The organism is Streptococcus sp. HMSC067A03, from assembly GCF_001814295.1.
Classification (GTDB): domain Bacteria; phylum Bacillota; class Bacilli; order Lactobacillales; family Streptococcaceae; genus Streptococcus; species Streptococcus constellatus.
Map to the genome: position 1 here is coordinate 46864 of NZ_KV815682.1, position 57671 is coordinate 104534.

Below are 57671 nucleotides of genomic sequence, written 5' to 3' on the forward strand. Positions count from 1 at the left end.
TTAGAGCTGTGCTGTTTCGAATGGTTCCAAAACGTGGCGGAAGCATTGGAAGTTTAGCTACAAGTTTTAGAGCTGTGCTGTTTCGAATGGTTCCAAAACTGACCTATTCTTTTCTTCCAAATTCCCAAAAATTCAGACACAAACCATCTGATTGTAAAGCTTGCAAATTTTTTTAATCGTGCTATAATATTTCTTAGAGACATACCGCTGGTTGGAATTTTTTAGAGAACGCGTGGGGCTGGAAAACGTGTAGAGGAAGGCAGTTGGGACTACTCTAAAGTAACTTTTATGCAAACATAAAACGGTGGCTACGTTAAAGCCAGTCTGAGGTGTAGGTCTTTTTGATATGCACGAATGAAGGTGGAACCACGTTGCGACGTCCTTTTATGGATGCCGCTTTTTATTTTGTCAGAAGGAGGAAGAATTATGCTTTATATGATTGGCGGATCGCCTTGCAGCGGGAAGTCAACAATTGCTTCACTTCTTGCTAGACAGTATCAGCTGCTTCATATCAAGCTGGATGATTTGGTAGACGAGATGATGAGTCAAGCAAGTGTAGACTCACGGCCGATTTGCCTTCTTAGACAGGACAGAAATCCGGAACAAATCTGGATGAGAAATCCAGAAGAGATGGCAGATGAAGAATGGCGCTTTTATGAAGAGATTTTTCCTTATGTAAAATCTTACTTGATAAAAAATCAAGATAGACCACTCTTGTTGGAGGGGGCAGGACTTTTGCCTCACTTGGTAAAGGAGCTTGAATGGCCAGCGTCTTCCTATCTATGCTTGACTCCGACAGCTGATTTTCAGAAAAAGCATTATAAACAGAGAGAATGGGTTCCTTATGTCTTAGAGGGAACAACCAATCCTGAGCAAGCTTTTGAAAACTGGATGCAGCGAGACATTCTTTTTGCCCAAATGGTTCGGAAGGAAGCGATGAAATTAGGCTATCCTAGCCTCATAGCAGATGGTAGTCAATCAGAAAAGCAGACTGTGGAAGAGGTTGCTCGGCTCTTAAAATTGTCCAATATAAACAGAATAGATACTAAAGGAGAAAATTATGATTAAGATTACTTTCCCAGATGGCGCTGTGCGTGAATTCGAATCTGGCGTAACAACTTTTGAAATTGCTCAATCTATTAGCAATTCTCTTGCTAAGAAAGCCTTGGCTGGTAAATTCAACGGCAAACTCATCGATACCACTCGTGCCATTACAGAAGATGGATCAATCGAGATTGTGACACCTGACCACGAAGACGCTTTGGATATCTTGCGTCACTCTGCCGCTCACTTGTTTGCGCAAGCTACTCGTCGTCTCTTCCCAGAGATTCACTTAGGGGTTGGTCCTGCTATTCAGGACGGTTTCTACTACGATACGGACAATACAGCTGGTCAAATCTCTAACGAAGATCTGCCTCGTATCGAAGAAGAAATGAAGAAGATTGTCAAGGAAAATTTCCCGTCAATCCGCGAAGAAGTGACAAAGGATGAAGCACGAGAAATTTTCAAAAACGATCCTTACAAGTTAGAATTGATTGAGGAGCATTCAGAAGACGAAGGAGGTCTTACAATTTACCGTCAAGGTGAATATGTGGATCTCTGCCGTGGACCTCATGTACCGTCAACTGGGCGTATTCAAATTTTCCATTTGCTCAATGTAGCAGGTGCTTACTGGCGTGGGAACAGTGACAATGCTATGATGCAACGGATTTATGGAACAGCTTGGTTTGATAAGAAAGACCTAAAAAACTATCTTCAAATGCGTGAAGAAGCCAAGGAACGTGATCACCGTAAGCTCGGTAAAGAGCTTGATCTTTTCATGATTTCTCCTGAGGTTGGGCAAGGTCTTCCATTTTGGCTTCCAGATGGTGCGACTATTCGTCGTATCGTAGAACGCTATATTACAGACCGTGAAGTCAATGATGGTTACCAACATGTATATACACCACCACTTGCAAGTGTAGAATTATATAAAACTTCTGGTCACTGGGAACATTACCAAGAAGATATGTTTCCACCGATGGATATGGGAGATGGTGAACAATTTGTTCTTCGTCCGATGAATTGCCCACACCATATTGAGGTTTATAAAAACCATGTTCATTCTTATCGTGAGTTACCTATTCGTATTGCGGAACTTGGTATGATGCATCGCTTTGAAAAATCAGGTGCACTTTCAGGACTCCAACGTGTTCGTGAAATGACCCTAAACGATTCTCACTTATTTGTCATGCCAGAGCAAATTCAAGAAGAATTTAAACATGTGCTGGATTTGATGATTGACGTTTACAAAGACTTCAATATTACAGACTATCGTTTCCGTCTGTCTTATCGTGATCCGAATGACAAACATAAATATTTTGATAATGATGAAATGTGGGAAAATGCTCAACGCATGCTAAAAGGAGCAATGGATGATTTAGGTTTGGACTATTTTGAGGCAGAAGGCGAAGCTGCTTTCTACGGTCCTAAGTTGGATGTTCAAGTAAAAACAGCTCTTGGAAATGAAGAAACTCTTTCCACTATTCAATTGGACTTCTTGCTACCAGAACGTTTTGATCTTCATTATATCGGAGCAGACGGTGAAGAGCATCGTCCAGTCATGATTCACCGTGGTATTGTGTCTACGATGGAACGCTTTATTGCTTACTTGATTGAAACTTACAAAGGTGCGTTCCCAACTTGGCTGGCACCTCATCAAGTGACGGTCATTCCAATTTCTAATGAAGCGCATGCTGATTACGCTTGGAAAGTAGCGAAAGAACTGCGCAATCGTGGTGTCCGTGTGGATGTCGATGAACGCAATGAAAAAATGCAATACAAGATTCGTCAAAGTCAAACTCATAAAGTTCCTTATCAATTGATTGTAGGGGACAAGGAACAAGCAGATGGTACGGTGAATGTCCGTCGTTATGGCAGCAAACAAACGCATACAGAAACACTTGCAGAATTTGTAGACCATATTTTGGCTGATATTGCTAGAAAATCACGCATAGATGATAAGGATAACTAAGCTAAAAAGTAGATGATAGGTTGCAATGATGACACGACTGGTTATAAAGATATGCAATAGAACATCATAGCCTGTATGCTGTCGTCTCATTTTACAACCTTTCAATTTCTGAGCTTTAGAAAAAATGTATATCAAAAACTCTATTTCTAATTGAGGAAATCCCTTTTATAGAAATAGAGTTTTTTAGTTTACAATCGCCAAGCATCGTAATCAAAGGTTTGTAAAATCATATTCGTCATTTCTTCAGGCGTTTCTTTAGTGCCGCTTGAAATCCAGAGTGAGATAATGCCCTCTATGCTAGATAGAAAAACTTCAAGTGCATATTTTTCAGAAATGGGGAAATTTTCTTTTAAAAAGTGTTCGGTTTGAACTTTGTGCTGATCGTTCGTTAAAATACTAAGCATAAATTCACGGATTGTTTCACGGAAATTGAGGTAATGACTTTGAGAAACAGCATAAATTAGGTCATGGTTTTGTTGGAGATAGCTTAGATTGGTAATGATTAGGTCATGTGTGTTTGTAGTTTCTTCAAAATTTTTACGTAATTGGGAAATAATTTCTTCTTTTAGTGTTTCAATTAGGTCGAATTTATCAAGATAATGAAGGTAGAAAGTTCCACGGTTGATACCTGCTCGTTGACAGAGTTTACTAACGGAAATTGTTTCAAATTTTTCTTCTAACAAGAGCTGAATGAGGGCTTCTCTGATATGCTGCTTGGTTGCTGTTTGTCGATTTTGTACCATAATACTCCTTAAATGAACACTCTGTTGATAATTGATGATTGCCTTTATGTTAAGTCTATTTTATAATAAAGATAGGATTCAATCAACAGCTTGTTTATTTAATTGGACATGGAAACTGAAAGAGGAAAAGGCGATGGCTTATATTGAAATGAAGCATAGTTACAAACGATATCAAATGGGAGACACAGAAATCATTGCTAACAATGACATCTCTTTTGAGATTGAAAAAGGTGAGCTAGTCATCATTCTTGGAGCTTCAGGCGCTGGAAAATCAACGATTTTGAATATTCTTGGTGGAATGGATAGCAATGACGAGGGAGATGTCCTGATTGATGGGCAAAATATAGCACATTACAACGCTCACCAGTTGACGGACTATCGGAGAAATGATGTTGGTTTTGTATTTCAATTTTATAATTTAGTTCCTAATCTGACGGCGCTAGAGAATGTTGAGCTGGCTTCAGAAATTGTTCAAGATGCACAGGATGCAGCAGAAGCGCTAGCAGCAGTTGGCTTGGAAAATCGTCTCAATAATTTTCCTACTCAATTATCTGGTGGCGAGCAGCAACGTGTTTCCATTGCGCGTGCCGTGGCAAAAAATCCTAAAATTTTGCTTTGTGATGAACCAACAGGCGCGCTGGATTATAAAACAGGTAAGCATGTGTTGCAAATCCTTCAAGATATGTCACGTAAACAAGGTGCGACAGTGATTATTGTGACCCACAATAGTGCCTTAGCTCCGATTGCAGACCGTGTGATTCATATGCATGACGCACGGATACAATCCGTCACTTTGAATGAACATCCTCAAGATATTGCAAGTCTAGAGTATTAGTGAGGAGTGGTGATATGAAAAAATCCATTCTAAATAAGGACATCAGGCTCTCTTTTCGTCAGTCCAAAGGACGCTTTCTGTCTATTATGTTTTTAATGATGTTAGGTTCTTTTGCGTTAGTAGGACTGAAAGCAGCCAGTCCAGACATTGAAAATTCAGCCAATCGTTATCTTTCGCAGATGAAAATGATGGATGTGGCAGTGATGTCAGACTATGGTATCAGCAAAGCTGATCAAAAAGAACTGAATGCAATTCCAAATACATATGTGGAATATGGCTATTTTACGGATACGGTGATTGGGGACAGCTCTGCGTCTGTCCGCGTTTTCTCCAAAACAGATAAAATATCCCAATTTAAACTGGTTTCAGGTTATTTTCCAACCAAGGAAGACCAAGTTGCTCTGGCTAGTTTTTGTCAAAGGAAATATAAGATTGGTGATAGCATTACTTTAAACGAGGAAGGGACCAATGAGTATGCTTTGAAACGACATACCTTTACAGTGACAGGATTTGTCAATTCAAGTGAATTGGCTTCAACTATTTCTCTTGGCAGTTCTAACTCAGGGAGTGGTACCTTGTCTGCTTATGCAGTTGTGACGCCCAAAACGTTTCAAAGTTCAGTCTATACGGTCGCTCGTTTGAGATATAACAATTTAAAAACACTCAACTCCTTTGGGGATTCCTATCGAAAAAAGGTAAAACAGCATGAAGATGAGTTAGAAAAGCTACTAGCTGATAATGGAAAAAAACGTTTATCAGAGATAAAAGCCCAAGCACAGACAAAAATTGCGGACGGAGAAGCAAAAATTCAAACTTCTCAACAAGCATTGGCAGATGCCCAGCAGCAACTAAGGAATGCGCAGGATCAAATTGATCAAAAAAGAGCAGATTTAGAGGTTGCTCAAGGTCAACTAACTGAAAAAGAAAGCTTGCTTGCACAGGGCGCAGCTCAAATTGCACAGGCTGAACAAATTTTAGCAAGCTCGAAAGCAAAATTGGATACAGCCGCTGCTCAACTTTCTTCAGGTTGGGCACAATTGAACCAAATGAAAGCCCAATTAGATCAGGCAGCTAGTCAGTTGTCTGCTGCAAAAGAAAATGGAACAAATACTCAAGCTACATTAGCCATAGCGCAGGCGGAATTGGAAAAAGGTCAAGTTCAATTAGCAGCAGCTAAAGCGAATTTGCAGAAAAAAATGACCGCGCTTCAAGCACAAGGAATTGATCCAGCAACAGTGCCTGAAATTGTGGCAGCACAAACTCAACTAGCACAAGAAGAAGCGAAATTAAATCTTGCTCGTGCAGAATTAGAGAAAAAGCAGGCTGAATTTCAAGCTGGATTGTCACAGTACCAAAGCCAAGAAACGGTTTATCAAACGGGACTTGCCCAATACCAATCTGTTGTCGTGACATTGCGTGCGAAACAAGCTGAATATGACGCAGGCTTGGCTCAATATCAAAGTGGTCAGGCAACCTTAAGAGATAAGCAAGCCAAGTACCAAGCAGGCCAGGCCCAATTGGCGCAGGCAAAACAACAAATTGCAGATGGTCAGACGCAATTAAACCAAGCTCAGGCAACATTGAACGATAAAAAAACTGAATATGCGAAGCAAAAGAAAGATGCTGGAACAAAAATAAAAAATGGTCAAGCGGACATTCAAAAGGCAAAAGATGAAGTAGCGGGTTTGTCTGTGCCAACCTACCGTGTGTATACACGCCGTACATTTCCGGGAGCGGACGAGTACACAACAACTGGCAATCGTGCTTATGGCATCTCAGCCGTAGGGAATGCTTTTCCGATTGTACTGTATCTGGTAGCGGCCCTTGTAACAGTCACAACGATGACACGTTTTGTCAGCGAAGAACGCACAAATGCTGGCGTTTTAAAAGCCTTAGGTTATCGGAACCAAGATGTCGTTAAAAAATTTGCCGTCTATGGCTTGGTTTCAAGTTTAATCGGTTCAGTAATTGGAATTTTAGCGGGGACTTATTTCTTACCTTATATTTTAGGGAAAACTATTTTTAAGACATCAACTTATCCAGCTTTGCGATTAGACTTTTATTGGGAAATTAGTCTCATTGCTCTTTTATGCTCGGTCTTGTGTGGCGTCGCACCAGCCCTCTATATTGCACATAAAGAATTGAAAGAAAAGCCGTCTCAATTATTGTTACCTAAGGCACCTAATAAAGGCTCTAAGATCTTGCTAGAGCGGATTGGTTTTATTTGGCATCGCCTTAGTTTTGCGCAAAAAGTAACAGCTCGAAATATCTTTCGCTACAAGCAAAGAATGCTGATGACTATTTTTGGTGTGGCAGGCTCCGTCGCCCTTTTATTTGCTGGTCTCGGTTTGTCATCTTCTATGGCAGGTATAGGAAATCGTCAGTATGGAGAAATTATCAAATATGATGCTGTCATTTCGCAAAAACATTATCTCAAATCTGATGAGCAAGCAGCAATCAGTCAGTTATTGGCAGATAAAAAAATAGCCAAGAAACACGGTATCTATCAGGAAGGATTTACCAAAAAAATTCAAGGAGCAAAAGATGAACAATCTCTCGCGTTATTTGTAACAACAGGCAAGAATTTTCATCATTTCATGGAGCTTAATGAGAGTCGAAGCAAATCGAAATTGATGTTGTCTTCGCATGGAGCGGTCATTTCTCAGAAATTAGCAACCATTATGCATGTTTCTGTTGGGGATACTTTTGAGGTGACTTCTGATGAGGGGAGACGCTATAAAATCAAAGTTTCTGCTATCGCTGAAATGTATGCAGGGCATTTTATCTTTATGAATCAGGACTATTATCAAACAGTATTTGATCGCAAGTTCCAAGAAAATGCTTATCTGATAAAATTGAAAGATTCCTCTAGTAAAAATATACAAGATACTGCAGCAGCATTCATGAAATTAACAGGTGTACGAGCAGTTGTACAAAATACGGGGATTTTGGAACAAATTGATGTTATTGTCAAGTCTCTTGGCTTTGTGATGCAGATTTTAACTGTTGCCTCTATTTTACTAGCCATTGTAATTCTTTATAACTTGATGAACATCAATGTTGCGGAGCGGATTCGAGAATTATCAACGATTAAAGTATTGGGGTTCCATAATAAGGAAGTCACACTTTATATTTATCGAGAGACCATTCTTTTGTCTATTATTGGCATTATTGTAGGCTTGTTTTTAGGAGATATTTTACATCGTTCTCTTTTAGAGACAATTGCTCCGGATGCCTTTCTGCTCAACCCGACAGTATCGGTGTTTGTCTATCTTGTACCAGTCTTTTCTATCATCATGATTTTGATTGTCTTAGGATTTATGGTCAATGCAATATTGAGACGTATTGATATGTTGGAAGCGTTGAAGTCAGTAGATTGATGAGTCAGTAAAACTTTCACTCAAACTTGGGAGTGGAAGTTTTTTCTTGGTTTGTTATAATATTTCTATAAAGGACACGTAAAATGAGACGATGAAACGAAAAATTGCTTTATTATCAGATATTCATGGAAATGTAACGGCATTAGAAGCTGTTTTAGCGGACGCCAAAAAGGAACAGGTGACCGATTACTGGTTTTTGGGAGATTTATTGGCACCCGGAACGGGGCGAAAGAAAATTCTTGACTTAATGGCTACTTTACCGATTAGTCTTCAAGTGCGGGGAAATTGGGAAGATAGCATTTGGAATGCTCTTCATAGGAAATTAAATATCAGTCGCCCTAGTCATTTATATATGGTTTGTTTATGCCAGTATCTTTTGGAAGAAGTCACACCTGAAGAACTAGACCGATTGCATGAGTTGCCTTTGCAGCTTTTGACAAAAGTTGGCGATTTAGAAATTGCTGTGACTCATCATTTGCCAGATAAAAATTGGGGACGAGAGCTAATTCATATTGGTCAACAAGAGAATTTTGATAGCCTGTTTGAAGGTAACAATTGTGCCATTGCCATTTATGGTCATATTCATCAGCAATTTCTTCGTTATGCGACGGGGGGACAGATGATTATCAATCCGGGATCTATCGGTCAGCCGTTTTTTCTAGATGCTTGTTTGCGAAAGGATCTGCGAGCTCAGTATGCTATTTTAAAAATTGATGAACAGGGATTAGCAGATGTCGATTTTCGACGAGTGGCTTATGATGTAAATAAAGAATTGGAAATGGCTAGAACATTGAAGTTGCCTTATTATGAAGTATATTACGAAAGCCTTGTCAATGGGATTCATCACACCCATAACCATGATTTACTTCGAGCAATTAGTGAGCGAGAAGACTATGTTGCGCAGCTTAAGGAGTTTTTTAGACGTAATATATGAAGTCACAACGTAAATAAAGTATATGAGTAATAGAATCAGCAAATGAAAGGAGTTTAACATGCAAATTTCGAGTCGTTTTACCATTGCTACGCACATGTTGACTGTTATAGCACTAGAATGTCAAGAGCACAAAGTAACGAGTGATGTTCTAGCAGCTAGCGTTGGAGTAAACCCTGTTATTATTCGCAAAATCTTATCGCAATTGAAAAGTGCGGATTTGATTTCTGTAGCGCGTGGGAGGGGAGGAGCTATCATTAGGAAAGATTTAAAGGATATTACCCTTTTGGATGTCTATCAAGCAGTAGAAAGTCTGGGAAAATCGGGACAACTCTTTAGCTTTCATGAGCATCCCAATCCGTCTTGTCCCATTGGCAGAAATATTCATTTCGTTTTAGATGATAAATTATCAGAAATTCAAGTAGCAATGGAAAAAGAACTGAGTAAAACCAGCCTTGCAGATGTCGTTGCATCTGCCCAAGAAAAGATAAAAAAATAATCCATTTCGTAAGAAATGGATTGTTTTTTGGAGAAAAAGAGGAGCTAAAAATAACAGTTGATTTCATAATCAAGAAAAACTTGCTGATAATCATAGAGGTCTTCCGGATGTAGAGCTTGCACATTTTCCATTTCATAAGGGCGTTTTAGTAATTTATATTTATTTTCACCGAATTGATGAAAAGGTAAGAGTTGTACTTGGTCAATAGATAATTTTTTAAATAAAATAGCAAATTGTTCGGCATCTTCTAGAGAGTCATTAAAGCTAGGGATAACAGGAATACGCAGGACAATGGTTTTTTGTTGCGAAAAAGCATAATGAATATTTTTGATAATTAGTTCATTTTTGACCCCTGTGACTTTGCGGTGATTGATGGTGTTGTAATGTTTTAAGTCAGTATAGATAAAATCTACATACTGGAGCAAATCAACGAATTTGTTATGATCTACAAAGGCTGTCGTTTCAATCGCTGTATGGATACCTTTTTCTTTGGCAGCTTTAAGGATTGCTTTGGCAAATTCAAATTGGGCAAAGATTTCTCCACCAGACAAGGTCAGGCCTCCACCTGATTCTTCATAAAATTCTCTATCTTTGAGAACTTCTTTGATAATCTCTTCAACGCTTTTTTCCTCTCCCATGGTGATAGTCTTTTTGCTAGAAGCGTCTAACATGGGCTCAGGTTTAAATTTCTGAGATTCTGGATTGGCACACCAAGGACAGCGTAAGGGACAGCCTTTTAGAAAAACAGTTGTCCGAATTCCTGGTCCGTCGTGAATACTAAAATGTTGAATATTAAAAATGATTCCTTTTTCTGCACTCATGATGTACACTCTTTTCTTGCTTATTTTCTTTTATTATATCAAACAAACGAAAGAAAAACAATTACGAATGAAACTATTTTTTATTTTATTTATTCCTTAAATTCTGTTAAAATAAAGAATGAGGTGAATAAAATGGAACGTTTAGATGAAATCGTTAAGCTCGTTTCAGAGTTTGAAAAAATTGATGTTAATACTTTATCTGATAAATTAAAAGTCTCTAAAGTTACGATTCGGAAAGACTTGGATAAGCTGGAAATGAAAGGCTTACTTCATCGGGAGCACGGTTATGCGGTCTTAAATAGTGGTGATGACCTGAATGTCCGGCTTTCTTTTCATTATGATACCAAGCGAAAGATAGCACAAGAAGCGGCAAAAATTGTTGCAGACAATGAAACGATTATCATTGAATCTGGTTCAACTTGTGCTCTGTTAGCTGAAGAAATCTGTCGTACTAAGAAGAATGTGAAAATTATTACAAATTCTTATTTTATCGCAGACTATGTGAGAAAAGTAGATTCTTGCAAGATTATCTTGCTAGGCGGTGAATTTCAGAACGATTCGCAAGTTACGGTCGGTCCTTTGCTTAAGGAAATGATTCAATTTTTCCATGTAGAACATGCTTTTGTAGGGACTGATGGCTATGATGAAGAGCTTGGTTTTACAGGTAAGGATTTAATGCGTAGCGAAGTGGTGCAATATATGTCGGAAGCATCTGATAAAATGATTGTGTTAACAGATTCGAGTAAATTTGATAAAAGAGGGACTGTCAAGCGCTTTGGTTTGAAACAGGTTTCGCAGGTGGTAACCGATCAAGCTATTCCGACAGCCGCGGTTCAACGCCTAAAAGCAGCCAATATCAAATTGACTCTAGTCTGATAAGTAGAGGGAGATAAGATGAAAAGTGAAAGAAAAAGGCTATTAGCTAAGATTGCTTATCTTTATTATGTAGAGGAGAAAAGTCAGGCAGAAATTGCAGCAGAGACAGGGATTTATCGGACAACTGTGAGTCGTATGCTGGCTGAAGCTAAAAAGGAAGGCATTGTCAAAATCGAGATTGAAGCCTTTGATACGCGTTTGTTTCATTTAGAAAATGTAGTGAAAGAGAAGTATGGGTTAAAAGGACTTGAAATCGTAGCAAATCAAGTGGATGATTCACCTTCTGATTTGGAGCAGCGGTTAGCTCAATCAGCGGCAGGAATGCTTCGGGGGATGATTGATGACAATGCTAAAGTTGGATTTTCATGGGGAAAGAGTCTTAGTCTCTTGGTAGAACACTCGGGCAGTCGGCACTTGAATAATGTGCATTTTTTTCCATTGGCTGGCGGACCTAGCCATATTCATGCTCGTTATCATGTTAATACCCTCATTTACAGTATGGCTAATAAATACCATGGGGATTGTCGCTTTATGAATGCGACGATTATACAGGAAGACGAGATCTTAGCAAAAGGAATTTTATCTTCTAAATATTTTGAGGACTTAAAAAGAAGTTGGCAAGAACTAGATGTGGTTGTTGTTGGTATTGGCGGACAAGTGGATGAAAAGAATCGGCAGTGGTTGGATATGCTGACGGCTGAAGATTTTCGTACAGTGGAAAATGAAGGAGCTGTCGGAGAAATTTGTTGCCGCTTTTTTGATGAAAATGGTGAGTTGGTTGATGAACAGTTGCAAAATCGAACAGTTGCTATTTCTTTAGATTATTTAAAAACAGTTCCTTACAGTCTGGCTTTCGCCTATGGTCGTCAAAAAGCTGCCGCTATTTTGGCGGTTTTACGTGCTGGGTATGTCAACCATTTAGTTACAGATGAAGCAACTATTTTAAAAGTGTTGGAATTGGATAATAGTGCAGTTAATTAGTAGTTTATAAAAGTTCTCCTTTTCCTCATTATTTCATTTTCAAAAGGTCAAGAATAATGATTCTGACCCTTTTTATTTTATTCTATAAGCACAAATGTGCGATAAATATAAAAAAAGAGAATTTGTTCAGTGATATATTGACGGAATAAGAGAAAGATGATAAATTTGAGTTACAAACAAAAATAAAACGCTTTCAAATAAAAGAAAGATATATTTTGTAAATAAAAATAGGAGTAACGTTAAATATGGAAGTGATTGTAGCTGATCAAATCATTATGGGGTTAATCTTGCATGCTGGGGATGCCAAACAGCATATTTACCAAGCTTTGTCATTAGCAAAAAATGGTGAGTTTGAAAAGTGTAATGAGTATCTAGAATTGGCAGATCAGGCATTATTAGAAGCTCATAATCTTCAAACGGAGTTTTTGGCACAGGAAGCGGGGGGAACAAAGACAGAAATTACAGCTTTGTTTGTCCACTCTCAGGATCATTTGATGACCAGTATTACAGAAATTAATCTTATCAAGGAAATCATTGACTTGAGAAAAGAATTACAAGTGAAAAAATAAATCATCAGGAGGATGAAGATATGATTAAAATTGGGTTGTTTTGTGCAGCAGGTTTTTCAACAGGAATGTTGGTCAATAATATGAAAATAGCTGCGAAAGAAGCTGGTTTAGAGGTTGAGATTGATGCTTATTCTCAGGCCAAGTTAGCAGATTATGCACCAAACTTGGATGTTGCTTTGTTAGGACCACAAGTAGCTTATACTTTGGATAAGTCAGCTGCCATTTGCGAAGAGAACCATATTCCAATTGCGGTCATTCCAATGGCGGATTATGGCATGCTAGATGGTAAAAAAGTATTGAATCTCGCTTTGGGGCTTTTGGAACAAAAACAAGGAGCTTAGTTATGGCTAAAATAGATACTCAAAAAATTATTGCGCCGATTATGAAATTTGTCAATATGCGCGGTATTATTGCCTTAAAGGATGGTATGTTGGCAATTCTGCCCTTGACAGTTGTTGGAAGTATCTTTCTGATCGTAGGACAGTTACCATTTGAAGGCCTCAATCAGGCGATTGCAGGCATTTTTGGGAAAAATTGGACCGAGCCATTTATGCAGGTTTACTCAGGAACTTTTGCGATTATGGGTTTGATTTCCTGTTTCTCCATAGGATATTCTTATGCTAAAAATAGTGGTGTAGAGCCGTTGCCGGCAGGTGTGTTATCTGTGTCTTCTTTCTTCATTCTTTTAAAATCTTCTTATATTCCAGAAAAAGGTGAAGAAATTACAGACGCGATTGCCAAGATTTGGTTTGGCGGTCAGGGGATTATTGGAGCCATTATTATTGGTTTGGTTGTCGGTAGTATCTATACCATGTTTATTCAAAAACATATTGTTATTAAGATGCCAGAGCAAGTTCCTCAAGCGATCGCCAAGCAATTTGAGGCTATGATTCCAGCTTTTGTGATATTCTTCCTTTCCATGGTAGTCTATATTCTTGCTAAAATGCTGACAAAGGGTGGTACTTTTATCGAAATGATTTACGGTGTGATTCAAGTACCGCTGCAAGGATTGACTGGTTCCCTTTACGGTGCAATCGGTATTGCCTTTTTCATCTCTTTCCTATGGTGGTTTGGTGTACACGGACAATCTGTTGTCAATGGTGTAGTGACCGCTCTCTTACTTTCAAATCTGGATGCTAATAAAGCCTTGCTTGCTGCTGGAAAGTTATCTGTTGGAAAAGGTGCTCACATTGTCACTCAGCAATTCTTGGATAGTTTCCTTATTTTGTCTGGTTCTGGTATTACTTTTGGTTTGGTGGTAGCCATGCTCTTTGCAGCTAAGTCTAAGCAATATAAAGCACTAGGAAAGGTTGCTGCTTTTCCAGCAATCTTTAATGTCAATGAACCGATTGTCTTTGGATTCCCAATTGTTATGAATCCCGTCATGTTCTTGCCTTTTATTCTTGTACCTGTTTTAGCGGCTGTAATTGTTTATGGCTCTATAGCAATTGGCTTTATGCAGCCATTTTCAGGGGTGACCTTGCCATGGAGTACACCAGCTATTATTTCTGGTTTCTTAGTGGCAGGATGGCAAGGTGCTCTCATCCAAGTTGTCATTTTAGCTATGTCCACTCTCATCTATTTCCCATTCTTTAAATTCCAAGACAATCTTGCTTACAGTAATGAACTGAAAGCGGAAGGATAAACTACATTGTATCACTGTAAAGAAATTATTTTAACGTTGGTTGAGCACAAATGTGCAAAAAATCTTTAATTTGATAATTGATTATAAATGATTGAATTTTTGCATCTTGCATGCTACAATAGTTACGAAAGAAATAAAAATAATTTCATAAGAAAGGTTGTGCTGTGATGACTAATGTAAAAGAAATAGAAAAAACGACGATACAAACGAATTATTTTGGTAGTTTAACGGACCGAATGAACAAGTATCGGGAAGATGTGCTGGACAAGAAACCTTATATTGATGCTGAACGTGCTGTTCTTGCGACAAGAGCTTATCAAGAACATAAAGAAAAGCCAAATGTTCTGAAGCGTGCTTATATGCTTAAGGAAATTTTGGAAAATATGACGCTTTATATTGAAGATGAGACCATGATTGTTGGAAATCAGGCTTCATCTAATAAAGATGCACCTATTTTCCCAGAGTATACTTTAGAATTTGTACTCAATGAATTAGATCTTTTTGAAAAGCGCGATGGCGATGTTTTCTATATTACAGAGGAAACCAAAGAACAAATCCGGAGCATCGCTCCCTTCTGGGAAAACAATAACCTCCGTGCTAGAGCTGGGGCTTTACTTCCAGAAGAAGTTCAGGTTTATATGGAAACTGGCTTCTTTGGCATGGAAGGAAAGATGAACTCTGGTGATGCTCACTTGGCAGTCAACTATCAAAAATTGCTTCAATATGGTTTGAAAGGTTTTGAAGAAAAAGCTCGGGCAGCTAAGGAGGCCTTGGATTTGACAGATCCGGCTAGTATTGATAAATATCATTTCTATGATTCAATTTTCATTGTAGTGGATGCTGTGAAAGCTTATGCGGAGCGTTTTGTCAAATTAGCTCAAGATATGGCAGAGTCTGCAAGCCCAGAGCGCCGTCAAGAATTATTGGAAATTGCTCGAATTTGTTCCAAAGTGCCTTACGAACCAGCTGAAACGTTTGCTGAAGCTATTCAGTCTGTCTGGTTTATCCAGTGTATTTTACAGATTGAGTCTAATGGTCACTCCCTCTCTTATGGGCGCTTTGACCAATACATGTATCCTTATGTTAAGTCGGACTTGGAAGCTGGTCGCGAGACGGAAGAAAGCATTGTCGAACGCTTAACCAATCTTTGGATTAAGACGATTACGATCAATAAAGTACGCAGCCAGGCTCATACTTTCTCATCTGCTGGTAGTCCTTTGTATCAAAATGTGACAATTGGTGGACAAACACGTGATAAGAAAGATGCTGTAAATCCCCTTTCTTATCTGGTTTTGAGATCTGTTGCACAGACGCATTTGCCACAGCCAAACTTAACAGTTCGCTACCATGCTGGTCTAGATGCTCGTTTTATGAACGAATGCATAGAAGTTATGAAACTAGGTTTTGGAATGCCTGCTTTCAATAATGACGAGATTATTATTCCGTCCTTTATTGCCAAAGGCGTTTTGGAAGAAGATGCATACGACTACAGTGCTATCGGCTGTGTGGAGACAGCTGTGCCAGGTAAATGGGGCTACCGTTGTACGGGAATGAGCTATATGAACTTCCCTAAGGTGCTTCTCATCACTATGAACGATGGAATTGATCCCGCATCTGGCAAGCGTTTTGCACCAAGCTTCGGTCATTTTAAAGACATGAAGAGCTTTGCTGAGCTGCAAACGGCTTGGGACAAGACTTTGCGCCACTTGACTCGTATGAGTGTCATCGTGGAAAATTCTATCGACCTTTCTCTAGAAAGAGAAGTACCAGATATTCTCTGCTCAGCTTTGACAGACGATTGTATCGGTCGTGGAAAGCATTTGAAAGAAGGCGGAGCTGTCTATGACTATATTTCCGGTTTGCAAGTTGGAATTGCCAATCTATCAGACTCACTAGCAGCAATCAAGAAGCTAGTCTTTGAAGAAGGCAAACTGACTCCAGCTGAACTCTGGCATGCGCTTGAAACGGACTATGCGAGTGAGCGCGGCAAGGAAATTCAGGAGATGTTGATTTCTGATGCACCGAAATATGGTAATGATGATGATTACGCTGATAAGCTGGTGACTGATGCTTATGATATTTATGTGGATGAAATCGCTAAATATCCAAATACCCGTTATGGACGTGGTCCAATTGGCGGTATCCGCTACTCAGGAACATCTTCTATTTCAGCCAATGTTGGTCAAGGTCGTGGTACTTTGGCGACACCAGATGGTCGCAATGCAGGGACACCGCTCGCTGAAGGCTGTTCTCCATCTCACAATATGGACAAGAATGGTCCGACTTCTGTATTGAAATCTGTTTCTAAATTGCCGACAGATGAAATCGTTGGGGGCGTTCTGCTCAATCAAAAAGTGAATCCTCAGACCCTGTCTAAGGAAGAAGATAAAATTAAATTGATTGCTTTACTTCGTACGTTTTTTAACCGTTTACACGGTTATCATATTCAATACAATGTTGTTTCTAGAGAAACCTTGATTGATGCGCAAAAACATCCTGAAAAACACCGTGATTTGATTGTGCGTGTTGCAGGATATTCGGCATTCTTCAATGTACTCTCCAAAGCAACACAAGATGATATTATCGGACGTACAGAACACACATTATAAAAGAGGTCCAGTTTATGGAATTCATGCTTGATACATTAAATGTAGAAGAAATAAAAAAATGGTCGCAAATTCTCCCCTTGGCAGGAGTGACTTCTAACCCGACCATCGCTAAAAAAGAGGGGGAGATTGATTTCTTTAAACGCATCCAAGAAGTTAGAGAAATTATTGGGGAAGCTCCTTCCATTCATATTCAGGTTGTTGCCAAAGATTATCAGGGAATTTTAAAAGATGCCGCTGAAATTCGCAAGCATTGTAGTGGAAATGTGTTTGTCAAAGTACCTGTAACCCCTGAAGGTTTAGCCGCTATAAAGGTTTTAAAAGCAGAAGGTTACAAGATTACGGCAACTGCTATTTATACCATTTTCCAAGGTTTATTAGCCATTCAAGCAGGTGCAGATTATTTAGCTCCTTATTATAACCGTATGGAAAATTTGAACATTGATTCAGATGTAGTTATTGGCCAATTGGCAGATGCGATTGCGAAAGAAGGTTCATCTAGCAAAATTTTAGCAGCTTCCTTTAAAAATGTAGGACAAGTCAACAAGGCTTTTGCTGATGGTACCCATGCTATTACAGCAGGTGCGGATGTCTTTGAAGCAGCTTTTGCTATGCCGTCTATTTCAAAGGCAGTAGATGATTTTGCAGCAGATTGGTCATTCATTCATGGTCAAAAGTACATCTAATCTCCATTTTTGCGTAGGAAGAGGTATTTTATGAGAACTTTTGCAAGCCCTTCTCGCTATATTCAAGGTGAAGATGCCTTATTTGAAAATGCAAAACAGATTTTGAACTTAGGAAACCATCCAGTTTTGCTTTGTGACAACACTGTTTATCAAATTGTAGGAAAGAAGTTCCAATCCTGTCTTACTCGCTATGGACTTCATATATTGCATGTCAGTTTTAATGGTGAAGCTTCGGATAATGAAATCAATCGGGTAGCTGCTTTAGCTGAAAAAGATGGAGCAGATCTAGTGATTGGTCTTGGTGGTGGAAAAACAATTGACAGTGCTAAGGCAATTGCAGATTTATTGGGAAATCCCGTCGTGATTGCACCGACTATTGCTTCGACAGATGCACCAACATCAGCTCTTTCAGTAATTTATACTGAGGAAGGAGCATTTGAAAAATATATTTTTTACACCAAGAACCCAGATCTTGTTCTAGTAGATTCAAAGGTCATTGCTCAAGCTCCAAAGCGCTTGTTGGCTTCTGGAATTGCAGATGGTTTAGCGACTTGGGTTGAAGCGCGTGCGGTTATGCAGGCAAATGGAGAGACCATGCTGGGACAAAGACAGACTTTAGCAGGCGCAGCTATTGCTCAAAAATGTGAAGAAACTCTTTTTGCAGATGGTTTACAAGCACTGGCTGCTTGTGAGGCGCAGGTGGTAACACCAGCTCTTGAGCATATCATTGAGGCTAATACGCTTCTCAGCGGTGTTGGTTTTGAAAGTGGTGGATTGGCTGCTGCTCATGCCATTCACAATGGATTTACAGCTCTGACTGGTGATATTCATCATCTGACTCATGGAGAAAAAGTAGCTTATGGAACGCTAACACAGCTCTTTCTTGAAAACCGTCCAAAAGAGGAGTTGGAAAAATATATTCGTTTCTATCAGAAAATTGGTATGCCCACGACCTTGGCAGAAATGTATTTAGAAAATGCCAGCTATGATGATTTGCTCAAGGTTGGTAAGCAAGCTACTATTGAAGGTGAAACCATTCATCAGATGCCGTTTAAGATTTCAGCATCTGATATTGCAGGTGCTATCCTAGCAGTCGATCGTTATGTAAACTCCTTATAAAAATAAAAAGGAAACAAGTCTGATTAGATTGGACTTGTTTTTTCGTGTAGTGATAGCTAAAAGTTTTAATCAGAAATAATAAACGCCTGATGCACATTGAAAATGTTATAATGATAATAAATGTGAGAAATAAATGCAAACTAGTGGAGAACAGATTGAGTAAAAAATTAGAAGATATGAGTTTAGAAGAATTATGGCAGTTGTTTCCCATATTTCTTGTAAAACATAATAAAGAATGGGCGGATTGGTATGATGAGGAAGCAACTGCTATTTTGTCCCTGATACCAGCTAAATATATAGTAAGAATATCTCATATTGGTAGTACTGCGGTTCAAAATATATGGGCAAAGAATATAGTAGATATATTACTTGAGGTTCGATTAGCAGAAGAACTAGAAATAGTGAAAAATATTCTTGTTGAAAATAAGTGGTTATGCATGAGTCAAAGTACACAGCGAATCTTATTAAATAAAGGATACACAGAGCAAGGTTTTGCAGAAAAAGTCTTTCATCTTCACATTAGAGTTGTCGGAGATAACGATGAACTATATTTCAGAGATTATTTACGTGAGAATCATAATGTAGCGAAAGAATATGAACATTTAAAGCTGAACTTATGGAAGAAATTTGAACATGATAGAGACGGCTACACTGATGCAAAGTGTAAGTTTATTAAACGATATACTAAAATTGCAAAAGAAAAATTTATAGGAAGATATTAAAATAGATACGAGCACTGTGATCGTGCTTTTTAACTTACTTTAAATATGGTAAATTAGTCTTATCTTATCAATTTTAACAACTTTTCTGACATTCTTGCTTGGCATAGGAACGGCGTTGTTGTATATCGTTATGATGTTGCATATTTGGAGCATTAGCTTCTTTCAATCAAGGAGAAGTCGGAATAGGCATATCAGGATTGCTTATCGGCTTCCTATTTAGTCCTTACGGGCTTCCGATGATAGGAGAAACAGTGATAGCGTTTATCAAATTGATAAATGATAAGATTAGGGCGATATAGATAAATTTGAATTTGGAGGGGGATAATCATGGTGAATGAAATTAATGAATATGTTCGCGATAGTTTTTCTAAATCCGGCGATATTGTCATAAAATCTATGATGGGCGGATACCTTGTATATTTTAATGGTAAGCTGATAGGTGACATTTGCAATAATGAACTGTTTTTAAAGAGAACGCCGACATCGGACAGACTGCTTGCAGATTCCGAACTGCGTTATCCGTATGAAGATTCAAAAACCTTGATGCATGTATTTGATAGTTTTGATGATAAGGCTCTAATTCTGGAACTTCTGGATGGTATGTATGCTGAACTTCCGGAAAAGAAACCTGCGAAAGCCAGATGAGAAAGACAAATCTTAATTTATTAGATGAAAGTTAATTAGAAATTATGGAGGTAGTAATGAATAAGATTACTTGTATTTGTTTAGGTGTTAGCGATATGGAAAAGTCAATAAAGTTTTACAGAGATGGTTTAGGATATAAGACTGACTGTAAAGAAAATAATCCGCCAGTATGTTTTTTCAATACTCCAGGAACAAAATTTGAACTATTTCCTTTAGAACAATTGGCAAAAGATATTGATGAACATAACCCACCAAAGAGAAATGGATTTTCTGGAATTACATTAGCGTACAATGTTGAACAAAAAGAAGATGTTGATAGTGTAATTGAATTAGTACGAAATGCTGGTGGAAGAATTGTAAAAGAACCACAAGACACCTTTTGGGGTGGATATCACGCCTATTTTTCTGATTTAGATGGATATTATTGGGAAGTTGCATGGGGACCAAATTTTAAGTTTGACAAAAATGGACTATTGAAATTTTAGTAATTAAAGGAGATATAAAAAAAGGTATCAAGCAAAGAATACTTAGACTTTATTTTAAAACAAGTATCTGAATTAGATAATATTAGTTATAGAGCTATGATGGGAGAATTTATTATCTATTATAATGGAAAAATTATTGGCGGAATACATGATGGTAGATTACTTGTTAAACCTGTGCAGATATGCCAAATGTAGTGTATGACTTGCCGTATGATGGAGCAAAAGAAATAATTCTTGATTATAGTAGAATTTTGAACGAAAAAATTCAATTATGATAGAGTTAAAAAATGACCTTGTCCCTCTTGAACGAGGGAGCAAGGTCATTTTTGTTATCTCAGTATTCATTTGATAAGAAATTGTTTACTTCATCGTAGGGAAGAGCAATACGTCACGAATAGAAGTGACATCTGTCAACAGCATAATTAAGCGGTCAATTCCAATTCCGAGGCCGCCAGTTGGTGGCATACCGTATTCAAGAGCTTCTACATAGTCGTAGTCGATACCAGTCGCTTCATCATCTCCGAGTTCCTTAGCTTGGGCCTGTGCTTCAAAACGAGATAATTGATCAATTGGATCGTTCAACTCGGTAAAGGCATTGGCAAATTCGCGCCCAACGATAAAGAGTTCAAAGCGGTCGGTAAAGCGTGGGTCATCTGCATTTTTCTTAGCAAGAGGCGAGACTTCAACTGGATGCCCATAGATAAATGTAGGTTGAATCAACGTATCTTCTACAAAGTCTTCAAAGAAAGCATTGATAATATGACCAACTGTAAAATGCTTTTCAACCGTTACATGGTGTTCCTTAGCTAGTGCAGTGGCCTCTTCGAGAGTCATTTCTTTCCAGAAATCAATACCCGTCTGCTCTTTAATGGCTTCTAGCATATGCTTGCGTGCAAATTTGCGACCGATAGAGATTTCAGTACCTTGATAAGGGACGCTTTCGGCATCTGTAACAGCTTTAGCTGCACTTTGGATAATCCCTTCTGTCAAGTCCATGATATCCTCAAAATCCGCATAAGCTTGATAAGCTTCAATCGTAGTGAATTCAGGATTGTGAGTGGCATCCATTCCTTCGTTACGGAAAATGCGTCCCATTTCATAAACACGTTCCATACCACCAACAATCAGACGTTTTAAGTGCAATTCAGTTGCGATACGAAGTACCATATCAATATTTTGTGCATTGTGATGAGTAATAAATGGACGAGCAGCAGCACCACCAGCTTCATTATGTAGTACAGGTGTTTCAACTTCAAGGAATCCTTGGTTATCAAGATAACGGCGAATTTCTGAAACGATACGACTGCGAGTTACGAAGCGTTCAAAGCTTTCCCGATTGGAAATCAAATCCAAATAACGTTTACGATAAATCGTTTCAACGTCTGTTAGTCCATGGAATTTTTCTGGTAATGGACGAAGTGCTTTAGAGAGGTGTGTGATGTGAGTTGCTTTGATTGACAGCTCTCCCATATCTGTGCGCATAACCTCACCTTCGATACCAAGGAAGTCGCCAATATCCGCTTTTTTAAAAATTTGATAATTTTCTTCACCAACAGTATCTTTTCTGACATAGATTTGGATTTGACCTTCACGGTCTTGGATATGAGCAAAACCAACTTTGCCTTTCCCGCGCTTGGTCATAAGTCGTCCTGCAATGGTAGCAGTTTCCGCTAATTCATGTAGTTCTTCTTTTGTTTTATCACTATATTTTTCTTTTAATTGGGCAGAATCTGCAGTACGTTCAAAACGTTTACCAAAAGGGTCAATACCTTGTTCTGCTAAAGCGGTCATTTTTTCACGACGAATCAGTTGCTGGTCATTTAATTCTTCAATATGTTCAGTAGTCATATTCTTCCTCCTAAAGTTTACCTTCCTCATTCTATCATAAATAAGGCAGAAATTCATCTATAAATAAAGAAAAACCGTGATTTTATACGCTCACAGTTTCAATTGTTTCTAAGTGGTCAACATTGTTCCAATCAAGAAGTGTAAAATGTCCAAAATCTTGTGTTTCAAGAACAGTGACACTTCCATTGGCAAGGCCTCCCTGCTGACGAAGTTGAGCAAAGTCGTACCCTAATAACAAGCGTAAAGAAGCAGTTAGATTAGCTCCGTGACCGACAAAAAGAAGATTTTCATAAGAATGCTTATTTTGTGATTTGATAAAGCCGATTGTCCGTCGTGTTGTATGGTAGACCGATTCTGCGCCAAAGATTGAGTTGTTGAATTTGGCTAAGTTGTGTCGAAAGGCTTCCATTTGATGTGGGTAGATAGCAGTAATGGTGGAAATTTTCTGTCCTTCTAGGGAGCCAAGTTGCCACTCGCGTAGCTCTGTATGTGGTTCAACAACTGATGAATATTGATTTTCACTACAGATAATCTGTGCGGTTGCCATTGCGCGTGGTAAATCACTTGAAAAAATCTTATCAAATTTGATGTGAGACAGATGTTTTCCAAGCAAGTGTAGTTCTTTGATAGAAGTTTCAAGTAGTGGTGAGTCACCATTAGCTCCTTGAAATCGCCCTTCCAAATTCCATTGAGTTTTTCCGTGTCGAACGAAGTAGAGTTTCATACAGTTTCCTTTCTGAATGTTATATTAGTTTTCTTTTAAATCTGCAAAGTCTGCCTCAACAAAATCAGCTAAATCCTTTGCGTTAATTTCAATACTGTGTCCCAATTCTCCAGCCGATACGATAATAGTCTTGCGTGTTAATGCTGAATAATCAATAAAAATAGGAAAATGATGCTTTTGTCGAATGCCGACAGGATTATTTGCACCATGAATATAACCAGTTGTTTTTTCCAAATCCTTCTGTGGGATCATACTTACTTTTTTGTTACCAGATAGTTTGGCTAGTTTCTTTTCTGAAAGATGTTCTGTAATGGGCAAGATCCCAATGATAACACCTGTTTTATCACCTGTTAGGGCTAATGTCTTATAAATCTGTGAACGATCTATTTTTTCAGGTAATTCTCCTTCTAAAGCATTAATTTGAAGCCCTTTGTGGTTGACTTTAGCTTTCGTCAAGATTTGTTCAACCAAGGTTTTCTTGATTTTTGTTTTTTTAGCCATTATTTATACTTTTCCTCCAATTGGCTCATCCAAGCACCCAGCCAAGTTCCCAAACCAAAGAAGAAGGCAGCAGTAACCAAAGTGATGATAGAAGTATTAGCATAATGAATACTTTCACTGTTCCCAGGATTTGGTATCAAGATGAGAATGGTACTCGACAAGACAATCCCGATGATAAAATGATATACTCGAGAATGATAATTTTCTAAAGCATAATGCATAGATTTTGAAAAAATCACAAGTGCGAGAAGACCGCCGATTCCGATTGGTAAAAAAGTTCCTAAAATATCTAAAGATTTGAAACCGATCAGCATAGGAGAATACAGTCCCAAAATTAAAAGTAAATTTGAAGGACTTAAGCCTGGAACGAGAATTCCTAGTGCAATTAGCGCACCAGCTAAAATAAATGTCAAGAAATTTGCAGGTAAAGTTCCAACGAAACTATTGAGAAAATATAGGCAAATACCAGAAATGAGAAAGGTAGTAAGGAACCAAATAACATCAGTTCGATCGCGATCAGATTCTCTGACAGATTCGTTTAGCAAACTTGGAATCGTACCAATAATCGCACCTGCAAATCCCCATAAAACAATGATTTTATAATGCTCTAGTAAATATTCAACCGGCAGGGAAAATAGTGCAATTCCTAAAACCGTTCCAATGCCAACAGGTAAAAAATAAAGCACATTATCCTGAAAATTTTCCCTTATATGCGCTAAAAAATAAATCATCCGCTCGTAAATTCCCAAAATAGTAGCTAAAACTCCACCAGATACCCCGGGGAGAATAAATCCTAGCGCGATGATAATTCCCTTTAAAATTCTTATCAACCAAGAAATCATCAATTACTCCCTAAACTTTTCTATGCTAGTTATTATATCATATTTAGAAACAAGAAAGTAGTGATAAATGGAGTAGAAGAAGAGAAAAACTCTGTAAAGTTTTTACTGAAAACCATTACAGAGTCATTGTTTTCTATTACCAAATAATTTTTTAAACGTTTTTGTCTGATTTTTTAAAGGAGACAGTTGATTGAGATCGACATCATGTGCAAAACCACTAATTGAACCTTGTGATGTGTATTGATGTAAATCGTATTTCAAGTCTGTCTTAGGAGCTGCGTTGTAATAACCATCATTGTAGCCATAAGTTGGAATCCAAATCGCTGTAAATTTTTTGGTGGAAATACTATGTTCTTCAAGAAAATAGGTTCCGACATAAATCCCAATATTTTTAGCACCTAATGATGCTAACTTAGCACGAAAAGCTTCAACGCCAGCATTCATGTCCTCCATAGTTTTTTCTTCAACATCTAGCCAGTAGTAAGTCGGTTTGTATTTTGAAGCAGCCTTATAAAAACTTTCGGCAGCTTTTTGCATTTCTTTCTTACTGCTACCAGCAACATAAGCGTAAACAGCGACAGGGATATTTCGCTTTTGAAATTCTTCGATATGTCGTTGATAGGACTTGTCAATCCCATTTAGATGTGTAGCAGCATTTTCTTTTTTTGCTTGTGCTCCGCTATGCACGCGTATAATGGCGCCAGAGATATTTTTCGCTAATTGATCATAATCGATATCACTTGGTAGTTGCCAACCTGACAGGTCAATAATCGGTTTGTAGGTCTTATCTTCCTTGTTAGAATCAGAAATATCAGCTTGTTTTGGAGTGATAGTGGATGATTGCTCAATGGCAGCCTTTTGCTGTTTAGTTTCCTTGCTTTCTGAATAATGCTTCGCTCCTAAAATAATCGTAATAAAGCTCACAAAAAAGACAAAGACAACAAGCGGTTTAATCCTCTTTCTCATATAAATTTATTTTAACGTAAAGTCAGATAAAAAGCAAAATAAATTAGTAGAAAATAAGTATTTGTCATCAAATTGAAATATTAAAGAAAGCGGTTTATTGAGTACGATCAAGCTATTTGTGTATAAATACTTTTTCAAGCTCAAAATGTGACAGTAAATTTCATAGCCTTGTTCTTTTTTTAGTTAAAGTTTAGCCTAGATAACAAAAGGATTTCGAAAACGCCGTTCGTTAAATACTTTTATTTTACCCTGAAAAATGGTATAATGTTCGGTGAAAATTTTAAAATAATAGGTGAACTATGAAAATTGATAAACGCCACCTACTGAATTATTCCATTTTGATTCCTTATTTGATTTTATCTATTTTAGGACTGATAGTTGTTTATTCGACGTCAAGTGCTACTCTAGTACAGGTAGGAGCCAATTCTCTCAGATCTGTTTTAAATCAAGGAATTTTTTGGATAATCAGTTTGCTTGCTATTGCTTTAATTTATAAAATAAAGTTAGATTTCTTGAAAAACAATCGATTGATTGTCATTGTTATTTTTGTGGAAATCTTGCTCTTAATTTTATCACGTGTCCTTGGTGCACGAATCAATGGAGCACACGGTTGGTTACGTTTTGGTGGTTTTAGCATTCAGCCAGCTGAATATTTAAAAATCATTCTGGTTTGGTTCCTAGCGCTGCGTTTTTCTCATCAGCAAGATGAAATCGCAACTTATGACTATCAGGCTTTGACACGAAATCAACTGATTCCGCGTGCACTGAACGATTGGCGCATTCTTGCTATCGTGCTAATCGGAATCGTGGCTGCCTTGCCTGATTTAGGAAATGCGACCATTCTTTTGTTGACGACCATGATTATGGTAACGGTTAGTGGGATTGGTTATCGTTGGTTTTCAACTCTTCTCGGAGTGCTGGTCACTCTTTCTACAGTTGTTTTAACCAGTATTTGGCTCATTGGTGTGGAAAAAGTCGCTAAGGTTCCTGTGTTTGGGTATGTAGCAAAACGATTTAGTGCCTTTTTTAATCCATTTAAGGATCTGTCAGGTGCAGGTCACCAGCTAGCTAATTCCTATTATGCTATGAGTAATGGCGGTTGGTTTGGCTTAGGATTGGGAAACTCTATTGAGAAACGCGGATATTTGCCAGAAGCACAGACAGATTTCGTTTTTTCCATTGTTATTGAAGAATTTGGCTTTATTGGTGCCAGCTTGATTTTAGCTCTTTTATTTTTCCTTATTCTACGGATCATTCTGGTGGGAATACGAGCGAAAGATCCTTTCAATTCTATGATGGCTCTTGGTGTTGGTGGAATGTTACTGACGCAAACCTTTGTCAATATTGGGGGAATTTCAGGTTTGATTCCATCGACTGGTGTGACCTTCCCATTCTTGTCACAAGGTGGAAATAGCCTGTTGGTATTATCTGTTGCAATTGCTTTTGTGTTAAATATTGATGCCAATGAAAAACGAGAAAGTTTGTATAGGGAAATAGAAGAAACCAATCACGGTTTAAGAGTTGTTCGCTAACTTGAGATTGTGCAAAAGCTTACTGAAAGGTGTAGATCATGTCACTTCAAAAATTAGAAAATTACAATAATAAAGAAGTCATCCAAGAAGAAGTTACGATTTTGACGGACTTACTGGAAGAAGTTACACAAAATATGTTAAGTCCTGAAACCTTTGAAAAAATCATCGCTTTAAAAGAATTGGCAGCAGTTGGAAATTACGAAGGATTAAATGAAATTGTTCAGAATCTGTCGAACAAGGAAATGTCCTATATTTCACGTTATTTTTCTATCTTGCCTCTTTTGATCAATATTTCAGAAGACGTTGATTTAGCTTTTGAGATTAACTATCAAAATAATGTTGGTCAAGATTATCTTGGAAAATTATCCACAACAATTGATTTAGTTGCTGAAAAGGAAAATGCTGCTGAAATTTTAGAGCATTTAAATGTTGTACCTGTTTTAACAGCTCACCCAACTCAAGTGCAACGGACGACTATGTTGGATTTAACCAATCACATTCATGTCTTGTTACGTAGATACCGTGATGTGCGAATGGGCTTGCTCAATGAAGAAAAATGGCATAATGATCTTCGGCGATATATAGAAATTATCATGCGCACAGATATGATTCGTGAGAAAAAATTAAAAGTGACGAATGAAATCACTAATGTGATGGAATACTACAACAGTTCTTTCTTACAGGCAGTGACCAATCTAACAGAAGAATACAAGCGTCTAGCCAAAAAACATGGAATTGACTTAAAAAATCCAACCCCTATTACAATGGGAATGTGGATTGGTGGCGACCGAGATGGGAATCCGTATGTTACATCTGAAACGCTTAAAAAATCAGCTTTGACACAATGCGAAGTGATTATGAATTATTACGATACAAAAGTTGCTAACCTGTATCGTGAGTTTTCTTTGTCAACTGGTATCGTAAAAGTCAGTGAAGCGGTACAGGAAATGGCTTATTTATCAGAGGATAATTCTATTTACCGCGAAAAAGAATTGTATCGTCGCGCTTTATACTATATTCAAACAAAATTAAAGAATACAAAGGCTTACTTTATTGATCAGATAAAGACAGAGCCACATTACCACAAAATTGAAGAATTTAAACATGATTTGTTAGCGATTAAACAATCTCTTCTTGAAAATAAAAGCGAAGCAATGATTTCTGGCGAATTTACTGAATTATTGCAAGCGGTAGAAGTATTTGGTTTTTACCTTGCTTCTATCGATATGCGTCAAGATTCCAGTGTTCATGAAGCCTGCGTTGCGGAGTTGTTAGCAAGTGCAGGAATTGTGGAGAATTATAGCGAGCTTTCTGAGGACGAAAAATGTCATGTTCTGCTGAATGAACTTCTCTATGATCCACGGATTCTTTCTGCAACACACGCTAAAAAATCAGATCTTTTACAAAAAGAATTAGAAATTTTTCAGACAGCACGTGAGTTGAAAGACAAGCTAGGGGATGCTGTCATTAAGCAAACCATTATTTCTCATGCAACAAGTGTGTCTGACCTTTTAGAGCTGGCGGTTATGCATAAAGAAGTTGGTCTTATTGATAGGGAATTTGCGCGTGTGCAGATCGTGCCACTCTTTGAAACGATTGAGGATTTGGATAATTCTTATGATACGATGAAGAAATATTTATCTCTTCCAATTGCTCAGAAATGGATCGCCTCCAATAATAACTATCAAGAAATTATGCTTGGTTATTCGGATAGCAATAAAGACGGTGGTTACTTATCATCCTGCTGGACTCTCTATAAAGCTCAACAGCAATTGACCGCTATCGGAGATGAATTTGGTGTGAAGATTACATTCTTTCATGGTCGTGGTGGAACGGTCGGTCGTGGTGGTGGACCTACTTATGAAGCTATCACCGCTCAACCTCTCCGCAGTATCAATGACCGAATTCGCCTGACAGAGCAAGGAGAAGTTATTGGCAATAAATACGGAAATAAAGACGCTGCTTATTACAATTTAGAAATGCTGGTTTCGGCAACGATTAACCGTATGATTACTAAGAAAAAAAGTGATACCAACACTTCAAATCGTTATGAATATATTATGGATCAAGTAGTAAAACGGAGTTATCAAATTTATCGTGACCTGGTTTTTGGCAATGAGCATTTTTATGATTATTTCTTTGAATCAAGCCCGATTAAAGCTATTTCTAGTTTTAATATTGGTTCAAGACCGGCTGCTCGTAAAACTATTACGGAAATCGGTGGCTTGCGTGCCATTCCGTGGGTCTTTTCATGGTCCCAAAGTCGAGTGATGTTTCCTGGTTGGTATGGTGTTGGATCCAGCTTTAAAGAATTTATTGATGAAAATCCAAAAGAAAATCTAGCTTTCTTAAGAAAGATGTATAAAAACTGGCCTTTCTTCCAATCGCTTTTGTCCAATGTGGACATGGTGCTGTCTAAGTCGAATATGAATATCGCCTTTGAATATGCAAAACTATGCGAAGATGAAAAAGTTCAAGAAATCTATTACACAATCTTAGATGAGTGGCAGTTGACCAAGAATGTCATTCTTGCTATTGAAGATTATGATGAACTGTTAGAGGAAAATCCATACTTGCGAGACAGTTTGGATTACCGCATGCGTTATTTTAATATCTTGAATTATATTCAGCTAGAACTTATCAAACGCCAACGCCGTGGGGAGTTATCTCCTGACGAAGAAAGGTTGATCCACGTCACAATCAATGGAATTGCGACTGGACTGAGAAATTCAGGCTGATGAAGAATAAAAAATCGGAAATAGTCCGATTTTTTTATATTTTTGTAACCAGAAACGCTTTCAATTCGTTATACTAGTGAAGGAAGGGGGATGAGAATATCAAATTAGATGATTATGAAAAAGTTTTGATTGCCTTTGCGAAAGAAATCGTCTATTATCTGCAAGGCTCAGGCGTTCCAAAAGAGCAAGCAGAAGATGTTGTTCAAGATGTTTTTATCAAAATGCTAGAGTCTGATTTTGTCATCCCTGCTGAAAAAATGCGAGCTTGGATGTATCGTGTGTCTATTCGCCGTTATATTGATAAATACCGGCGTGATAAGCATTATATGGAAATCCTGAGACGAGATTTTTTTACAAAGGGAAATCAATTGATTGTTGAAGGATCAGACTACGACTTTCTCATGGAGGAGGTGGAAAAGTTGCCAATGCGGGATAAAATCATGTTGGATCTTTATTATTTTCAAGGGTTCTCAACAGGCGAAATAGCAGAAGTGCTTCATTATTCTAAAAGCAAAGTCAAGGTTCAGCTCATGCGCAGTCGAAAGAAACTTCGACAGGTTTTGGAAAAGAAAGGATATTATCATGGAAACTTTTGAAATCGTTGCAAAGAAAAACAAAAAGAGAAATAGAAAGCGAATCATTCTCTGGTCAACAACAGTAGTGATAGTATTTTTTGGAATATATATTGGTGCTCGTATGATTACGGGAAAACTCATCAGCAACCAAGCTTGGAAGGTAGTCAATGAGGTACAACTAGTTGAAAGCGTTGCCTTTCCTAATATTGAAACTTATACCTGGTCTGCTAATGGTGGGGACATGCTCCATGGTGGTATTAAAGGTAGACAAGCTAAAGATATTTATGGAATTCCACTCGACTATGGTGAATATAAGGCAGATTTTGGAATTTTTAATATCAATCGAGGAATCCATTTTCATGCAAATTCTGGCAGATATACAGAATCTGGGGCAACTATTCAAATAGAAAATAACCAAAAAGTGCCACAATTCTACAATAAAAATGTGAAAGAGGAGAAAGGAGAATCTGTCCATGAACCAACTAAAGAGCTTCCTTACGTAAAAGATATGCAAAATCAATTAGTAGAGGTAGCACTGACTTTTGATAAACCGTATAGTTTAAAAGAAATTCGAGCAATGATTCCTAAGAATCTTAAAACCAATTGGTATTGGATTGGTACAAATTCAACAGGTGATCCAAGTTGGTGGCAACCAAGTAATCTATACGGCACGAGTCCAGATTATCTAACGAAAAAAGAATATGTTCACAAAAAGGAAGCAGAAGAAGCTATTAAAAATCTCAAAGAAGGAGAGAGACTGAGTAACAGACTTGCCCAAATGAAAGATGTAGATGGATTCTTGGTTAATTTAAAAAAATATATTGCGACTGACATTGGAAAAAGTACCTACAATAATGTAACTCCGTCAGATGACATTAAAACTTACTTGAAAAAATTTGGTAAGCTAGACTTGTCTAAGAAAGAAGACTTAGAAAAATTAGAATTCTCAGGCGTTATCCTAACAGGAAAAGCTGAAAATTTTGCACAGTTGGAAGGTAAGGAGTGGATTTATGCATCAAGCATTGGAGCTTCTATACCAAATCAACCATACTACAAGTTGGACAAAGAATAAATTGATAAAAAAGGCGTAAAACACTTGCAATTTGAAGAAAATTTGATAAAATAATAAAGAAAGTTAGACTGTATTGCCTACTGTCTATCTATAAAATATATTTTATTGGAGGCTTTTACTCAAATGGCAAAAGAAAAATACGATCGTAGTAAACCACACGTTAACATCGGTACAATCGGACACGTTGACCATGGTAAAACTACCCTAACTGCAGCTATCACGACTGTACTTGCACGTCGTCTTCCAAGTTCAGTTAACCAACCAAAAGATTATTCATCTATTGATGCTGCTCCAGAAGAACGCGAACGCGGAATCACTATCAACACTGCACACGTTGAGTATGAAACTGCTAAACGTCACTATGCTCACATCGATGCTCCAGGACACGCGGACTACGTTAAAAACATGATTACTGGTGCTGCTCAAATGGACGGAGCTATCCTCGTAGTAGCTTCAACTGATGGACCAATGCCTCAAACTCGTGAACATATCCTTCTTTCACGTCAAGTAGGTGTTAAATACCTTATCGTCTTCATGAACAAAGTTGACTTGGTTGACGATGAAGAATTGCTTGAATTGGTTGAAATGGAAATCCGTGACCTTCTTTCAGAATACGATTTCCCAGGTGATGAAATCCCAGTTATCCAAGGTTCAGCTCTTAAAGCTCTTGAAGGTGATGAAAAATATGAAGACATCATCATGGAATTGATGGATACTGTTGATGAATACATTCCAGAACCAGAACGTGACACTGACAAACCACTTCTTCTTCCAGTCGAAGATGTATTCTCAATCACTGGACGTGGTACTGTTGCTTCAGGACGTATCGACCGTGGTACTGTTAAAGTCAATGATGAAGTTGAAATTGTTGGTATTCGTGACGAAATCCAAAAAGCAGTTGTTACTGGTGTTGAAATGTTCCGTAAACAATTGGACGAAGGTCTTGCTGGAGATAACGTAGGGGTTCTTCTTCGTGGTATCCAACGTGACGAAATCGAACGTGGACAAGTTCTTGCTAAACCAGGTTCAATTCATCCACACACTAAATTCAAAGGTGAAGTTTACATCCTTACTAAAGAAGAAGGTGGACGTCATACTCCATTCTTCAACAACTACCGTCCTCAATTCTACTTCCGTACTACAGACGTTACAGGTTCAATCGAACTTCCTGCAGGTACTGAAATGGTAATGCCTGGTGATAACGTAACAATTGATGTTGAGTTGATCCACCCAATTGCCGTAGAACAAGGAACTACATTCTCTATCCGTGAAGGTGGACGTACTGTAGGTTCAGGTATGGTTACAGAAATCGAAGCTTAATTTAGTTAAGTTCCCAGATGAACAATTAAAGTCAGACAAACGAGCTCCGCTATTGCGGGGCTTTCTTTTTTATGATTTCATTAGACTCAGTCTTTATTTCTCTATTAAATTATGGTAAAATGATAGATGTAAATAAAAAAAGAAGAGGTATGTGAAATGTCACGTAAACCATTTATCGCTGGTAACTGGAAAATGAACAAAAATCCAGAAGAAGCTAAAGCATTTGTTGAAGCAGTAGCTTCTAAATTGCCTTCATCAGAACTTGTTGAAGCTGGTATCGCAGCTCCAGCCCTTGACTTGTCAACAGTTCTTGCAGCTGCTAAGGGTTCTGATCTTAAAATTGCCGCAGAAAACTGCTATTTTGAAGATGCTGGTGCTTTCACTGGTGAAAATAGTCCCAAAGTTCTTTCTGAAATGGGCACAGATTATGTTGTAATTGGTCACTCAGAACGTCGTGAATACTTCCATGAGACAGATGAAGATATCAACAAAAAAGCAAAAGCAATCTTTGCAAATGGGATGCTTCCAATTATTTGTTGTGGTGAAACACTTGAAACTTATGAAGCAGGTAAAGCTGCTGAATTCGTAGGTGGACAAGTTTCAGCCGCTCTTGCTGGCTTATCAGAAGAACAAGTTTCTTCACTTGTTATCGCATATGAACCAATCTGGGCTATTGGTACTGGTAAATCAGCTAGCCAAGATGACGCACAAAAAATGTGTAAAGTTGTTCGTGACACAGTTGCAGCAGATTTTGGCCAAGCAGTAGCGGATAAAGTTCGTGTACAATACGGCGGCTCAGTAAAACCTAACAATGTTGCTGAATACATGGCTTGCCCAGATGTTGATGGCGCTCTTGTTGGTGGTGCATCACTTGAAGCAGAAAGTTTCCTTGCGTTATTAGACTTTGTGAAATAATTCTTATAAAAAGTGATCAGCTTGCTAGACTTTTATAGCAGGCTGATTTTAAAATGGAGAACAAAAGTGAGAAAGAAAAGTTTATTTTATTTAACAAGCACAGCTATTTTAATTGCAGCTAGTTCGCATCAAGTTTTTGCCGCTGAATCCGTAAAAGCTTCTACTTCAGAAACAACAGTAGAGCTCAATAAACAAGAAGCTGATTCTTCACCTAAATTCCAAACAAAAGAAGCTACTCATACATCTCCAGTAAATCAAGTAACTTCATCTTCTTCATCTGAAAATGAAGTAACTGATTCTTCGACTGCTTTAACTGAGGCTAAAGCGTCTAAAGAAAAATCAGTTGTGAAAGAAAATCCAGTAGTTGCAAATGAGACTAAAAAAGACAATAAATCAACTTTTTTTGCTGCGCAAAATAATCAAGCAACAGCTAGGAGTAATACTGATGCACAAGTGAAAAAATCAACTTTTGTAGATGTCAGTAGTCATAATGGTCACATCAGCAAAGAAGATTATCAGCGCTTAGCTGAAAAAGGAGTAAGTGGCGTTGTTGTTAAACTAACAGAAGGAACGAGCTATAAAAATCCTTATGCAATTTCTCAAGCACAAAATGCACAAGCTGCGGGTATGCAAGTATCAGCTTATGCTTTTTCTCACTATACTAATGAAGCAGAAGCAAGGGCAGAAGCGCGCTATTTTTCAGAGGAAGCAAGGAGATTAAATCTTCCGTCATCAACTGTTATGGTAAATGATATTGAAGATTCCGATATGCTTTCGAATATCAATACAAGCACTCAAGCTTGGGCGGATGAAATGCGGCGTATGGGTTTTTCCAATTTGATGTACTATACAAGTGCAAGTTGGCTTGATCGAAACAATCTCAGAACGAAAGGACCAATCCAAACAGAGAGATTTGGTTTAGAGAATTTCTGGGTAGCGCAATATCCAACTTCAAAATTAAGTGCTGATGATGCAAAAACATTGAAATATAATAGTGAAGCAGGGGCTTGGCAGTTTACTTCGCAAGCTGAGTTGCTACCTGGCCGCCACGTGTTTGATCAAAGCGTGGATTATACTGGACGTTTTACTGGTAATGCACCTATTGCAAAAAATGCTTTATCCGGAACGATTACTATTGCCAATAATAATCCTGAAACAGGAACTTTTGATGTGATTGTCTCAAATGTCGGTGCACCTTATGGCGTTCGTGAAGTGAAAGTGCCAATTTGGTCCAGTGTCAATGGTCAAGATGATATTATTTGGTATACAGCTGCTAGACAATCTGATGGAACTTATAAGGTAACGGTCAAGGCAAGTAATCACAAAAACTCGGTTGGTGAGTATAATATCCATCTTTACTATGTTCAAAATGATGGTCAATTAATTGGTGTGACTGGAACGAAAACAACTGTATCCATTGGTAAGCCCAAAGGAACAATTACCATTCAAAACAACAATCCCAATACAGGAACCTTTGATGTGATTGTTTCAGAAGTTTCCAATCCAGCTGGTGGAGTGAAGACAGTTAGTGTTCCAGTTTGGTCTAGTGATGGTGGACAGGATGATATTATTTGGTATACAGCTGCTAGACAATCTGATGGAACTTATAAGGTAACGGTCAAGGCAAGTAATCACAAAAACTCGGTTGGTGAGTATAATATCCATCTTTACTATGTTCAAAATGATGGTCAATTAATTGGTGTAGGTGGAACGAAAACCAATGTTTCTATTGCTAAACCACAAGGGAAAATTACTATTGCTAATAATAATCCTGAAACAGGAACCTTTGATGTGATTGTTTCAGAAGTTTCCAATCCAGCTGGTGGAGTGAAGACAGTTAGTGTTCCAGTTTGGTCTAGTGATGGTGGACAGGATGATATTATTTGGTATACAGCTGCTAGACAAGCTGATGGAACTTATAAGGTGACTGTTAAAGCAACTGATCATAAACGATCCACAGGTGAATATAATATTCATCTATATTATGTTCAACATGATGGTCAGTTAGTAGGAGTGACTGGAACAACGACAACTGTTTCGATGGCTCGTCCTAAAGGTACTTTGACAATTACGAATAATAATCCGAATGCAGGAACCTTTGATGTGATTGTATCAGGTGTTTCCAGCCCAGATGGTGTTCGCGAGGTAAAATTACCGACTTGGTCTAATGTAGATGGTCAAGATGACATTATCTGGTATACTGCTAAAAAGCAAGCAGATGGAACCTATAAGGTAACGGTTAAAGCTAGTGATCATAAATATTCAACAGGCATATACAATGTTCATCTTTATTATGTACAAGATGATGGTAAATTAGTAGGTGTAGCAGGGACACAAACAGTTGTTTCTTTAGCTAAGCCACAAGGACAAATTACCATTCAAAACAATAATCCTGATACTGGAACCTTTGATGTTATCGTGTCCAATGTTTCTAATCCTTACGGTGTACGCGAAGTCAAGTTACCAATTTGGTCTAGTGTCAATGGACAAGATGATATTATCTGGTATACGGCAGCTAAGCAAGCCAATGGAACTTATAAGGTGACTGTTAAGGCAAGTAATCACAAAAACTCGGTTGGTGAGTATAATATTCATCTATATTATATCCAAAATAATGGTAAATTGGTGGGTGTGACTGGAACAAAAACCAATGTTTCCATTGCTAAACCACAAGGGAAAATTACTATTGCCAATAATAATCCTGATACTGGGACCTTTGATGTGATTGTATCAGAAGTTTCCAATCCAGCTGGTGGAGTGAAAGCAGTTAGTGTTCCAATTTGGTCTAGTGTCAATGGGCAGGATGATATTATTTGGTACACTGCTACAAAGCAAGTCAATGGAACCTATAAAGTCACAGTCAAAGCCAGTGATCATAAATATTCGACCGGTTTATATTATGTTCATTTATACTATGTTCAAAATAATGGAACATTGATTGGAGTAGGTGGTACATCAACCAATGTCACAATTTCTCCAGATAAGCTGAAACCAACTGGAAAAATCACTATTCAAAACAACAATCCCAACACAGGAACTTTTGAAGTTGTCGTATCCAATGTTTTCAGTCCCAATGGTGTTCGTGAAGTGAAACTACCAACTTGGTCTAGTGTCAATGGACAAGATGATGTTAGTTGGTACACAGCCACAAAACAAGCTGATGGAACTTATAAATTATTTGTCAATGCTAGTAATCATAAAAACTCCACTGGTGAATACAATGTCCATCTATATTATGTCCAAAATGATGGTCAATTAGTTGGTGTGGGGGGGATTAAACTTCAAGTTAACAAAAGAGTCTATGAAACGCCATATTATTCTCAACGTGATAGTCGTTGGGCAGGACGAACTTATGGTGGTTATACGTTTGCCGCAACAGGCTGCGTTCCAACGACAGTCGCTATGGCAATTTCTGGTATTACAGGACAGACTGTCTTGCCAACGACTGTGGCCGATTATCTCTATCATTCTACGAATGAATTTAATAAGAGAAGTTACGGAACAACGAGCCACGGAATTGTATTAGCAGCACGGCATTGGGGTCTAAAAACAGAGACTTTAGGATCAACTGCAGCTGTACGAGAAGCACTTGCTATGGGGCACCATGTGCTTGGTGCAGTAGGAACTAGTGTGTTTGCAAATTATCCTGTCACACATGAATTAATCATGAAAGGTTATAACAACGGAATGACCTATGTAATGGATCCTTATAATGCTAGTAATAATGGCTATTATTCAGTAGATTATTTATTTAGAGTACGGAGTTTGGATCCAACTGATAATACAGAGGGGTCACCATTTATGACAATCAGAGCGTAGGTTGTACTTATTCTGATGAGAATGAAAAATATATATTTTGACCCGTGGTGCTATATATAAAAACATAACAATTTAATAACGATTGCTATATTTTATTGTGAATATTGGTACAGTCAATTAGTTTGTATTGCAGTAGTATGTATAATTAAGAAAAGGTAAATTTACATGGGAAAATTAGAGCTTAACAGCACAATGCTTGAATTGAAAAAGTCAGAGGGAGCAGGTTTTAAGACATTTGCACTTTGCTATCTGCTTTATATTGCTGTAATGATTATTTTTCAGATTATATTCAGAGGCAGTCAACAAATCGTAGGAGTTCTTGCTGGCTACTTCGCTGCAATGCCCGTTTGTGTGGGCTTTATGGTTAAGGTCGGTAAAAGGAGCTTTGCATCTCTGGGAATGAGTAAAGAAAAGTTTTTACTCAGATATTGTGCCGGCTGGCTTGTCTCTCTTGTTATGCTGGCAATTGTGTGGGGGATTAATATTCTGCTTGGCGGAGTGAGCTTTCAGTTCAATAAGAACTTCAACATAACAGTCTTCTTAATGTTGCTTGCCGGATTTGTAGTTCAGGGCTTTATGGAAGAGTTTTTGCTTAGAAGCCTGTTGTTTACTCAGATTGCTGTAAAGTGGGGCATGGCTGCGGGTATAATTTCCAATTCGATAATATTTGGACTCGGACACATCAGTAATTCAGGTGCTTCCGCGATCAGCCTAATCAATACCGTTCTAATCGGAACATTTGCAAGCCTTATATTCTACTATTATGACAATGTATGGCTGGTGAGCGGATTTCATTCGGGATGGAATTTCATATTGGGACCAGTTTTCGGCATTATAGTGAGTGGCTTTGCACAGCCTACAAGCGTACTTCTCACTGAGGCGGACATGAATCAAACCATATTGAACGGAGGCAGATACGGCTTTGAAGCGGGACTGCCCGTGACTGTTATATCTATTTTGCTGATAGTGATTTACTGGGTTAAAATTATACGCAAACCAAAGGCTGTACCGGGATAATACACATAAACTGCCACTTATCGGGATTTTATTTTCTCTGAGGAGTTCTTAAATTCATTGGGTGACATCCCAAATTCTTTTCTAAATGTACGGTAAAAACCGGAATAGTCGCCAAAGCCACATTCTGCATAAGCTGTTGTTATGTCTTTGCCGGAGGCAATCGAAGCCTTACACAAATAGGCTCTTTGTCAACTGTAGTGGGTGACGAAAAGTTACAACCTGGAGAGGACCAAATTGGTTCTCTCCTTTTTGATATTTAAAGCGATGAGAATTCTAGTTTTAAAGTTTTCAAAGTTTCGGAAGCCAAAAGCGTTGCGCTTGATAACCTTGATAAGGTTGTTAGTAGCTTCTAGCTTAGCGATGATTTCTTTATGTGTACCAGCATCTAGATAATCCAAAATAGTAATATTAGGGTCTTTCATTCCGAGTAAGGTTGTGATAAAATTTCATTGTTCCATAAGAGCCTTTCTAATGATGATTTTGTCGCTTTTCATTATAGGTCTTATGGGACTTTTTTATGAACACAATAAAAAAACTCTATGACTTCTACAGAAAAAATCATAGAGTTTGATTGTTTTCAACTGAATTTATCTTTTGTTATTTTCCCAAGCAAAATTGGCTGAAAAGCTGAGTAATGAGTTCATCAGGAGCTGCATCCCCTGTGATTTCGCCGAGGATTCTCCACGTCTGAGTTAGATCGACTTGAACTAAGTCTACCGGCATTCCCAAATCTAGTCCCTCATTAACAGCATGAAGACTTTCGATGGCCTTTTCGATTAGAGAGATATGACGAGAGTTCGAGAGATAAGTAGCGTCTTGTTCTGCAATGCCAGCATTTTCAAAGAAAAGTTGATTGATTCGTTCTTCAATTTTATCAATATTTTGATTTTGAAGAGCCGAAATCTTGATAAAATCATCTGGGAGTTGAGTAGTTTCAATCTTTTCGTCCAAATCTGTCTTATTAAGTAGCAAGATACGATTGGTGTTTTGGCTGATTTCTAAAAGTTTATGGTCTTGTTCTGTTAAGGGCTCGTTTGCATTTAGCACAAGAAGTACAAGGTCAGCATCTTTGAGAGCTTTTTTGGATCGCTCTACTCCGATTTGTTCGACAATATCATCTGTATCACGGATACCGGCAGTATCGATCAATTTTAATGGCACGCCATTAATGTTGACATATTCTTCAATGACGTCGCGAGTGGTACCAGCTATATCTGTCACAATAGCCTTATCCTCACGTAAAAGGTTGTTGAGAAGGCTAGATTTGCCAACATTAGGGCGGCCGATAATAGCGGTAGAAATTCCTTCACGTAGAATCTTACCTTGGCGTGCTGTTTTTAAAAGTTGAGTTAAAAGTTCTTCAAAGTCAGCCGTTTTTTCACACAGAAGTTTGGTCGTCATTTCCTCAACATCATCATATTCTGGATAGTCAATATTGACTTCAACTTGAGCCAGCGTGTTAAGTATTTCTTGACGTATATTATTGATGAGATCGGATAGAGACCCATCTAATTGCTTGACAGCAATATTCATAGCTTTATCCGTTTTTGCTCTGATAATGTCCATGATCGCTTCAGCTTGTGTCAAATCTACACGTCCATTGAGAAAGGCTCGTTTGGTAAATTCACCAGGTTCTGCGATTCTGGCACCTTCTCGAATCACTAATTGAAGGATTTCATTCGTAACAGCGATTCCACCGTGCGTATTGATTTCAATCACGTCTTCGCGTGTAAATGTTTTGGGAGAACGCATTGCTCCAATCATGACTTCATCTAAAATTTCGTCTTTTGCTGGATCAACAATATGGCCATAATTTAGTGTATGACTAGCAACTGTACTTAAATCTTTTCCTTTAAAGATTTTTTGAGCAATGGCAAAGCTCTCTGTTCCACTCAGTCGAACAATACCGATAGCTCCTTCACCAAGAGGAGTAGAGATAGCAGCAATCGTATCAAATTCTTTGGTAATCATCATTTATTCCTTATATAATGTATTCAAATGTACTCTCTATTCATTGTAACGCAAAACAATGCTTGTCGCAAGATTTTCACATGCTATTTTTAGTCAAGAGAGCTCTTCATCATTTTTTCAACAAGATAAACTAAATAAAAAAGATTATTCGGTTATTCATTTGAAATATCAAATTATAATAGAAAAAATTAAGGATTTTTAACATTTTATCATAAAGAAAAAAGGAATATTCGGCTTTTAGAATTTTTGGTAAAAAATAATAATTTTACAAGAAAGTGGTTTCATTTTTTTGTGCTAAAGTTGCTAAATCATGGTATACTAGAAGCAGATTGATTAAAGGAGTAAAAATGGAAAACCTCAAAAAAATGGCAGGAATCAAAGCTGCAGAATATGTGAAAGATGGAATGGTAGTTGGTTTAGGCACTGGTTCGACTGCCTATTATTTTGTAGAAGAAATTGGCCGCCGTATCAAGGAAGAACAGTTAAATATTACTGCTGTCACTACTTCAAGTGAGACAAGTGAACAAGCTCGAAATTTGGGAATTCCATTGAAAGCGATTGATGAAGTAGCAGAAGTGGACGTGACAGTTGACGGAGCTGATGAAGTGGACGTTGACTTTAATGGTATCAAAGGTGGCGGTGGCGCCCTGCTTATGGAAAAGGTTGTTGCAACTCCAACAAAGACATACATTTGGGTAGTGGATGAAAGTAAAATGGTTCATGAATTAGGTGCGTTCAAATTACCGGTAGAAGTGGTGCAATATGGTGCAGAACAGCTTTTTCGTCGCTTTGAACATGCAGGCTACAAACCATCATTTCGTGAAAAAGATGGCAAGCGCTATGTCACTGATATGCAGAATTTTATCATCGATCTTGACTTAGGTGTGATTGAAAATCCAGTTGAATTTGGGCGAGAATTAGATCATGTAGTCGGTGTTGTGGAACATGGACTCTTTAATCAAATGGTGGATATGGTCATTGTTGCTGGAAAAAATGGCGTGCAAATTTTAAAATCAACTAAAGCAAAATAAAAAGGAGAGTAAAATTTTATGTCACATGGAATTATCTTCATGTTGTTGTCATGGATTCAGACTGAATTGGTACTACATTAAATGCTGATTTTTATGAAAGTAAAAATGTTAGAGTATATAAATAAGTTGTTCTAACAAATGTCACAAATAGCTTAATATTTCACTACCCTTACAGACAAAATGCTAAAAGGGAAATAAATGATAAGAGTGAGGAGAAATGATATGAATTTAATGGATAAAATTAACGAAACAGCACAGTTTTTAAAAGACAAAGGAATTACTGTACCAGCATTTGGCTTGATTCTCGGATCTGGTTTGGGAGAATTAGCTGGTGAGATTGAAAATGCTGTCAGTATTGACTATGCGGATATTCCCAATTGGGGTCGCTCAACAGTGGTGGGGCATGCCGGTAAATTGGTCTATGGTGATTTAGCAGGTCGGAAAGTATTAGCTTTGCAAGGACGATTCCATTTTTATGAAGGAAATCCGATGGAAGTGGTGACATTCCCTGTTCGTGTGATGAGAGCACTAGGCTGTGAAGGTGTCATTGTCACAAATGCTGCCGGAGGGGTTGAATATGGTCCTGGCACTTTAATGGCTATTTCAGATCATATCAATTTAACTGGACAAAATCCTTTAATTGGAGCGAATTTGGATGAATTTGGACCACGCTTCCCAGATATGTCTGATGCTTATACAAAAGTTTATCGTGAAAAAGCGCATGCTGTAGCCGAAAAATTAGGTGTTGACTTGAAAGAAGGAGTTTATCTGGGTGTTACCGGTCCAACCTATGAAACGCCAGCTGAAATCCGCGCTTTCCAAACCTTAGGAGCTAGCGCTGTCGGTATGTCAACTGTTCCAGAAGTAATTGTGGCAGCCCACTCAGGCTTGAAAGTATTGGGAATTTCTGCTATCACCAATTTTGCAGCTGGTTTCCAAAGCGAGCTAAACCATGAAGAAGTGGTGGAAGTGACTGAACGAATCAAAGAAGACTTCAAAGGACTTGTAAAAGCAATCCTTGCAGAATTGTAAAAATAACTAAAATTTAGAAGAAAAGGAGAGTGGAGCTTGCTTTATTTTCGCTTTTCTATAATCAATTAAAACGAAAGGAATAAAACCTGTACAAAATCCATTCTGAAAAGAAAAAGTTTTTAAGAAATTGATAACTTTGATTGTTTTTGATTCAGATTTTTACGGGTTTGGTATCTTAATTATGTCAATCCATATTGCAGCAAAACCAGGCGAAATCGCTGATAAAATTTTACTACCTGGAGATCCACTTCGTGCTAAATTTATTGCCGAAAATTTCTTAGAAGATGCTGTGTGTTTCAATGAAGTTCGCAGCATGTTTGGTTATACAGGGACTTATAAAGGTCATCGTGTTAGTGTGATGGGAACTGGAATGGGAATTCCGTCCATTTCTATCTATGCGCATGAATTGATTGTGAACTATGGTGTGAAACGTTTAATTCGTGTAGGAACTGCTGGTTCGTTGAATAAAGATGTTCATGTACGTGAATTGGTGTTGGCGCAAGCAGCAGCGACAAATTCAAATATCATTCGTAATGATTGGCCTCAATATGATTTTCCGCAAATTGCAAGTTTTCATCTGTTGGATAAGGCTTATCATATTGCTAAGGGATTTGGTATGACAACGCATGTTGGAAATGTCCTATCGTCAGATGTTTTCTATTCAAACTATGGTGAAAAAAATATCGAACTTGGTAAAATGGGGGTTCTGGCTGTGGAAATGGAAGCGGCAGCTCTTTATTATTTAGCTGCTCAATATAATGTTGAAGCACTCGGTATTATGACTATTTCAGATAGCTTGGTGAATCCAGATGAAGATACAACAGCAGAAGAACGACAAACGACTTTCACAGATATGATGAAAGTCGGCTTAGAAACGATTATTTCAGAGTGATGCTTGGAAATTTAGATCTAAAAGAAGAGATAGTGTATGCTATTTCTCGCTATGATTATGCTCATGCCTATAAATTAGCTCAAAGATTGAACGATGCAGGATCAAAGCTAATTGAACTTTTGTATATTATGGCAGAACGGAGAGAGTTAAATATCCGCCCTGCTATGGAATGTCAGTTGGAAATTAGAAATGATTTTCAACTTTTTTGTCATGAGTCTGAGGAAGATGAGCAATTAGCAAATTATCTCTATGATTTAGAAGCGAAGCTTAAAAATGAACAAGTGATTGATTTTATTCGTGCCGTTAGTCCAGCTATTTATCGGATTTTTATGCGTTTGATCAAGATGGAAATTCCTGATATTGAATCTTATATTCATAATTCTCGAGAAGCAAGTTACGATCGTTGGAATTTTGAAAAGATGAAAAATACAGGGCACCCCATTTTGAGCACTTTTCATGCCGAAAGCACGGTTCATTCTTCCAGTCTAGCCAGTTTGATTTTGCTACTGGATTTGTCAGAGCAAGTCAAGATAATGGTCAAAGAGTTGCGAAAGTTGGAGAAATCTGTTCGAAATCCTTTGGCACATTTGATTAAGCATTTTGATGAAGAAGAATTGTACTCCACTACCGGGTTTTCTTCTCAATTTTTTATGGAAATATTGATTTTGCTAGCACAAGCAACCGGTATCACTTATGATAAAGAGCAGTTTTATTTTGATCGTGTTAATCAAGTCATCAAAACGTTTCTTGATTAAATGTTTCATTCCATTATAAAATCCCATACAAGCCATTAAATTTCTTGTATGGGATTTTTAATTATTTAGATGAAGAGCTTGATTCTTCTGTCGATGAGGAAGAACTGTTACTACTGGTTGATTCAAATTGTTCCGGATGAAGAGCTCGATAACTTGGTGAATTGAACAAATCAACAGTTGAATTTCCACCGCGTTTGCTATAAAGACTTGTAGATTCGGTGTCTTTTTTCTTCTCAATGGACAATAATGATTTAAGTGAATTAGTGTAAGAATAGTCTTTAGGATTCACTTTTCCTAAATTATTTCCTTTGTAGAAGCGAAGCAAGTCTCCTGTTTGAATCAAGTCACTCATCTTCAACTGTTCATTAGTTGTGTTGCGAATTTTTTCAAGTTCTGCTTTGGTTGTTTCATCAGGATTGGTAATTTCTTGCCCTGTTTCAGTATAGTAAGTACGTCCACTGTAGCTTGTATACTTAGGAGTCACGAAATAATTTGATGAACGAAAGGCAACAGTTTGTTGATGTTTGGGTGACAATAAGTCTTGTCCAACTTGTAAGTATTGTTTGGAGTCAATACCGAGCAAATGTTCCAAAGTAGGTAAGAGGTCAATCTGTCCTCCGTAAGTATTGACAATTTTTCCTTTTGTCATTCCAGGAATCACTACCATGTAAGGAACTCTTTGAAGCATCGCATTGTCATAGCTAGACCAAGTTTCAGAATTTTTGCCAAGTAGTGGTGCAAGTGATGGATTGCGAGAATTTGAAATACCGTAGTGATCTCCGTACAGTACGATGATGGAATTTTCATAAAGTCCAGACGCTTTCAAATAATCAAAGAATGATTTAACCGCAGAATCCAGATAATTTGCTGTTGCAAAATAGCCGTTAATGGTTTCATCTTTTGTTGTCGCAAGCGGGAAGCCAGTCTCATCACCAATCAAACTAGTAGTGTAAGGATAGTGATTAGAAACGGTGATATATTTTGCATAGAAAGGTTGTTGCAAATGTTCAAGATATTTAATGGAATCTTTGAACATAATCTTATCATTCAGACCATATTGGAAAGAGTTGGTCTTATTTTGTTTGGAGAAATAAGCTGCATCAAAGAAATAATTATATCCCCATTGTTTGTAGGTGGTATTTCGATTCCAGAAGCTACCAGCATTTCCATGGAAAACAGCACTAGAATTATAACCGTTTTTTGAAAGGATGTATGGAGCAGCTTGCTGCGTGTTTGTTCCACCATAGTTTACCATGTAAGAACCTTGATTGAGTCCAAATAATCCAGTTTCTAACATGGTTTCGGCATCAGAAGTCTTCCCAGCTTTGACTTGATTAAAGATGTTGGAGAAGGATAAAGTTGAATTTGAATGGTAAAGTGAGTTAAGGAAAGGTGTTACTTCATATTCTTTACCCTCAGATTTCAATTTATAATCAATCAGGAATTGTTGGAAACTTTCTAAGTGAAGGTAGATGACATTTCTTCCTTTAGCAATACCATAATATTCTTTATTTGGCTCCGCATAGTGTGACTTGACATATTCTTCAACAGGCTTCAAATCATTTGCACTTGCTTTGGAGCGTTCTTTATTGGCACTATATGTTTGATTGGCGCTATACCCAAGAAAAGCAGGTAGGCCCAATGCACGGACAACATAATAATTTGAAAAACCGCGCGTTAACAATTCAGGTCGGTCAATTTCTGCCAAAAAGAGGTTGGCAGAAAAGAGCATACTAGATAGTGCGGTAATGGCAAAGCTAGCTCGCTTATTAAAAGAACGGTCATCCAATCGAATCCATTTTTTATAAAAAAGAAAACCTAAAATTGGAAAATCAATGATGTAAATCAAATCACTCACTCTAAATAATTCAAGCGCAGCTTCTCCTAGACCAGCAGAAACACTGCTTGAAGCCAGCATAGTATTGACAGTGACAAAATCACTAAACTCTCGATAATAGATGGAGTTTGAAATGAGCCAGACAAACAATAAAGTGTAAAGAGAAAAGGCTAGAATATAAAAAATCTTGGTTTTCTTAATGTAAAGCGCTAGCCCAATTAATAACAACCCTAATGGGATAGGATTGATCATAGCGAGAAAGACTTGATATGCACCTTGAATATCAAGATTAAAATCAACAGAATAGGCCCACATGGTTTTAAGCCAATAAAGAGTCAGTAAGGTCAAGACAAAACCTAGTCTTGTACTCATGAAGTTGAGTATCTTCCTAGTCATATTTTTCACAAATTGTACTTCCTTGTCTTATTTCCTAAAATTTTCACTATTAAGTATAACATATTTTCGTTTTAAGTAGGTAATTTAAAATGTCGCATTTGCTTTTATCAGATAAAAAACAGAGTAGAACTTTTATAGACTGAAAATAAATAGAAGTTTTACAAATCACCATTTTCTTGCAATCATTTTGTAATAAGCAGTACATTTTTTTGAGAAAATTCATAACATTTGATATAATAGAGTTTATGAAACAGCTTACGATTCCTTCTTACACCGAAAAAAAGATAAAAAAAGGACAATTTGTTTTAGAAAAACAAGATTTCCCTTCTCTTCCTTTTCATGATCAAGCCGTAGAATTGGCAAATACAAAAGGACAATTTATAGGCATCGGATACTTATCGGAGCAAAACAAAGGGATTGGGTGGTTTATTTCACATAAGAAAGTAACTTTAGATGTCTCGTTTTTCTGTCAGCTATTCCAATGTGCTAAAGAAAAACGACAAGTTTATCAACAATCTGAAGAGACGACAGCTTACCGTCTTTTTAACCAAGAAGGAGATGGATTTGGCGGTTTTACAATAGATTTGTATCAAGACTATGCTGTCTTTTCTTGGTATAATCTCTTTGTTTACGAAATGAAAGAGACCGTTGTTCAAGCGTTTCAACACGTTTTCCCAGAAGTTGCAGGAGCGTATGAGAAAATTCGATTTAAGGGATTAGATGTTGAGTCTGCTCATTTGTATGGGCAGGAGGCTTCGGCTTTTTTCACTATTTTAGAAAATGGTGTTCGGTATCAAGTCTTTCTAAACGATGGCTTGATGACAGGAATTTTCCTTGACCAGCATGAGGTTCGTGGTAGCCTGGCAGATGGTCTAGCAACTGGCAAGTCTCTATTAAATATGTTTTCTTACACGGCAGCTTTTTCGGTTGCGGCAGCCATAGGAAGAGCAAGTCAGACGACCTCTGTCGATTTAGCAAAACGGAGTCGTGAGCTATCTGAAGCGCATTTTAAAGAGAATGGTTTGGATCTGAGTCATCATACATTTTTTGTGATGGATGCGTTTGACTACTTTAAATATGCAAAGCGACATGGTCTGACCTATGATGTGATTGTTTTAGACCCGCCGAGTTTTGCAAGAAATAAAAAACAAACTTTTTCAGTGGCTAAGGACTATCATAAGTTGATTGCTCAGTCTTTAGAAATTTTAAATCCTCACGGAATGATTATTGCTAGTACGAATGCCGCAAATATTTCACGTAGTAAGTTTAAAAAAGAAATTGAAAAAGGTTTTGCAGGAAGCAAGCACCGTTATCTGAAAGAATACGGTTTGCCAGCAGATTTTACTTATAATAAGAAAGATGAAAGAAGTAATTACCTCAAGGTATTTACCATTAAGGTGGACAAATGAAATTAGTCGTATCAGTGATGCCTAAAAATTTAGAAGAAGCGCAAAATATTGATAGTTTGCGCTATAATGACGCGGATATTATTGAATGGCGCGCTGATTTTTTAGCAAAAGATGATATTCTGACTGTTGCGCCTGCTATTTTTGAAAAATTTGCTGGTCGTGAATTGATTTTCACTCTGAGAACAATTGGGGAGGGTGGAAAGATTGAATTGACGGATGATGAATATATTTCTATCATTAAGGAAGTTTCAACAATATATCAACCCGATTATATTGATTTTGAATATTTTTCTCATAAAGATAGATTTGAGGAAATGTTGGATTTTCCAAATCTTGTTTTGAGTTATCACAATTTTGAAGAAACGCCTGAAAATATGATGGAAATTTTATCCGAATTGACCAGTTTGACTCCAAAAGTAGTAAAAGTTTCTGTTATGGCGCATAGTGAGCAAGATGTATTGGATTTGATGAATTATACGCGTGGCTTTAAAACATTGAATCCAGATCAGGATTTTGTGACGATTTCTATGGGACAAATTGGAAAAATTTCACGAATAACAGCGGATTTGACAGGCTCAAGCTGGTCTTTTGCTAGTTTAGATGAGTCTAGTGCTCTAGGGCAAATTTCTCTTGCTAATATGAAACAAATTCAGGAGATTTTGAATGAAAATTGACGGCTATACTCGTTTAGCGGCAGTTGTTGCCAATCCAATCAAACATAGTATTTCTCCTTTTATTCATAATGCAGCATTTGAGCAAGCGGGCGTTAATGGAGTTTATGTAGCTTGGGAAATTTCAGAAGATGACTTGAAAACGACTGTTGAAAATATTCGCCGCTATAATATGTTTGGAATCAATTTGTCTATGCCTTATAAACAGGCTGTGATTCCTTTTTTAGATGAGCTCACACCGGCTGCACAGATGATAGGGGCAGTGAATACTGTCGTAAATCAAAACGGGAAATTAATTGGTTATAATACAGATGGTAAGGGATTTTTTATGAGCTTGCCATCTTTTGTCATCAAAGGCAAAAAAATGCTTATACTTGGGTCTGGTGGAGCTGCAACAGCCATTATTGTACAAGCTGTTTTAGAAGGTGCTGATGAGATTTTTGTGTTTACGAGGAAAACTTCTTTTGAGCGTGTTTTACAGCAAATGAAACAAATTCAGCAGGCAGCTAGCACGAAAATTTCAGTGTTACCATTAGAACAAAGAGAATTATTGCAAGAAAAGCTTAATGCTTCCGCTTTGTTGGTCAATGGGACCAGTCTAGGGATGGACGAAAAGACATCACCGGTCCCCGACACTATTCGTTTATCAAAATCACTCCTTGTGGCGGATGTGATTTATCAGCCATTTGAAACACCATTTTTAAAATGGGCAAAAAAACAAAATGTGCAAGTCGTTAATGGTTTAGGTATGCTACTGTATCAAGCTGCAGAAGCATTTAAATTGTGGACAGGAAAAGATATGCCAACTAAGGAAATTTGGCAGGCATTGGAACAGAAGTACAATTAAGGAGTTGCCTATGAAATTAAATGTGAACCTCCCCAATCATCCTTACGATATTATCATTGAAAAGGGGATTTTAGCAAAGGCTGGAGAATGGCTGGCAAGTTTGTGGTCAGCTCAAAAGCTTGTTGTTATCACTGATAATCATGTGGCAAGTCTATATGCCGAAACAGTCAAACGTAGTTTAGAGCTTGCAGGTTTTGAAGTATTTGTGTTTAATTTTCTGGAAGGTGAAGCCAGTAAAAATTTAACAACAGTTACTAACGTTTATGAATTTTTAGCAAAAGTTGGATTGACCCGTAGCGATGGTATTGTAGCCTTAGGAGGTGGCGTGGTTGGTGATTTAGCTGGTTTTGCAGCTTCAACTTATATGCGGGGTGTTCATTTTGTACAGATACCGACTAGTTTGACTGCTCAAGTAGATTCTTCAATCGGTGGGAAAACGGGTGTCAATACACCGTGGGCAAAGAACATGGTGGGAACTTTTACTCAGCCAGATGGAGTTCTGATTGATCCAGATGTTTTAAAAACTTTGGGACAACGGGAGCTGATTGAAGGTATGGGAGAAGTTATCAAGTATGGTTTGATTGAAGATGTAGAGTTGTGGAAGGAACTGGCTGATATGGACGGTAGTCCAGAGTCTATTTTAGAGCACGCAGAAAGTATCATCTATCATTCTTGCAATGTCAAACGAAAATTAGTAGTAGAAGATGAACTTGATAATGGAGTGCGTCTTTATCTAAATTTTGGGCATACTATTGGTCATGCAGTAGAAGCGACTGCAGGTTATGGAAAAGTCATGCATGGAGAAGCTGTTTCTATTGGAATGGTCCAGGTTGCGCGCGTGGCAGAAAAAGAAAAACTAATGCCTAAGGGAATAACCACAGAGATTGAGAAGATGTGTTGTAAGTTTGGTCTCCCGACTGATTACCAACCTTGGCGTCAGGAAGAACTCTATCAAGCTTTACTTCATGATAAGAAAGCTAGAGGAAAGATAATTAAATTGGTTCTTGTTCCAGAATTAGGCAGGGCAGCCATTCATCAGATTCCTTTAGAAGAAATGAAAGATTATTTAGAAAAGTAAGTGCTAAATAGCAACAACAGATGAGGTAACGGAATGAGATATTTAACTGCTGGGGAGTCACATGGACCGCGTTTAACAGCTATCATTGAGGGGATACCAGCTGGGCTTCCTTTGACAGCTGACTATATCAATGCAGAATTGAAACGCCGTCAGGGCGGATACGGTCGTGGAGCTCGTATGAAAATAGAGAGTGACAAAGTGGAAATTACTTCTGGTGTTCGGCATGGGCGAACCATGGGCGGTCCGATTACGCTCAATGTGATAAATCTGGATCATCAAAAATGGTTGGACATTATGAATGTGGCAGATGTGGATGACCAAAAAAAAGAACTGCGTAAGATAACCAGGCCTCGCCCGGGTCATGCAGATTTGGTCGGCGGTATGAAATATCGTTTTGACGACTTGCGCAATTCATTGGAGCGCTCTTCTGCGCGTGAAACGACTATGCGGGTTGCGGTGGGAGCAATTGCTAAGCGTCTTTTAGAAGAAATCGGAGTTGAGGTAGCTAGTCATATCGTGACTTTCGGTGGTATTAACATTGAGGTTTCGGAAAATCTGACCGTTTCTGAAATTAAGAAACGCGCTCGTCGGTCAGAAGTTTCGATTGTCAATTCAGAGCAAGAAGAAGAAATCAAAGCCTATATTGATCAGATAAAGAAAGATGGCGACACGATTGGTGGAATTGTTGAAACCATTGTCGGTGGTGTGCCAGTTGGGCTTGGTTCCTATGTTCAATGGGATAGAAAGCTAGATGCTAAAATTGCTCAAGGAGTGGTTTCTATCAATGCATTTAAAGGTGTGGAATTTGGAGTTGGTTTTGAAGCAGGGCGGCTTAAGGGCAGTCAGGTGATGGATGAAATAATCTGGTCTAAAGAGGACGGCTTTACTCGTCGTACTAACAATCTAGGTGGTTTCGAGGGCGGTATGACCAACGGAGAACCTATCGTAGTGCGCGGAGTGATGAAGCCAATACCAACTCTCTACAAGCCACTTATGAGCGTTGATATTGAGACACATGAGCCTTATAAGGCAACGGTGGAGCGAAGCGATCCGACAGCTCTTCCAGCTGCTGGTGTTGTTATGGAAGCTGTTGTTGCAACAGTGCTTGCAACTGAGGTCTTGGAGAAATTCTCTTCGGATAATCTGGAAGAATTAAAAGAAGCTGTTCAACAATACCGCAATTATGTGAAAGGATTTTAATGCTCATCTATATTTTTACGATGACTTTGGTTGGAATTTTTGCAGGAATTTTGGGGGCTTTATTAGGACTTGGAGGCGGAATTGTTATCACGCCTGTACTCACTCTCTTATTTGGAGTAGACATTAAGTATGCGGTAGGAGCCTCTATTATTGCAGTTTTAGCAACTAGTTCAGGTTCTGCGATTGCCTATCTCAAAGATGATATGCTCAATCTGCGAATTGCCATGTTTTTGGAAATTTTTACGACTTTAGGAGCTTTTGTAGGCGCTATGTTATCAGTGATAACAGATTCACAAGTCCTTTTCTTACTTTATGGCGCTCTCATGCTCTTTCAAGCATTTAATATGTACCAGAAGATTCATGATAAAAAGGACAATCAGAATGTGAGTCACAATGATGCTATCGCAGAGAAATTAAATCTTGATGGTGAATATTTTGACAAAGGTCTCAATCAAACAATCAAGTATCAAGTGACCAATGTCCCTGGTGGCTCTGTTGTCATGTTCTTTGCAGGTGTTATGTCGGCGCTTTTAGGAATTGGTGCGGGTGCTTTCAAAGTATTGGCCATGGATACTGTTATGAAAATGCCTTTAAAAGCTAGTTCAGCAACTTCTAACTTTATGATGGGAGTGACAGGAACGGCTTCAGCTATCTTTTACCTTTTTATAGGACAAATCAACCCGGTATTGGTTACACCAATCGCCTTGGGTGTTTTAGCAGGTTCTTTCATTGGAAGCCGCATCATGCCTTATGTACCTGTAAAAGTATTGCGCTGGATTTTTCTAGTCGCTTTATTAGCTCTGGGTGTGCAGATGTTTATACGAGGTATGCAATGACAGATAAAATGCAAAAAGAAAAAGAAGAGTTGGATTTGGTCATGGGGAAGATTCTCCGAGCGGGAATTTTTCTCTCCATTCTTTTTATGTTTATTGGCTTGATTCTTTACCTTTTTAGTGGTCAGCAGGTCATTTCTTTAAAAAATTTGGAACAGTTTAATCCAGTTGCCTATGTAAAGAGTCATTCCATTTTTGATGCAGTGACGTTTATGTTGCTGGGGGCTTTTATGCTTATTTTGACACCGATTTTTCGAGTGATTTCAACATTTATCATTTTTGTCAAAACAAAAGATAAAATGTATACGATTTTCACAGCAGTTGTTATGGTTATTATTTTGGTGTCGATTATTCTAGGATTTATCATTGAGCCAAAGTAAAGGAGTGAGCATGGAAAAGAAAGTTATTTACATTGCAGGTCTTGGTTTGATTGGATCATCAATCGCACTTGGAATTCGACGTGATCATCCAAACTATATCATATTAGGCTATAATCGTGGAGAAGAGTCAAGAAAGATCGCCCTTGAAAAAGGCTTAGTGGATAAAGTGACCAACCAGTTTGCTGAATTTGCTTCTCTGGCAGATGTGATTATTCTTGCTATCCCTATCAAGCAAACCATTGAGTTTATCCGGCAATTGGCAATACTAGATTTAAAAAAAGCTGTTATTATCTCAGATGTAGGCTCTACCAAAGCTGAAATTGTGGCTGCTGCTGAAGAAGCTCTAAGGGAGAAAGATATTCGATTTGTAGGTGCGCATCCTATGGCAGGTAGTCATAAAACGGGTGCTCGTGCAGCAGATGTGAATCTGTTTGAAAATGCCTATTATATTTTTACTCCGTCTCATTTGACGAAAGATGGTACGATAGAGGAAATGAAAGATCTCTTATCGGGTTTGCATGCTCGGTTTATCGAGATTGATGCCAAAGAGCATGATGATGTAACTAGCCAAATTAGTCATTTTCCGCATATTCTAGCTTCGAGTCTTATGGATCAAGCAGCTGCATATACTCAACAGCACGAAATGACACAACATTTCGCTGCTGGAGGCTTTCGTGATATGACACGGATTGCAGAGAGTGAGCCAAGCATGTGGACTTCGATTTTGTTGACCAATCCAGATGCTATTTTAGAGAGAATAGAGGATTTTAAGAAGCGATTAGATATCATTTCAAGTGCTATTCAGAATAAAAATGAAGATCTAATTTGGAAATTTTTTCAACATGGGCGGCAGGTCCGAAAAGCTATGGAAATTCATAAACGAGCTGGTGTGGATAGCTTTTATGACATTTTTATCAATGTTCCTGATGAAGAAGACGCTATTTTAGGTATCCTAGAACTTCTAAGAGGAACGTCCATTGTTAACATTCACATCAACGAAGAAAATCGTGAAGACATTAACGGAATTCTCCAAATCACCTTTAAAAATCGTGAAGATTTGGAAAAATCTGCTAAAATAATAAGAGAAAAGACACATTATCCAGTCTTTTTAGATTAAGGAGGAAGACTATGTCAAATATTTATGATTTAGCAAATGAACTTAGCCGTACTCTGCGTGACCTTCCTGAGTACAAAGCTGTTGTCGAAAGTAAAAAAGCAGTAGATGCTGATAGTGAAGCGAAAGCTCTTTTAAAGGATTATCTAGCTTTTCAACAAGAATTGCAAGCGATGGCACAATCAGGTCAAATGCTCACGCAAGAAGTACAAGATAAGATGAAATCCTTTGGGGAAAAAATTCAAGTAAATCCTGCTCTGACTGAATTTTTCAACAAACAACAGCAATTATCTATTTACTTGGCGGACATTGAACGTATCATTTTTGATCCAGTTCAAGAATTGCTAAAATAAAAAATATACACAGGTTGGCTGATTCAAATTTTGAATCAGCTTTTTTGGATAAGAAGAAACTTTGTAAAACAAGTGTCTTCCAGAAATATGTGAATTTTCTGCATGTTTTTGGGAAATGCTTGTTTTTTAATGATTTCTGAGTATAATGAATTATATCTACTGGACAAATTTTCAGTATATTATCAACTATTAGACACCTATTTGAGATATCCAGCCATTGTAGGACGTGAGGGAATTCTGGAACAAGTTCAACTTAACAGAAGAAGAAAATGAAAATTAGCTCGTTCTGCACAATTCATCAAGCAAAAATTTTTAGAAAGTTTATCGTCTTAAGAGGTTGAGGAAAAGTGGAATCTGAAGAAATGAAGTCATCTCCCACTCACTTTTGTTTCCCTCCTTTTTTTATGGTACAATATGTAAAAAGGATCAGGTATGAGGTTTTCTATGCAATTACGAACAAAGGCAAACGGGTTAGCAGGGTGCATTCATGTGCCAGGGGATAAGTCTATTAGTCATCGCTCAATTATATTTGGTAGTTTAGCTAAAGGAGTCACAACGATTCATGATATTTTGCGAGGGGAAGATGTTCTATCCACCATGCAAGTCTTTCGCGATTTAGGTGTTCAGATTGACAATGATGGCAATGTAGTAACGATTCACGGGGTGGGTTTTGCTGGTCTTAAAGCTCCGACAAACACACTGAACATGGGAAATTCTGGTACCTCCATGCGCTTGATTTCAGGCGTACTAGCTGGACAGGATTTTGCAGCAACAATGGTTGGCGATGATAGCTTATCGAAACGTCCTATGGATCGTGTAACAATTCCTCTCCGTCAAATGGGAGTCCAAATCGCCGGGCAAACCAATCGTGATCTGCCGCCGCTTACGATTCATGGAAATAAGACCTTACAACCAATTCATTATACATTACCTGTGGCTTCTGCTCAGGTTAAGTCTGCTTTGATATTTGCTGCTTTGCAAGCTCGAGGTGAGTCTGTCATTCTTGAAAAAGAGATGACCCGCAACCATACAGAAGATATGATTGAGCAGTTCGGTGGTCAGATTTTTATCAATGATAAGGAAATTCGTATTCAGGGTGGACAAGAGTTTATAGGACAGAATGTTGTAATACCAGGAGATATTTCTAGTGCAGCGTTCTGGTTGGTGGCAGGACTTATTGTTCCAAATTCTAAGATTATTTTGAAAAATGTTGGAATCAATGAAACGCGGACTGGCATTTTGGATGTCATTCAAGCAATGGGTGGGAAGTTAAGTGTGGCGGATGTAGACAATATTGCTAAGTCTGCAACTATGACGGTGGAAACATCTGAATTAGTTGGCACAGAAATTAGTGGAGAAATTATCCCACGCTTGATTGATGAATTGCCCATTATTGCACTTTTAGCTACTCAAGCTAAGGGGCAAACGGTGATTCGCGATGCAGAGGAACTAAAAGTAAAAGAAACAGACCGTATTCAAGTTGTGGCAGATACACTAAATAGCATGGGAGCCGATATTACTCCGACAGAGGATGGCATGATCATCAAAGGGGAAAGCCCTCTTCATGGTGCTAAAGTGAATACATTTGGCGATCATCGAATTGGTATGATGGCAGCTATTGCAGCTCTTTTGGTAAACGATGATCAAGTAGAACTGGAACGAGCCGAAGCTATCAATACGAGTTATCCGAATTTCTTTCATGATTTGGAGGATTTACTTCATGCCTAAAATTTTGATTGGTTTCATGGGGGCTGGGAAAACAACGGTTGCTAGCTTGCTAGATGAAAATTTTATCGATATGGATGAGTCTTTGTCAGAAAAACTAGAGATGCCGATTAAAGAATATTTTGAGCGGTATGGTGAAGGAGCTTTTCGACAAAGAGAAAGTGAATTATTAAAAGAATTGCTGCAGTCAGAACAAGTCATCTCAACCGGTGGCGGAATCGTAAGCAGTATTCAAAATCGCAAATTATTAAAACAAAATCCTGAAAACATTTATTTGAAAACGGATTTTGAGACACTTTACCAGCGCCTTGAAGAAGATCAGAAACACCAGCGCCCGCTTTATTTGAACAATAGCAAAGCTGATTTAAAAAGTCTTTTTAATCAACGTCAGGCTTGGTATGAAGAAGTAGCTACAAAAGTTATTGATGTGACTACTTTGACACCGAAACAAATTGTGGAGGTGTTGCAATGAAAATTGGATTTTTAGGTCCGAAAGGGTCTTTTTCTCATCATGTGGCACAAGAAGCCTTTCCAGCAGATACTTTAGTTGCTTTTGAAAATATCACAGAAGTTGTAAAGGCTTATGAGACAGGTGAAGTAGATTATTCTGTGGTGCCGGTTGAAAATTCAATTGAAGGCAGTGTCCATGAAACATTGGATTATCTTTTTCATCAGGCTGCCATTTATGCTGTGGCGGAAGTTGTGCAACCGATACAACAACAGCTATTGGTCACAGCAACTGATAAGCCAGTAGAAAAAATCTTTTCTCATCCGCAGGCAATTGCGCAAGGCAAAAAATATATCCGTCAGCATTATCCACAAGCTAAAATCGAAATAACAGCTAGCACAGCTTATGCAGCCCGTTTTGTGGCTCAACATCCTGAAGAAAATTATGCAGCCATTGCTCCTAAAACTGCAGCCAGTGAATATGATTTGCAGATTATTGCAGAGGATATTCAAGAAATGGATGAGAATTTCACTCGTTTTTGGTTGCTTGGACAGTCAATCTCGGATTTGCCATTGTATCCGAAGGAAAAGAAAATGACGCTCGCTTTAACTTTGCCAGATAATCTACCTGGTGCTTTATACAAAGCCCTTGCAACTTTTGCATGGCGGGGAATTGATTTGACAAAGATTGAAAGCCGTCCATTGAAGACAGCCTTGGGAGAATATTTTTTCATTGTGGATATCAATAATGAAAAAGCGAATTTGGTATCATTTGCGATAAAAGAGTTAGAAACAATTGGTATTACTTATAAAATTTTAGGAAATTATACTGTTTATACCATTTCAGAAAAGTAGATTGGAGAAATCATGGGTAAAAAATCTGATAATCTCAGCCACCATGAGCAGTTGAGACTGGACTATCTTTACAAAAATATCCATTATTTAAATGAACGCGAGAAAAAAGAGTATCAATATCTTCTTAGCAAGCAAGAAGGAAACCAAACAATAGAGCCAGCTCGAGCAGTGAGAAGTAACTTTTCTGACCAACAGGTTCCTGAGAATTTTGGCTATACTGAACAAGGATTACCTCAATATCCAGAAAGAAGTCGCCGTAGTAAACGATCTAAAATTGAGCGCATACCAAACTATACAACCGAAAATGTAGAAAATCTGCCCAAGCCTAAAAAGGAAAAACGACATAGAAAATTACGTGTGAAGCGGATTCTAGGTTGGTTAGCACTTTTTGTGGTGTTGATTATTGGAGGGATGCTTTTT

Annotated in this window: 52 protein-coding genes and 4 pseudogenes (1 of these 56 running past the window's edge); 45 read left to right on the forward strand and 11 right to left on the reverse strand. The window is 38.0% G+C overall.

All coding sequences use genetic code 11. The features are described from left to right. Nucleotides 1-426: 426 nt before the first annotated feature. Nucleotides 427-1068: an adenylate kinase family protein gene (locus HMPREF2963_RS08040; protein ID WP_070669356.1), complete on the forward strand. Its 642-nt coding sequence runs from the start codon at nt 427-429 to the stop codon at nt 1066-1068. Continuing rightward, entirely contained in the window at nt 1061-3013 is a 1953-nt protein-coding gene (gene thrS / locus HMPREF2963_RS08045) for a threonine--tRNA ligase (RefSeq protein WP_070669357.1), read from the forward strand. Before HMPREF2963_RS08040 ends, thrS begins: the two co-directional genes overlap by 8 nt. A 188-nt stretch (nt 3014-3201) precedes the next feature. Here thrS and HMPREF2963_RS08050 read toward each other — a convergent pair whose 3' ends face one another. After that, entirely contained in the window at nt 3202-3756 is a 555-nt protein-coding gene (locus tag HMPREF2963_RS08050) for a TetR/AcrR family transcriptional regulator (protein ID WP_003068478.1), read from the reverse strand. A 133-nt stretch (nt 3757-3889) separates the two neighbouring features. Here HMPREF2963_RS08050 and HMPREF2963_RS08055 point away from each other — a divergent pair, with 133 nt between their 5' ends. The 4 genes from HMPREF2963_RS08055 (at nt 3890) to HMPREF2963_RS08070 (ending at nt 9401) form a co-directional block, all read left to right on the forward strand. Then, complete coding sequence (locus HMPREF2963_RS08055; protein ID WP_006269667.1) at nt 3890-4591, forward strand: ABC transporter ATP-binding protein; 702 nt, start codon at nt 3890-3892, stop codon at nt 4589-4591. A 14-nt stretch (nt 4592-4605) separates the two neighbouring features. Beyond that, nucleotides 4606-7971 (forward strand): FtsX-like permease family protein, encoded by a 3366-nt coding sequence (locus HMPREF2963_RS08060; protein WP_070669358.1) that lies wholly within the window; start codon nt 4606-4608, stop codon nt 7969-7971. 91 nt (nt 7972-8062) lie between these two features. Further along, nucleotides 8063-8905, forward strand: coding sequence for a metallophosphoesterase family protein (locus HMPREF2963_RS08065; protein ID WP_070669359.1), 843 nt, complete (start codon nt 8063-8065; stop codon nt 8903-8905). Between the two features lie 58 nt (nt 8906-8963). Further along, a complete protein-coding gene (locus tag HMPREF2963_RS08070) occupies nt 8964-9401 on the forward strand; it encodes an Rrf2 family transcriptional regulator (RefSeq protein ID WP_037598567.1) in 438 nt (145 codons plus the stop codon). 44 nt (nt 9402-9445) lie between these two features. Here HMPREF2963_RS08070 and HMPREF2963_RS08075 read toward each other — a convergent pair whose 3' ends face one another. Continuing rightward, on the reverse strand, nt 9446-10222 hold the full coding sequence (locus tag HMPREF2963_RS08075; RefSeq protein ID WP_070669360.1) for a glycyl-radical enzyme activating protein: 777 nt from the start codon (nt 10220-10222) through the stop codon (nt 9446-9448). Nucleotides 10223-10354: 132 nt separating this feature from the next. Between HMPREF2963_RS08075 and HMPREF2963_RS08080 the strand changes: the two genes are divergently transcribed. The 13 genes and pseudogenes from HMPREF2963_RS08080 to HMPREF2963_RS09620 form a co-directional block, all read left to right on the forward strand. Then, a complete protein-coding gene (locus tag HMPREF2963_RS08080) occupies nt 10355-11098 on the forward strand; it encodes a DeoR/GlpR family DNA-binding transcription regulator (RefSeq protein WP_003028982.1) in 744 nt (247 codons plus the stop codon). Between the two features lie 18 nt (nt 11099-11116). Then, nucleotides 11117-12079, forward strand: a complete 963-nt coding sequence (locus HMPREF2963_RS08085) for a sugar-binding transcriptional regulator (RefSeq protein WP_049516583.1) — start codon at nt 11117-11119, stop codon at nt 12077-12079. 245 nt (nt 12080-12324) lie between these two features. Next, a complete protein-coding gene (locus HMPREF2963_RS08090; RefSeq protein ID WP_003023891.1) occupies nt 12325-12648 on the forward strand; it encodes a PTS lactose/cellobiose transporter subunit IIA in 324 nt (107 codons plus the stop codon). 20 nt (nt 12649-12668) lie between these two features. Continuing rightward, nucleotides 12669-12989, forward strand: coding sequence for a PTS sugar transporter subunit IIB (locus tag HMPREF2963_RS08095; RefSeq protein ID WP_003023895.1), 321 nt, complete (start codon nt 12669-12671; stop codon nt 12987-12989). Between the two features lie 2 nt (nt 12990-12991). Then, the gene (locus HMPREF2963_RS08100; RefSeq protein WP_006268325.1) at nt 12992-14293 is read left to right on the forward strand and encodes a PTS sugar transporter subunit IIC; all 1302 of its coding nucleotides are present in this window, start codon (nt 12992-12994) and stop codon (nt 14291-14293) included. Nucleotides 14294-14460: 167 nt separating this feature from the next. Then, nucleotides 14461-16902 (forward strand): glycyl radical protein, encoded by a 2442-nt coding sequence (locus HMPREF2963_RS08105; protein WP_070669361.1) that lies wholly within the window; start codon nt 14461-14463, stop codon nt 16900-16902. A 14-nt stretch (nt 16903-16916) separates the two neighbouring features. Then, entirely contained in the window at nt 16917-17585 is a 669-nt protein-coding gene (locus tag HMPREF2963_RS08110; RefSeq protein WP_070669362.1) for a fructose-6-phosphate aldolase, read from the forward strand. A gap of 30 nt (nt 17586-17615) precedes the next feature. After that, complete coding sequence (locus HMPREF2963_RS08115; RefSeq protein WP_006269607.1) at nt 17616-18704, forward strand: glycerol dehydrogenase; 1089 nt, start codon at nt 17616-17618, stop codon at nt 18702-18704. A 155-nt stretch (nt 18705-18859) separates the two neighbouring features. Next, nucleotides 18860-19426 carry a GrpB family protein gene (locus HMPREF2963_RS08120; RefSeq protein WP_006269696.1) on the forward strand — a complete coding sequence of 189 codons (567 nt, stop codon included), beginning with the start codon at nt 18860-18862 and terminating at the stop codon, nt 19424-19426. A gap of 52 nt (nt 19427-19478) precedes the next feature. Next, nucleotides 19479-19725 (forward strand): annotated as a pseudogene (locus tag HMPREF2963_RS09455) (CD1845 family protein). Nucleotides 19726-19756: 31 nt separating this feature from the next. After that, nucleotides 19757-20071, forward strand: coding sequence for a TfoX/Sxy family protein (locus HMPREF2963_RS08125; RefSeq protein WP_003032465.1), 315 nt, complete (start codon nt 19757-19759; stop codon nt 20069-20071). A gap of 56 nt (nt 20072-20127) precedes the next feature. Next, the gene (locus tag HMPREF2963_RS08130; protein WP_003032481.1) at nt 20128-20556 is read left to right on the forward strand and encodes a VOC family protein; all 429 of its coding nucleotides are present in this window, start codon (nt 20128-20130) and stop codon (nt 20554-20556) included. 96 nt (nt 20557-20652) lie between these two features. After that, nucleotides 20653-20792, forward strand: a pseudogene (locus tag HMPREF2963_RS09620) (competence protein TfoX); the annotation flags it as partial. Nucleotides 20793-20916: 124 nt separating this feature from the next. Here HMPREF2963_RS09620 and lysS read toward each other — a convergent pair. From lysS to HMPREF2963_RS08155, 5 genes are all read right to left on the reverse strand, one after another. Further along, nucleotides 20917-22404, reverse strand: a complete 1488-nt coding sequence (gene lysS, locus HMPREF2963_RS08135) for a lysine--tRNA ligase (protein ID WP_070669363.1) — start codon at nt 22402-22404, stop codon at nt 20917-20919. Between the two features lie 82 nt (nt 22405-22486). After that, on the reverse strand, nt 22487-23128 hold the full coding sequence (locus HMPREF2963_RS08140; protein ID WP_006268068.1) for a histidine phosphatase family protein: 642 nt from the start codon (nt 23126-23128) through the stop codon (nt 22487-22489). Nucleotides 23129-23152: 24 nt separating this feature from the next. Then, nucleotides 23153-23629, reverse strand: coding sequence for an aminoacyl-tRNA deacylase (locus tag HMPREF2963_RS08145; protein WP_003068525.1), 477 nt, complete (start codon nt 23627-23629; stop codon nt 23153-23155). Next, nucleotides 23629-24471, reverse strand: a complete 843-nt coding sequence (locus tag HMPREF2963_RS08150; RefSeq protein WP_070669364.1) for a DUF368 domain-containing protein — start codon at nt 24469-24471, stop codon at nt 23629-23631. The genes HMPREF2963_RS08145 and HMPREF2963_RS08150 overlap by 1 nt, the downstream gene beginning before the upstream one ends. Nucleotides 24472-24594: 123 nt before the next feature. Then, entirely contained in the window at nt 24595-25437 is an 843-nt protein-coding gene (locus HMPREF2963_RS08155; protein WP_003068529.1) for a glycoside hydrolase family 25 protein, read from the reverse strand. 299 nt (nt 25438-25736) lie between these two features. Here HMPREF2963_RS08155 and ftsW point away from each other — a divergent pair, with 299 nt between their 5' ends. The 8 genes from ftsW to HMPREF2963_RS08195 all read left to right on the forward strand — a co-directional run bounded on the left by ftsW (nt 25737) and on the right by HMPREF2963_RS08195 (nt 38425). Then, nucleotides 25737-26969, forward strand: a complete 1233-nt coding sequence (gene ftsW, locus HMPREF2963_RS08160) for a cell division peptidoglycan polymerase FtsW (protein WP_020997950.1) — start codon at nt 25737-25739, stop codon at nt 26967-26969. A 38-nt stretch (nt 26970-27007) separates the two neighbouring features. Beyond that, entirely contained in the window at nt 27008-29707 is a 2700-nt protein-coding gene (gene ppc / locus HMPREF2963_RS08165; RefSeq protein ID WP_070669365.1) for a phosphoenolpyruvate carboxylase, read from the forward strand. Nucleotides 29708-29832: 125 nt separating this feature from the next. After that, a complete protein-coding gene (locus HMPREF2963_RS08170) occupies nt 29833-30303 on the forward strand; it encodes an RNA polymerase sigma factor (RefSeq protein WP_003073113.1) in 471 nt (156 codons plus the stop codon). Next, complete coding sequence (locus tag HMPREF2963_RS08175; protein WP_070669366.1) at nt 30290-31354, forward strand: anti sigma factor C-terminal domain-containing protein; 1065 nt, start codon at nt 30290-30292, stop codon at nt 31352-31354. The genes HMPREF2963_RS08170 and HMPREF2963_RS08175 overlap by 14 nt, the downstream gene beginning before the upstream one ends. Nucleotides 31355-31477: 123 nt before the next feature. Further along, a complete protein-coding gene (gene tuf, locus HMPREF2963_RS08180) occupies nt 31478-32674 on the forward strand; it encodes an elongation factor Tu (protein WP_003023932.1) in 1197 nt (398 codons plus the stop codon). Nucleotides 32675-32830: 156 nt separating this feature from the next. Next, the gene (tpiA, locus tag HMPREF2963_RS08185; protein ID WP_006268363.1) at nt 32831-33589 is read left to right on the forward strand and encodes a triose-phosphate isomerase; all 759 of its coding nucleotides are present in this window, start codon (nt 32831-32833) and stop codon (nt 33587-33589) included. 66 nt (nt 33590-33655) lie between these two features. Next, the gene (locus HMPREF2963_RS08190) at nt 33656-37408 is read left to right on the forward strand and encodes a GBS Bsp-like repeat-containing protein (protein ID WP_070669367.1); all 3753 of its coding nucleotides are present in this window, start codon (nt 33656-33658) and stop codon (nt 37406-37408) included. Between the two features lie 165 nt (nt 37409-37573). Next, nucleotides 37574-38425, forward strand: a complete 852-nt coding sequence (locus HMPREF2963_RS08195) for a CPBP family intramembrane glutamic endopeptidase (protein WP_006269648.1) — start codon at nt 37574-37576, stop codon at nt 38423-38425. A gap of 17 nt (nt 38426-38442) precedes the next feature. Here HMPREF2963_RS08195 and HMPREF2963_RS09745 read toward each other — a convergent pair whose 3' ends face one another. From HMPREF2963_RS09745 to mnmE, 3 genes and pseudogenes are all read right to left on the reverse strand, one after another. Next, nucleotides 38443-38601, reverse strand: a complete 159-nt coding sequence (locus tag HMPREF2963_RS09745) for a helix-turn-helix domain-containing protein (protein WP_020997947.1) — start codon at nt 38599-38601, stop codon at nt 38443-38445. Between the two features lie 36 nt (nt 38602-38637). Continuing rightward, nucleotides 38638-38784 (reverse strand): annotated as a pseudogene (locus tag HMPREF2963_RS08200) (transposase); the annotation flags it as partial. 238 nt (nt 38785-39022) lie between these two features. Next, entirely contained in the window at nt 39023-40396 is a 1374-nt protein-coding gene (gene mnmE, locus HMPREF2963_RS08205; RefSeq protein WP_070669368.1) for a tRNA uridine-5-carboxymethylaminomethyl(34) synthesis GTPase MnmE, read from the reverse strand. A gap of 347 nt (nt 40397-40743) precedes the next feature. On the opposite strand from mnmE, the gene rpiA reads away from it, so the two are divergent. From rpiA to HMPREF2963_RS08225, 4 genes are all read left to right on the forward strand, one after another. Beyond that, a complete protein-coding gene (rpiA, locus tag HMPREF2963_RS08210; RefSeq protein WP_003068551.1) occupies nt 40744-41427 on the forward strand; it encodes a ribose-5-phosphate isomerase RpiA in 684 nt (227 codons plus the stop codon). Between the two features lie 222 nt (nt 41428-41649). Continuing rightward, nucleotides 41650-42459 (forward strand): purine-nucleoside phosphorylase, encoded by an 810-nt coding sequence (locus HMPREF2963_RS08215; protein WP_048800604.1) that lies wholly within the window; start codon nt 41650-41652, stop codon nt 42457-42459. Nucleotides 42460-42640: 181 nt separating this feature from the next. Beyond that, nucleotides 42641-43351 (forward strand): purine-nucleoside phosphorylase, encoded by a 711-nt coding sequence (deoD, locus tag HMPREF2963_RS08220; RefSeq protein WP_070669437.1) that lies wholly within the window; start codon nt 42641-42643, stop codon nt 43349-43351. Further along, nucleotides 43351-44106: a hypothetical protein gene (locus tag HMPREF2963_RS08225; RefSeq protein ID WP_037596626.1), complete on the forward strand. Its 756-nt coding sequence runs from the start codon at nt 43351-43353 to the stop codon at nt 44104-44106. The genes deoD and HMPREF2963_RS08225 overlap by 1 nt, the downstream gene beginning before the upstream one ends. Before the next feature lie 61 nt (nt 44107-44167). On the opposite strand, the gene HMPREF2963_RS08230 is transcribed toward HMPREF2963_RS08225, so the two are convergent. Then, complete coding sequence (locus tag HMPREF2963_RS08230; RefSeq protein ID WP_020997944.1) at nt 44168-46339, reverse strand: LTA synthase family protein; 2172 nt, start codon at nt 46337-46339, stop codon at nt 44168-44170. A 245-nt stretch (nt 46340-46584) separates the two neighbouring features. On the opposite strand from HMPREF2963_RS08230, the gene HMPREF2963_RS08235 reads away from it, so the two are divergent. The 14 genes and pseudogenes from HMPREF2963_RS08235 to HMPREF2963_RS08295 form a co-directional block, all read left to right on the forward strand. Then, nucleotides 46585-47748, forward strand: coding sequence for a class I SAM-dependent rRNA methyltransferase (locus HMPREF2963_RS08235; RefSeq protein ID WP_070669369.1), 1164 nt, complete (start codon nt 46585-46587; stop codon nt 47746-47748). Beyond that, nucleotides 47745-48422, forward strand: a complete 678-nt coding sequence (aroD, locus tag HMPREF2963_RS08240; RefSeq protein WP_006268264.1) for a type I 3-dehydroquinate dehydratase — start codon at nt 47745-47747, stop codon at nt 48420-48422. The genes HMPREF2963_RS08235 and aroD overlap by 4 nt, the downstream gene beginning before the upstream one ends. Then, complete coding sequence (locus tag HMPREF2963_RS08245; RefSeq protein WP_070669370.1) at nt 48412-49266, forward strand: shikimate dehydrogenase; 855 nt, start codon at nt 48412-48414, stop codon at nt 49264-49266. Before aroD ends, HMPREF2963_RS08245 begins: the two co-directional genes overlap by 11 nt. A gap of 10 nt (nt 49267-49276) precedes the next feature. Next, nucleotides 49277-50344: a 3-dehydroquinate synthase gene (gene aroB, locus HMPREF2963_RS08250; RefSeq protein ID WP_070669371.1), complete on the forward strand. Its 1068-nt coding sequence runs from the start codon at nt 49277-49279 to the stop codon at nt 50342-50344. A gap of 33 nt (nt 50345-50377) precedes the next feature. Further along, nucleotides 50378-51544, forward strand: coding sequence for a chorismate synthase (gene aroC, locus HMPREF2963_RS08255; RefSeq protein ID WP_070669372.1), 1167 nt, complete (start codon nt 50378-50380; stop codon nt 51542-51544). Continuing rightward, complete coding sequence (locus HMPREF2963_RS08260) at nt 51544-52380, forward strand: sulfite exporter TauE/SafE family protein (protein ID WP_070669373.1); 837 nt, start codon at nt 51544-51546, stop codon at nt 52378-52380. Before aroC ends, HMPREF2963_RS08260 begins: the two co-directional genes overlap by 1 nt. Further along, the gene (locus HMPREF2963_RS08265) at nt 52377-52757 is read left to right on the forward strand and encodes a DUF1634 domain-containing protein (protein ID WP_070669374.1); all 381 of its coding nucleotides are present in this window, start codon (nt 52377-52379) and stop codon (nt 52755-52757) included. The genes HMPREF2963_RS08260 and HMPREF2963_RS08265 overlap by 4 nt, the downstream gene beginning before the upstream one ends. A 10-nt stretch (nt 52758-52767) precedes the next feature. Then, entirely contained in the window at nt 52768-53874 is a 1107-nt protein-coding gene (locus HMPREF2963_RS08270) for a prephenate dehydrogenase (RefSeq protein WP_070669375.1), read from the forward strand. Nucleotides 53875-53885: 11 nt separating this feature from the next. Further along, nucleotides 53886-54224, forward strand: coding sequence for a YlbF/YmcA family competence regulator (locus HMPREF2963_RS08275; protein ID WP_070669376.1), 339 nt, complete (start codon nt 53886-53888; stop codon nt 54222-54224). 171 nt (nt 54225-54395) lie between these two features. Beyond that, nucleotides 54396-54497 (forward strand): annotated as a pseudogene (locus HMPREF2963_RS09625) (L-lactate dehydrogenase); the annotation flags it as partial. Between the two features lie 171 nt (nt 54498-54668). After that, entirely contained in the window at nt 54669-55952 is a 1284-nt protein-coding gene (aroA, locus tag HMPREF2963_RS08280) for a 3-phosphoshikimate 1-carboxyvinyltransferase (protein ID WP_070669377.1), read from the forward strand. After that, a complete protein-coding gene (locus HMPREF2963_RS08285) occupies nt 55945-56421 on the forward strand; it encodes a shikimate kinase (protein WP_070669378.1) in 477 nt (158 codons plus the stop codon). Before aroA ends, HMPREF2963_RS08285 begins: the two co-directional genes overlap by 8 nt. Beyond that, nucleotides 56418-57251: a prephenate dehydratase gene (gene pheA / locus HMPREF2963_RS08290; RefSeq protein ID WP_003068585.1), complete on the forward strand. Its 834-nt coding sequence runs from the start codon at nt 56418-56420 to the stop codon at nt 57249-57251. Before HMPREF2963_RS08285 ends, pheA begins: the two co-directional genes overlap by 4 nt. Nucleotides 57252-57263: 12 nt before the next feature. Further along, nucleotides 57264-57671, forward strand: partial view of an LCP family protein gene (locus HMPREF2963_RS08295; protein ID WP_003068586.1) — the beginning only. It continues 927 nt past the right edge of the window; the window shows 408 of its 1335 coding nt (coding positions 1-408); the start codon lies at nt 57264-57266; its stop codon lies off the right edge, out of view.

Coding starts and splice junctions, on each gene's coding strand:
- HMPREF2963_RS08065 (WP_070669359.1), top strand. CDS start 8,063: ATGAAACGAAAAATTGCTTTATTATCAGATATTCATGGAAATGTAACG.
- tpiA (WP_006268363.1), top strand. CDS start 32,831: ATGTCACGTAAACCATTTATCGCTGGTAACTGGAAAATGAACAAAAAT.
- HMPREF2963_RS08150 (WP_070669364.1), bottom strand. CDS start 24,471: ATGATTTCTTGGTTGATAAGAATTTTAAAGGGAATTATCATCGCGCTA.
- HMPREF2963_RS08060 (WP_070669358.1), top strand. CDS start 4,606: ATGAAAAAATCCATTCTAAATAAGGACATCAGGCTCTCTTTTCGTCAG.
- HMPREF2963_RS08260 (WP_070669373.1), top strand. CDS start 51,544: ATGCTCATCTATATTTTTACGATGACTTTGGTTGGAATTTTTGCAGGA.
- tuf (WP_003023932.1), top strand. CDS start 31,478: ATGGCAAAAGAAAAATACGATCGTAGTAAACCACACGTTAACATCGGT.
- HMPREF2963_RS08215 (WP_048800604.1), top strand. CDS start 41,650: ATGAATTTAATGGATAAAATTAACGAAACAGCACAGTTTTTAAAAGAC.
- HMPREF2963_RS08155 (WP_003068529.1), bottom strand. CDS start 25,437: ATGAGAAAGAGGATTAAACCGCTTGTTGTCTTTGTCTTTTTTGTGAGC.
- rpiA (WP_003068551.1), top strand. CDS start 40,744: ATGGAAAACCTCAAAAAAATGGCAGGAATCAAAGCTGCAGAATATGTG.
- thrS (WP_070669357.1), top strand. CDS start 1,061: ATGATTAAGATTACTTTCCCAGATGGCGCTGTGCGTGAATTCGAATCT.
- HMPREF2963_RS08100 (WP_006268325.1), top strand. CDS start 12,992: ATGGCTAAAATAGATACTCAAAAAATTATTGCGCCGATTATGAAATTT.
- ppc (WP_070669365.1), top strand. CDS start 27,008: ATGTCACTTCAAAAATTAGAAAATTACAATAATAAAGAAGTCATCCAA.
- HMPREF2963_RS08270 (WP_070669375.1), top strand. CDS start 52,768: ATGGAAAAGAAAGTTATTTACATTGCAGGTCTTGGTTTGATTGGATCA.
- HMPREF2963_RS08245 (WP_070669370.1), top strand. CDS start 48,412: ATGAAAATTGACGGCTATACTCGTTTAGCGGCAGTTGTTGCCAATCCA.
- HMPREF2963_RS08095 (WP_003023895.1), top strand. CDS start 12,669: ATGATTAAAATTGGGTTGTTTTGTGCAGCAGGTTTTTCAACAGGAATG.
- HMPREF2963_RS08085 (WP_049516583.1), top strand. CDS start 11,117: ATGAAAAGTGAAAGAAAAAGGCTATTAGCTAAGATTGCTTATCTTTAT.
- HMPREF2963_RS08145 (WP_003068525.1), bottom strand. CDS start 23,629: ATGGCTAAAAAAACAAAAATCAAGAAAACCTTGGTTGAACAAATCTTG.
- HMPREF2963_RS08130 (WP_003032481.1), top strand. CDS start 20,128: ATGAATAAGATTACTTGTATTTGTTTAGGTGTTAGCGATATGGAAAAG.
- mnmE (WP_070669368.1), bottom strand. CDS start 40,396: ATGATTACCAAAGAATTTGATACGATTGCTGCTATCTCTACTCCTCTT.
- HMPREF2963_RS08275 (WP_070669376.1), top strand. CDS start 53,886: ATGTCAAATATTTATGATTTAGCAAATGAACTTAGCCGTACTCTGCGT.
- HMPREF2963_RS08080 (WP_003028982.1), top strand. CDS start 10,355: ATGGAACGTTTAGATGAAATCGTTAAGCTCGTTTCAGAGTTTGAAAAA.
- HMPREF2963_RS08075 (WP_070669360.1), bottom strand. CDS start 10,222: ATGAGTGCAGAAAAAGGAATCATTTTTAATATTCAACATTTTAGTATT.
- aroA (WP_070669377.1), top strand. CDS start 54,669: ATGCAATTACGAACAAAGGCAAACGGGTTAGCAGGGTGCATTCATGTG.
- HMPREF2963_RS08070 (WP_037598567.1), top strand. CDS start 8,964: ATGCAAATTTCGAGTCGTTTTACCATTGCTACGCACATGTTGACTGTT.
- HMPREF2963_RS08235 (WP_070669369.1), top strand. CDS start 46,585: ATGAAACAGCTTACGATTCCTTCTTACACCGAAAAAAAGATAAAAAAA.
- aroD (WP_006268264.1), top strand. CDS start 47,745: ATGAAATTAGTCGTATCAGTGATGCCTAAAAATTTAGAAGAAGCGCAA.
- HMPREF2963_RS08050 (WP_003068478.1), bottom strand. CDS start 3,756: ATGGTACAAAATCGACAAACAGCAACCAAGCAGCATATCAGAGAAGCC.
- HMPREF2963_RS08175 (WP_070669366.1), top strand. CDS start 30,290: ATGGAAACTTTTGAAATCGTTGCAAAGAAAAACAAAAAGAGAAATAGA.
- HMPREF2963_RS08195 (WP_006269648.1), top strand. CDS start 37,574: ATGGGAAAATTAGAGCTTAACAGCACAATGCTTGAATTGAAAAAGTCA.
- HMPREF2963_RS08225 (WP_037596626.1), top strand. CDS start 43,351: ATGCTTGGAAATTTAGATCTAAAAGAAGAGATAGTGTATGCTATTTCT.
- lysS (WP_070669363.1), bottom strand. CDS start 22,404: ATGACTACTGAACATATTGAAGAATTAAATGACCAGCAACTGATTCGT.
- HMPREF2963_RS08115 (WP_006269607.1), top strand. CDS start 17,616: ATGAGAACTTTTGCAAGCCCTTCTCGCTATATTCAAGGTGAAGATGCC.
- aroC (WP_070669372.1), top strand. CDS start 50,378: ATGAGATATTTAACTGCTGGGGAGTCACATGGACCGCGTTTAACAGCT.
- aroB (WP_070669371.1), top strand. CDS start 49,277: ATGAAATTAAATGTGAACCTCCCCAATCATCCTTACGATATTATCATT.
- HMPREF2963_RS08040 (WP_070669356.1), top strand. CDS start 427: ATGCTTTATATGATTGGCGGATCGCCTTGCAGCGGGAAGTCAACAATT.
- HMPREF2963_RS08285 (WP_070669378.1), top strand. CDS start 55,945: ATGCCTAAAATTTTGATTGGTTTCATGGGGGCTGGGAAAACAACGGTT.
- ftsW (WP_020997950.1), top strand. CDS start 25,737: ATGAAAATTGATAAACGCCACCTACTGAATTATTCCATTTTGATTCCT.
- HMPREF2963_RS08110 (WP_070669362.1), top strand. CDS start 16,917: ATGGAATTCATGCTTGATACATTAAATGTAGAAGAAATAAAAAAATGG.
- HMPREF2963_RS08230 (WP_020997944.1), bottom strand. CDS start 46,339: ATGACTAGGAAGATACTCAACTTCATGAGTACAAGACTAGGTTTTGTC.
- deoD (WP_070669437.1), top strand. CDS start 42,641: ATGTCAATCCATATTGCAGCAAAACCAGGCGAAATCGCTGATAAAATT.
- HMPREF2963_RS08140 (WP_006268068.1), bottom strand. CDS start 23,128: ATGAAACTCTACTTCGTTCGACACGGAAAAACTCAATGGAATTTGGAA.
- HMPREF2963_RS08105 (WP_070669361.1), top strand. CDS start 14,461: ATGACTAATGTAAAAGAAATAGAAAAAACGACGATACAAACGAATTAT.
- HMPREF2963_RS08265 (WP_070669374.1), top strand. CDS start 52,377: ATGACAGATAAAATGCAAAAAGAAAAAGAAGAGTTGGATTTGGTCATG.
- pheA (WP_003068585.1), top strand. CDS start 56,418: ATGAAAATTGGATTTTTAGGTCCGAAAGGGTCTTTTTCTCATCATGTG.
- HMPREF2963_RS08090 (WP_003023891.1), top strand. CDS start 12,325: ATGGAAGTGATTGTAGCTGATCAAATCATTATGGGGTTAATCTTGCAT.
- HMPREF2963_RS08055 (WP_006269667.1), top strand. CDS start 3,890: ATGGCTTATATTGAAATGAAGCATAGTTACAAACGATATCAAATGGGA.